Below are 57671 nucleotides of genomic sequence, written 5' to 3' on the forward strand. Positions count from 1 at the left end.
GTTAAGAAGAACTATCTCCGGCAACGCTGCCCCAACAGCCTTAGGAGCGGAGGGCGGTTCTACAAGGCTTTAGATGTTCTCGCTAGGGAGGGTGCCATCAGGCCTATGCAGGACACTAGGAACATCGTTTACATCGATATGGCGCCAGGCCTGGCTTTACCTTGGGATTTCCCTCTTTGGTATTGCTGAAAGGGTGACCGCCATTCCCGGTCGGCGAACTGGGAATGGCGGTATGGCGCTCATTTCGGGTGCAGGTCACGGTCAGAGAGCCGTTGGCGTCCCTGTTTCAGCTCCCTGTATCCTGGCCCTCGCACAATCCGTAACGATCGTGTTTTTGTATTCTTTTTCACTCTTAGGCTTTGCCGTTCCTTTCCGAAGTAGGAAATCAGGGTGTCCAAGTTGTGTTGCTGGAGCGAATCACCCGGCCGGAACGCCCCTATAGCCAAGTGGTCCTCATGTATCCCCAGTCTGCTAGCGAGCTGGTGCCTGGCACTGGCGCTGTTCACGTTGAAGCCGCTGCCGTCCCCCTTCGTGACCACCTTGATCCAGTAGTTAAGGATGTATTTCCCTTTGAGCATATCCTTGTGTACCAGGTCGCCGTCATAGATGAAATAGCCGTGCCAATGGTATCCCTTCTCTGGCCCATATTCGATCTTCAGGACCGCTAGCACCAGCCCGCCGAAATGACGCTTATTGTGCCGCATGTTTCTCACCATTCGGTCTAGATCCGATGAGATACGGTCGGGGGTGACCGTGGGCCTGACTGATTGAAGATAGTTGCCGTCGACACGTATCAGGCGTGCTCGTCTGCATAAAGAGAGAGCGTCCTTCACAGCCGCGTCAATGGCTTCAACGCGCCTCTGTCTCCTGACCCTGAGGTTGCGTCTGTATCTCCGCATCTGGGGCGTGATAAGCCACTGCCTGATCTGTCGCAGGTACTTAAGGTAGTGCTCATGTACTGTCTTCCCATCTATGTTGGTGTGCAAAGGGAGCCCTGCCAGTGCGCCAACACCCATCCTCTCGTTTACTCCAAGTAGAACGTCAATATCGCGATCAATCTCATAGCCTGAAAAGTAGTCCCTGGTGAGCAACGCGCAGGACTCCACCAGCCGCGTCTTCTCGTTGCGGATGCGCTTTATCAACCCCTGGCCGGTTTCCTGGCGTCGGCTGATAACCAGTCGCTTCTTGTGGAGTAGTTCGTCAAGCAGTTTGGTAACGTCCCGCAGCGCCTCCGCCGAATGCGGTGGATTCACGAGGTAGGTGGTGTCCGCGTTGTCGTTTGGGTTGTAGACGTCCAGACCCTTGTCTCGGGTTAGATGGAAGTGGCTTAGAGCATCAAGTTGGCGCTGCGCTTCAGGCGATATGTGGTGCTGTTCGCACATACCTGTCTCCAGATTCCGATGGTTTGGTGAGATCGCTGGGTAGTCAGAACAGGCCATTGAGGAGGGGGGCTTTTACAGATAAGCGGGGTAGAGCAGCCATCATTTATATTAATCAAAGTTAAAGAATAGATAGGTCCTGGGTTTCGATGGGCCTGTGTGGTTCTGAGATCCCCATGAATGCTGGTTTCCCCTCTCTATACTATAGGGATCCGGTGTACGTTCTTACGCAGCGGGCTGAGCACTGGTAAAAGGCCTGACCTGCCGTCGGGCATGGGCCGATATTGGTGCGGTCAGATAAAGGGATAGAGTAAAATGCCGCTATTTCCGCTACACGTAGCGGAAATAGCAGGTTTTCTTAAAGAGATACCGTGGTTTTCCGGTTTCTTCGCTGATTGTCTGGCTGGCCCTGTGCCCCGATTATGGAGAGGCATCGAATGCGATTCATGCGTCTATCGGAAGTGATTGCTATAACCGGGCTTTGCCGGTCCTCTATTTACAATCGAATGGCGCTCGGCCAATTCCCAAGATCCGTTTCTTTGGGTGGGCGCGCTGTTGCCTGGGTGTCGGACGAGGTCGACCACTGGATGGCGGCCAGGATAGAGGAGCGGGATAGTCACAAAAGCAGTGACTAACCTGCCTTATCTGCGCCGATTCGCGACCTGTTCGTCCGTTCAGTCTTCACCCTCCACCGCCAACCGCCTAAGCTCTGCCCCGGACAGGACGTCATCTTGGGGGAAGTCGTGTTCGACATTATTGGAGATATCCACGGTCACGCCGGGCCGTTGAAGCGGCTGCTGGATCGGCTGGGCTATGTGGAGTCCGCCGGCGTGTGGCGCCACTCTTCCCGCCGCGCACTTTTCCTGGGCGATTACATCGACCGGGGGCCGGAGCAGGTGGAGGTGGTGCGCATCGTGCGCGCCATGGTGGATGCCGGCGAGGCGCTGGCGATCATGGGTAACCACGAATTCAATGCCGTGGCTTGGGCTACGCCTGACCCGCACCAGGCCGGCGCCTACCTGCGCCCGCATTCCGCCAAGAACCGACACCAACACAGGGCATTTCTTGACCAGGTGGAAGAGGACTCCCGCCTCCACCACGAGATGCTGGACTGGTTCCGAACCCTGCCGCTCTATCTGGACCTCCCGGAACTTCGTGCCGTCCATGCCTGCTGGCACCCGGAGCAGCTAGGGCAGCTCAGGCCCTATCTGGACCGTGGCGGTCGGTTGCGCGACGACGCCTGGGTCGCCGCTGCCACCAAAGGCGAGCCTCTGTTCGAGGCGGTGGAAACCGTTCTCAAAGGCCTAGAGGTGACATTGCCGGACGGCGCGCGGCTTTCCACGACAAGGACGGCCACCCACGCCGTGAGATCCGCACGCGTTGGTGGCAAGACTCGCCTGCCAGCTATCGAGAGCTGGCTCTGGTTCCCGAGGCCACCCTGGCCAGCGTCCCGGATACGCCCGTCGCCGATGGGCTGCTGCCTGGTTATGACGGCGAGAAGCCGGTTTTCATTGGTCATTATTGGTTGCGTGGCGAGCCGCGCCCGCTCACGGCGGACGTGGCTTGCCTTGATTACAGCGTCGCGGCCCGGCAAGGGGGCCGGTTGGCGGCGTATCGGTGGGATGGCCGCCAGCCGTTGAGCCCGGAGAGGTTCACCTGGGTGGAGGCCTGATAAACGCCGCCGGAGAGGCGGTAATGGAAGTTGATAACCATAAAAAGGAGAACGCAATGAAGGTGTTTAATGCACTCGGCAAAACGCTCTGGGCCGTGCCTTTGGTTTTGGGGCTGGCGGCCTGTGGTGGCGACAGTAGCGATTCGAACGGCATGCTGCCCGACACGAGCGACCCGGCGCCAGAGGGCTTTTACGCGGGGACCAGTGACCTTGGCGCGCAACTGATCGGCGTGGTGCTGGATAATGGTGATTACTACGTCCTTTACGGCGAGGACAGTGGCGGCATGTATCAGCTTCAAGGGGTTGTTCAAGGCCGGGGCACCGCGCGCGGCGACCGCTTCACTTCCTCAAACGCCCGAGACTTCAACTTCGTGGACGGCCAGGTCTATGAAGGCAGCCTGGATGCGACCTTTACGCGCAAGCAGAACCTTACCGGTGAAGTCGTGGAGGACGGAAGCGGGGACGAGGTCGGGTTCAGCTTGGCCTATGAAGACAGTTACGAGCAGACTCCGGACCTGACCGAGGATGCTGGCACCTATGAGGGTACGGCCCTGAACCCGGGCGGCCAGGGCGATGCCGAGGTTGATATCGATACTCAGGGCAACTTCTCAGGCGTGGACGAGTTCGGATGCACGTTCAACGGCACAGTGGCCGCCCGCGAAAGTGGGGACGTCTATAAACTGAACGTAACGTTTGACGGTGGTACCTGTACCTATGATGGAGAGACACTGCAGGGCATCGCGATTGCGCAGGATGGGGATCTGATTGCCGTGGCGCCCACTGCGGATCGGACCGGCGGTATCTTCTTTATCGGTCAGATCCCGCCCGTGATTTGATAGTTGACCGGCCCCGTTCAGCCGGGGCCGGCTACTTACTTTGCGCGGCTAAGTCTCAGGCCGCTTTGCCACGGCAAGCCAGTTTGCCCGCACGTACGAGTGAAGTTAGTTCACCTGCAGCCGAGCGAGCACTTCTTTCAGGTTGGGCTTCCAAGCGTTGTGCCCATTGATGAGATCGGAAAAATCGATGCTTCGGACCGAATCATACGAACAGGATGCGGGGCCGAGACCAGCGGGCTTCGATATGCGTACGTTCGCCCATTGATAGAGACCTCGAAGTATCTGGTCCTTGTTGGAGTAGCAGTTATAAATCCCATCTGAGACGGCAGACGCAGCCGAATCCCAGGATTCGACATCAGTTCGCCCAACCGCACCGCCCATGAGAATGGCTTTATCAACAAAGCGCTTCTCGGGATCTTTGGTGGCCAGGGCCCGCAGCGCAAAGAAAACCACGCGGGCACCCAGAGAGTGACCCATGAGAGTGAATGTCTGCCCTTCCGTGCGGCTTATGGCTTCGGCCAGCAAAGTACCGGCCTTTTGGGCGTTTAGCATCGCTGAGTGCCAAGGATTGCTGGCAATTTCACTCGCCGTGAGAGCATGGCCAACCAAGGACACGCTCTTGGCCGTTTGTTTTGACCCAAAGCCGGCTGCTTTGGCGGCCATAGACCTTGACATCCAGTACCCTCCAGTGCCTGAGAAGGTCTTGCCTAGTTTAAGCATTGTTTTGGATTCCCAGGACAAATACCAGAGCCCACTGTCCTCGGAATAACCTTCCAGACCTTCGCACCAGTCATGGCCGTCTTTATCTTCCTCCGTCATAAAGCCGTTTACGACGACTATCCGGTGGCCGCTGTCCTTTACGGGAGCCCGTCGATAAAAGAAGCCGTAGTCCGGGATGTCCTTAAGGTAGGAATTGGCGATGCCGAAACCGGCACGTCCTCCCAGCCCTGCCCCGGTGGCTGTGATAATACTAAATCCCGCAGGTCCGATGGCGGACAACGAGGCGCTGGTGAGCGCTGCCCCACTCAGGCTTGAAATTGCCGTTCCCGTACTGGCGGCACCTAGAATGCCGGCGGATCCCAAAGCCGCTGCTATACCGGGAGCCACGAAGGCAGCGCCGGTGCCGACAGCCGCCATGCCACCGAAGATGATGCTGGCGTTCTTGGCGAGTCCGTAGAGGTTGCGCGATTTGGGCTCCATCAATCGCCTGAACTCACCGAGCTCTCTGATTTTATCGTGGGCGCGCTCGAAGTTCGGTATGCTGCCGTCATGTTCTGCGCAAAGCTCGTGGTTCCAGTTATCTTTAAGGAGCTTAGCGATCCTGCTTTTTTTGTTCTCGGATGGCTCTGAATCCTCTGTCTTTGAGACAGCTTTGGCCATGTTCTTACAGTACCGGCACCGTATTGTATTCAGCTCACAGTTTTGACAGACGTATATAGACCGGCCCACGGTGGGTTTAACGCTAAAAACATGATCGCCATGTGTGCCGCACCAAGAACACCATGAGGTGAGGGTCTTGGCCGGTTCCTCTGTGATCTTGTCACGAATACCATCATAGACTCCTTCTACGGTGTTCCTACCGATCTCATAGGCGCCTTCCGCGCGGTCCTTTGCTTCATCGTAGACTTGGCCAGCGGCCCGTTGGGCAGCAGTTAGGCCTTTTTTGGCTTTATCGAGCACGATTTATCCCCCTGTGGAGTACTCACTGATTATTATTGGCTTCTTTTGAAGGCCGAAAAATATAGCTCTGGTGTCCACCGTTATCAAATGCGAGGTCAGTACGTAGCGTTGAAGGCCTCATGCCAGCGGCATGAGGCCTGTCGTTGCTAGCGTAGGTTAAGGGTGTAGCGGCTACTGAAGGAGTCGCCGGTTTCATTCACCAGGAAGGCGAACTCGACCTGCACGGACGCATCAACGTGCTCCACCAGCAGACTGAACGACAACGTCTCATCGGCCTCGATGGTTTGCCCGCTGCTGATTCCAGAGAAGCGAGCGTTCAGGCCGGCCGGTAGAGGCCCGCCGTCGACTCTTGTCACCTGGACATTCCTGAGGCTATAGCTCTGGCCCTGGGCTTCCAGCCGGAACCGGGCCAGCTCGATGGTGCCGCAGGTGCCGGTACAGGTCCGGTTGATGGAGCTGTTACTGGTGTAAGGCAGGCCCACGTTTCTCCAGGAGGGAGGATTGAACACATCGCCTTCGTCGTATTGCTCCATGGCCAAAGCCGGTTCCAGAGCGGTGATGCGAACAGTGTCTTCCTCGCTGTTGGCCTCCCCGTCATTCACGGTCAGCTTGGCCACGTAATCCCCGGCCACATCGGGTGTGAAGGAGGGGCGCGCCGTGGCGGCATCGCGTAATGACACCCCGCTGCCGGCGGGCAGGCTGGTCAGCGACCAGGCGTAGGTCAGGGTGTCGCCATCGGCGTCGGAGCTGCCGCTGCCATCGAGCTCAACGCGGTTGCCGGTGTAGACCGTGGCATCCGCCCCCGCATCGGCAACCGGAACGCTATTGGCGGTTTCCGAGGTCACCTGGACCCGGTCAGTGCCTTCCAGCTCACCGTCGTCGACCACCAACTCCAGCACGTACGTACCGTCCAGATCCGGGGTGAACGCAGGTGTGGCAGATGCCCCATCGACCAGTGTCGTGGCGCTCCCGGAAGGCCGGGAGACAAAGCTCCACTGGTACACCAAGGTGTCGCCGTCCGCATCGCTGCTGTTTGACCCGTCCAGAGTGACAAGCGTGCCGGTCATGGCATTCTGGTCACGGCCGGCATCGGCCACTGGCGCGGCGTTGGCTTCCGCAGCGGTCACGGTGATGCGGTCCTCCGCACTGTCCTTCTCGCCATCGTTGACGACCAATGCTACGAGGTAGCTGCCAGCGACATCAGCGGTGAAGGTTGGGGCCACGGCGTCGGTGTCGGAGAGGGCGGCCGCGCTGCCACCCGGCGTGGATACGAAGCGCCAGGTATAGGTGAGGGTGTCGCCGTCCGCGTCGCTGCTGGCGCTGCCATCCAGGGTAACGGTTGTCCCCTCTACCACCGCCTGATCGGCGCCGGCATCAGCCACCGGCTTCACGTTAGCGCGGGTGGCCGTGATGGTCGCTGTCTGCGCTGTGCTATCGAGCTCCCCATCGCTGACGACCAGTTCCAGCACGAAAGTGCCGGGCTGATCCGCAACAAACTCCGGGGACGCGCTGCTGGGATCGCTTAAGGACGCGGAGCTGCCGTCGGGCCGGCTGACGAAGCGCCATTGATAAGACAGCTCGTCACCGTTCGCATCGGAGCTGGCGGACCCGTCCAGTCGCACGGTCTCACCTTCCACCACCTCCTGGTCGTCGCCGGGGTCGGCGATGGGGGCAGCGTTCCGCTCGGTGGCAGTGACGGTAACCCGGACTGCTTCGCTCTCATCCTCGCCATCGCTGACCACCAGGCTGATCACGTAGCTGCCGGACAGGTCCGCCTCGAAGGACGGCGCCATGGTATCCGCGTCATCCAGGGACGCCAGGCTGCCATCGGGAGTGGACACAAGCTGCCACTGATAGGTCAGCCGGTCACCATCCGCATCCCGGCTGTCCTGACCGTCCAGCGTAACCCGATCGCCTGCAACAACGGCTTGATCGGCACCGGCATCAGCGACGGGCACCGAGTTAGCTTCCGCAGCGGTAACGGTCACGTTATCGGGGGTGCCGTCGGCTTCTCCGTCGTTGACGATAAGTTCAATTACGTAGTCACCGGCGTCGTCGGCCTGGAAGCTGGGCCGAGCGGTCTCGGTATCACCCAGCGTGGCGGCGCTGCCACCAGGGCGTGACACGAAACGCCAGCGATAGCTGAGGGCGTCGCCGTCCGCGTCGCTACTATTGCTGCCATCCAGGGTGACGGTGTCGCCTTCGACGACGTTTTGATCCGATCCCGCGTCCGCGACCGGAGCGCTATTGGCAGTGGCGGCCATAATGGCGACTTCATCCGCGTCGCTATCGACCAGGCCGTCGTTGACCACCAGGACAACGCGATACTCGCCGTCCTGATCTGGCGTGAAGGAGGGCTGGACGGTGTCCGCTCCCTGCAGGTCTGCGGTGCTGTTCGCGGGACGTTGGGTGAAGGACCACTGGTAGGTCAGGGTATCGCCATCTGCGTCGCTGCTGTTGCGGCCGTCGAGCTGGACGGCATCACCGGTTGCGACGTTCTGATCCGTACCGGCATCCGCGACCGGCGCGCTGTTCTGGACCGCAGCCACCACCTCAACCGAGGCGGCTTCGCTGTCGGTCTGGCCATCGTTGACGACCAGGGTGACGACATAGCGGCCCGCCGCATCCGCTGGGAACCGGGGTTTGGGAGTACTTACTTCCATCAGCGTGGCGGCGCTGCTTTCCGGTAGGCTCGTCATCTCCCAGTGGTAGCTGAGAGTATCGCCGTCGGGGTCCCGGCTGGCACTGCCATCCAGCGTGACGGTGTCGCCGACTTTGACGTTCTGATCGGCCCCGACCTGAGCAACCGGGGCGTTGTTTGAGGTGCCGGAACCGCCGTCTGACGCCGGAGCGCTCGAATCCGAGCCCCCGCCACCGCAACCGCTCAAAATCAGGCCCGTAAGCAGGCCGTAACCGATCCGTCGAATCATTGTTTTTGCTCCCTGTTTTATTGCGTTTCGGGTTTCAGTTATGCGCCGGCCGGGCTCAGCCCGGGCGCACGAACCCATGCCGGGAGTCCCCGGTTGGGTTAGGAGTGCTCTCGGATGCTCTGATATGAGCGGCGGGTCACAATCCCCAAACTCTAAAAGTATGGATTTACCACACATTAAGAGTCAAGATAAGCTGTACGACAGAGGTTCGGGCGTGCCGTACGTTGTGAGGGCTGATCGATACCGAGGCCCCGCTCATGTCAGGTTTCCAGGAACGTCTCAAGTCCGCTCGACAGCGGTTGGGTTTGACCCAGGAAACGCTGGCCGAGGAACTTAATGTCACTAAAGCGTCCGTCTCCGCATGGGAGAACGGCCGCGAGAAGCCTGGCTTTCGGTTGCTGCCGAAGCTCAGGGTTGTTCTTGATGTCTCTTTGGACGATTTGATCTGCGGCCTGGACGCCGATCGAGATTTGCCGGCCGATCAGCCGTTGGTCGCCCGCAACGAAGGTGAAACCGATCTGCTAAAGGCCTATCGCAAACTTCCCGCTAAGCGACGCAAGGCTTGGCTCGAGCTGCTTGGGAAGGGCTGACATCACTTATCAGCTCCATCGCCAGGTTCAGCCCGCGCCTCGAAAAAGCGATCCACCAAATAGCGGATCACCGCATCGGCCTCTCTCTCGTCCGGCAGCTCACCGTTGTTAAGAATTAAGTGGTAACCCAGCAGTTCGCCAAACTGTGTCACCACTTCCTCTTCGAAAGGCCGGTCCGGCCAAGCCACGTCCCGCAAGCGATCGCGACTGAGCAACCAAAGCCGATCCAAATAACCGCAACTTTGGGTAACGAGCTCAGCTCGGCTCTCCTTCCAGCGTAGAAGCACATGCTCACGTCGCTCTGGATTGCGCGAGGAGACCATGAGCCCCTCGTAGAGGAAAGCACCCCAGACCGCCGCCAGTGGGCGCGGTACGTGCTCCTCCTGCAAATCCACGGTATCGCCGGCCTGTTCCGTGGTATGGGGTCGATTCAATTCCTTTGTCATTGCTTTCCTAACGCTGGTTATCCGTTTCGCAGGGGGCGCGGGCCAATTGGGTTCGCCGCAGTGGGGGTGTGATCTAGGCTTAGTTTCATAAAGCATCGCTCTTTGCCTTCTACTGTTCATTACGTTTTGGTGTAATTGCCGTCCGCTGATCGTTGTTGGCGGGGCGGCATCGTTCGACCGCGATACCCCGAGTATGGATAGCGGGGCGACAGTATCTGTCGCAGCGGTCGAGATACTAAAAACATGGGAATTCTGGGGATTTGTTGTATGTCGGCTAGCGCCTCTATCAGTAATAAAACCTTCCGGATGCTGGCTTTGCTGCATGCGCTGCCCCGAGCACCGAGGAAGGCCACCAGCGCGGAGCTTCAAGCAAAACTGGCGAACGATGGCCACGAAATCAGCAAGCGCTCGGTGGAGCGTTACCTCGAAGAACTGAGCGCGTCCCACGAGTTCGGGGCCATGCTGCGGTGTGATGACGCTTCGCAGCCCTATGGCTGGTCAATCCACAGCGAACGCAACCTCTCTATCCCCGGCATGGACGCACAGATGGCGGCCACCTGGGACCTGGTGCACCGCTATCTGAAGCCCCTAATGGCGAAGGACGCGCTGGATAAGCTCGATCCGGTCTTTCGCGAAGCCAGAAGCTGGTTCGAGAAGCACCGGCCCATTGGCAAACGGTACTGGTCGGACAAAGTGGCCTATGTGCCCCGTGGCTTTGCGTTGCAGCCGGCCAGGGTGGCGCCGGGTATCGCGGATCAGGTCTATGACGCCCTCCACCGGAACCGGCAGATGGACATTTGGTACAAGGACAACTCCGAGCCCCAACGCGTCCACCCATACGCGCTGGTCGATCGCGGCGCGGTACGCTATCTGGTGGTGAGATTCTGGCAGTACGAGGACTACCGGCACCTGGCGCTGCAACGGCTCCGGAAAGTCAGGGTGCTCGACGATGAGGTCGACAGAGCTGCGGATTTCGATCTGGATCGTTATCTCCGGGATAGCCAGATGAATCTGCCGTACGGGGAGACCATTGAAGTCGTACTGAACTTCAAGGGTCGGGCCGGCGATCACCTCTACGAGACACCGATTAATGCCAGCCAAAGCTTGCAGAAGCTCGACGACGGCACTCTTCTTAAGGCGCACCTTGAACACACGCAGGAGCTGGTGTGGTGGATCCTGGGCTTTGGCGCCAGCGTAGAAGTGGTCGAGCCGCAGGGCCTTCGGGAAGAAGTCGCTGACGAGGTTCTGCGCGCGCGGAAGCTGTATAAAAAGTAGCCGTCCGAGCGGAGCAGCCGACGCGAGGACTTCCCGGACGAAAAGATATGTTTGTAATGTATTAAATATAGATATATTGTAAATGTATCTTAACTGCTCGGGAAGCATTCCAATGTTTGACGAATTGTTGTTCAAGGTCGATGGCATCTTTACGGCGGAAGACCTGGTAAACGCGGTTGATGCGGGCTTTCAACACATGGAGGAGGCCGGCTACTTCACTAAAAGCGTGCCGTCGAGAGATCAACTTCTGGCTGCTCACTCGTACGCCTTCGGCGGCGAGCTCCCGCCTCAAGGTGATGACACACCTTCGCTTTTCCCTGGGTGGCACATGGATGACTGGCTGAGCGATGCGCTCAAGTTTGTCGGTGTCCTCGAGCCCCTGATCGAGCTCAGCGGCGGACCTGGTGAGCACCAGTCCCTCCTTCTGCAGACCATCTGCGGCCTTTACGCTCGGGCCAAGCTGGATTGCTGGCTCGCCGGCAATCCGCTGGAACTGCCAGACCATCAGCGAGGGGCCATCTTTCCACTGCCTGGATTCAACCTGGATTTGGATGAGATGAACTCGCTATCAGTGCTCGGCCTACCGGAAGAGGATCTTTCGATCCGGGAGGTGGCGCTGTTGGCGGGGCTTAGTGAAATCACCGTGAGAAACGCCGCTTCTCCTTCCCGTGGAGAAGAGTTGACGCTCCGTCGCACAAGTTATCGGGGGCGCGTTGGTAGCCGTTCAAGAAGCATGAATCGCTCGGTGGCATCACCAAGGGATGCGTTGACCTACCTGCTAAAGCAGAAACGTTTTACGTCTACCCACTCGTCCAAAAAACCATGATCAGGTCTTAAAGGGGTTAGTATTGAAGAAGTTGCTGCGATCCGTCGAGGGTGCAAACTGTTCAGGCAAGAAGTGCCACCCCGTTTCACTTCGAGACGGGCGCTATGTGATCTATGCCGGACCGACCACCCGCGACACGGTAAAGGTGACAGAAAACGAGCTGATAGAGATGCTGGAAGCCGGGCTTTTGCATGACAAAGGCACCATCCGCATGGCGCAGGCGGACGGTAGTCCAGCTTATGCACCCGGTGCGTTGAGGCCTTTGCGTGTTAACGGAGTGAGATTTCCAGCGATCTGAGTAGATTTTGCTTAGATGTTCACCTTTAAACAGGTGGGCGCGTTTTGTGTCCATCCTTTTTTCCTTCACCATGACTCCAGCGCCGCACTTCGCTGGACTACGGCTAAGCTTGCTATAGAAAGGTTATCAATAACTTCGGCAAAATTACCTACACCACTGCTTCCCGAAACTTGGCCAGGGCCCCACTAAGCTCCTAACCTGCTCCTAGAAACGGGGCTTTCCAAGGAGCCAGTCCAGCTATCGCCAAGATTAAGCCCACTAAGTCTGAAATCGGCGCGGTGAAATCCAGACGCAGCCCGTCGAGCTCCGTGGCCTCTTCGCCCCGGATACCGTTGCGAGAGTCACACCTTCCGGTTGCGAAATTCTGAAGGTCCAGTACCGGAAGAACTCCGAGTGGGCGGTATATGGTATGGAGTGAGTGAAAGATGATCCTTAGACGGGCACTATTTACCAATTATCCAGTTTGAAAGTAAGCGTCCGGCAAACCCATCTTGAGTCGATGATGGCGGTCTTCACGATAGTGTCCACTTAATTCCTAGTGGACACTTACCATGGACCCTTTAAGCGTACCTCAGCCCCAACCTCAGCCCCGACGTCGCCGCCACTTCTCCCGTGAGTTCAAGACCCATATCGTGGCCGCCTGTCAGGAGCCCGGCGTGTCCGTTTCCCGCATCGCCCTGGACAACCAACTCAATGCTAACCTGCTCCGCCGCTGGATCCGTGAAGCCGAGCAAGCCGACCAGGCAACAGCGTCACCTGGGTTTATGCCTTTGTCCCTGCCGGCCGCGTCGAGTCCGGGCGAGCGCTCCCGAACCAACGGTCAGGATAGCCGCATCCGTATCGAAGTGCCTCGCGCGGGTGGGCCTGTTGTGGTGGAGTGGCCCGCCGAACAGGCCCATCAGTGCCTGGCCCTGTTGCGCGAGTTGCTGCGATGATCCGCATCGACGAGATCTGGCTGGCCACCGAGCCGCTGGACATGCGCGCCGGGCCGGACAAGGCCCTCGCCCGGGTGATCCAGGTGTTCGGTGCGGCGAAGCCGCACCAGGCTTACCTGTTCGCCAACCGCCGGGGCAACCGCATGAAGGTGCTGATCCACGATGGCTTCGGCATCTGGCTGTGCGCCCGCCGGCTCCATCGGGGCAAGTTCCACTGGGGGGACGCTTGGCGCGGTGACCAGTTACGCCTGACCGACGAGCAGCTCGACGCCCTGGTGCAGGGCCTGCCCTGGCAGCGCCTGGGCAACGACGCCGTGATCTCGGTGCTGTAACCACACCCCGTTCCTGTTGGCTATACGCCCAACATCCAATCGCCGATCGGGCGCGGGCTTGGCATACTGTTCGCCATGACTTCGCGCCCCGACCTCAATGCCTTCTCCGCCGATCAACTCCGTGCTCTGGCCACGGAACTGTTCGATCACTTGGAGAGTAAGGACCGGGCCCTCACCCAGCAAGATACCGCCATCCGCCACCGCGACGCGGTGATCGAGAAACAAAACCACGAGTTGGCGCTGCTCAAGCGCCACAAGTTCGCCCGCCGCAGCGAGCAGTTCAAAGGCGTGCAAGGGCAACTGCTGGAAGAACTGATCGACGCCGACCTGGCTGCCATGGAAACGGAGCTGAGCGAGCGCCTGCCCGCCGAGGCGCCCACCGCTGCACCCAAGCAACAGCCCAAGCGCGCGCCACTGCCGCCACAACTGCCCCGCACCCTGATCCACCACGAACCCGAGAACACGCAATGCCGTTGTGGCTGTGCGCTCAAACGCATCGGCGAGGACGTCAGCGAGAAGCTGGACTATGTGCCCGGCGAGTTCACGGTGGAGCGCCACATCCGTGGCAAGTGGGCCTGCGAGCAGTGCGAGACGCTGATCCAGGCGCCGGTGCCGGCACAAGTGATCGACAAAGGCATCCCCACTGCCGGGCTGTTGGCCCAGGTGCTGGTGGCCAAGTACGCCGACCATCTGCCCCTGTACCGCCAGGAACGCATCTTCGGCCGGGCGGGGCTGACGATCCCACGCTCCACCCTGGCCGAGTGGGTGGGCACCTGCGGTGTACGGTTGCAGCCTCTGGTGGATGCCCTGCGCGCCACACTGCTGGCCCAGCCGGTGCTGCACGCCGACGAGACCCCGGTGGCCATGCTGGCCCCCGGCAAGAAGAAAACCCACCGGGCCTATGTGTGGGCTTACTGCAGTACGCCGTTCGCCGACCTGAAGGCCACGGTCTACGACTTCGCCCCGGGTCGGGCGGGCGAACACGCCCGCGCCTTCCTGGGCGACTGGCGGGGCAAGCTGGTCTGTGACGACTACGCCGGCTACAAGGCGGGCTTCGGCGAGGGCATTACCGAGATCGGCTGCCTGGCGCATGCCCGTCGCAAGTTCCACGACCTGCACGTGGCCAATAAGAGTGAACTGGCCGCCCAGGCGTTGGAGTCCATCGGCGCGCTGTACGGCATCGAGCGGGACCTCAAGGACCTGTCCGATCAAGACCGACAGCGGTTAAGACACGAACAAGCCCGGCCCATCGCTGACGCACTGCACCGATGGATGATCGCGCAGCGGCAGAAAGTCCCGGACGGGTCGGGCACGGCGAAAGCGTTGGGCTACAGCCTGAAACGCTGGGCGGCGCTGACGCGCTACCTGGACGACGGCGCGGTGCCGATCGACAACAACCGGGTGGAAAATCAGATCCGGCCCTGGGCGCTGGGACGCAACAACTGGCTGTTCGCGGGCTCACTGCGCAGCGGCCAGCGTGCCGCCGCCGTGATGAGTCTGATCCAATCGGCGAAGCTGAACGGTCACGATCCCTACGTCTATCTGAAGGATGTGCTGGCTCGCCTGCCGACGCAGAAGAACAGCGCCATCGGCGAACTCCTGCCGCACAACTGGAAACCGACCATCACTGACAAGGTGTGATGGCCGGACGCTTACGTTTGAAAAACTCACATCTCTATCCAAAGATGGTCAATTCTAATTTCCTTCAACCCTAGTCCACGCATATGAGTAGACCGAAATAAAGCTGTTTTAGATACAGAGTCTTGACTAGTCATAATGAGCTTATCTTCGAGTGACCAGTCACCTTCCAAGGACATTTCTAATTCGTCAATCCATCGATCAAGTTGCTTAGCCCAAGTCCGGATATCTTTTTCCTGTATATATGCAACCATCACGGCTCTAACATGCGCTGGGGCATGGTGGCCAACTTTAAATCGATGGATGCCTCCAGTGCTGCTAAAGCTACTGTAAATATATTCTCTTCGATCACGTTTGCTTCCAGGAGGAGTTGGCAATCGTTTGCATTCGATCGGTAAGAGTGTTTGATATTTCGTGTACTGTCGCCCTTCGATCCAAATCACAGCCCCGCTTGGTGCCACGGCAAGGTCTATTTCGCGACCGGCGCCGACTTCATCGGGTTCTTCTCGTTTGAACTGAAGAAAATCCCAGCCGGGAGTGTGTCGACTCACACTTGCAAGGTGCGAGCAAAGCTGCGAGGTCAGACCATTCTCGTTGCTATGACTTGGTCTCATGGGATCATCACGCCAAGCAGGCAACTCAGCTCCAATAAACTCGATCAAAGAGTCGAACCATTCACCTTTAAGATGGACTTCGGGATCGAGAACCCCTGAATATGGTTGAATTTCAGCTTCATCCGCAAGCAAGTCAAAACCCCTGTTCACGAAGGTCTGCGAGAACGTCATCGGCGTCACGAAGCGCAATTGAACGCATCCAGAAGCGATGACGATCTGGCTTTAGAAGAAACAGAAAGTTCTTGTCGTATAATCGAGTAATGCGCGTAACGGTGAGGCTGGATCCTCGTCGCTGATAAAGAAGAGCATCCAGGCGATCACGCAGCTCGCCGGCGCCTGACCAATCCACCGTTCCATCACCAAATGCGTATGCTTTGCAAATGGCGCCTGGCCATTGCTCTGAAGGAAGTGCCTGAAGTTGGCCTTCTCCATAGACTCCATTGATTTGCGAAACAAGAACGCGATCAAACGCTTCAAGGGCGTCTGTCGAAACTTTCTGCATCGCAGGAGAGCTGGTGCCGAGTCTGATGAAATCACGCTGGAACGATACGATATCTTCCGCAATAATTTTCTCATTGGCACTTAAGTCTAGATCCCTTTCTTCTGGATAGGGGATGGAAAAAATATCAGCATTAAATATAGAGGTGGCTCGTTGCGTAAAGAGGCGAGAACTTATTCCGGCAACATAGGCGCGTAATGCAACTGACTCCTTTTTAAGCCAGTCGGCGATCTGCGAAAGCTCCTCGGGGTCGTCAGGGGCGGAAAAGCCAACGATTTCGTTCTTGTAAGTCAAATAACCGTCTTTCCATACATCAAAATAAAGATCTTCGTGCTCCTTAATGAGAAGAAGAGGAGCGACAAAGCGATTGGCTGACTTAGGGTCTTTGACTGGATCGTCTGGAACGTCGATTATAAGGGAGCGATCAATGCCTTTAGCCCCCAGCGCTGGAGTGGGCAGCAACGGCTTACCAATCAAATGCTGAGTATTGTCGGAACTGTTTTTTTGCCCACCAAAATATCCTTCGCCAAAATCCCAGCCTCTCTCGGTGGCAAACTCTTTTAGCGTTTTATAGCCGCGCAAACGGGTAATCATTTCATGGACGCGATTACCTCCTAGTAGGTTCGCTCGCCAAATATCCTGCGAGCAGGTTGCATCTGCGTTGCGTAGCCAGTGCAGATCGTAATAGTCTATATCGAAGCCCTGCTCAGCGGTGGCACGTCCATTTCGTCGAAAGACCGCATGTAGAACGCGGCCGTCTGGCTTAGAACTTGTTGCCTCGGCAATGACAATAATGATCTTGGGGTCTGCACCCCCTTTTTTGAAAAGTCCCCGAACTGATACAAAGTCTAAAATCTCACGGGTCTTCCAGCGACTTAAAAAAGATCGGCGGAACGAGAGCGAATGCTGGTTGTAGAGAAAGCCTGCTGGTTCGACCATTGCCAGCACGCCATTTTCTTCCAACATCTCCATTGCTTCATGGAGAAAGAGGTATGCCAATTGCTTGTCCGCGAGAGAATCATGTTTTTTCTTATAAGAATCGTAGCAACGTCGAGCACCCTCTGTTGTGAGAGACGACGCAAACGGTGGGTTTCCAACAATGACTGAAATTGGTGATTTTACCAACTCCATTTGCTTCGCATCGAAAAAACAACTGTGGTGAAGAGTGACGTCGGCGAGCGGCGGGAATAGTTTAACGCTGGAGCGAATTTCTTCCGGCTGTAGCGCGTCACAAAGGCTGAGGCAGAGGCTAAACGCAGCAAGCTCAATGGCGCCGTCTTCAACATCAATGCCATGAACTCGCTCCAACAGTGAGCGCAAGTCATTTATGCTTGGACGAACCCAGTCGTTGCGCCAACGCCAGTGCAGAACTAGTCGCTTGTAGGCCTCGACAAGAAAGACGCCAGACCCGCACGCTGGATCGAGGATCACACCTTCTCCAGCTGTTAGCTCGTCAAGCTTATCCCAACTCAACGTTTCTTCCAGCATAAGCCGAACTAAGGCCGGTGGTGTATAGATAGAACTTGATGCGTCTTTTACGAACAGTTGGTAGATATTGCTGATCAGCTCTATGGGCAGATCACGAAATGAATACAGACGCCAAAGACTCATCTGGCCATTTCCGTCTTCATATCCCTCGACCAGCCGGGCGTAGTTTACAAGCTCAGTATTGTTTACCAGTGACAAGTGTTCTTCTTTTGTGAGGCGAAATACATGGCCATTAAACCGTTCTTCCAGCGCTATAAGAAGTCTGGACAGCGCTTGGCCATCACCTAGGACCTCAAAAAAGCGTTTAGTTCCTCGACGTACCTTTTCAAAGTCAGAAGGCAGAAGAACTGAGCGCTCTTCAAGGTAGGCAATGAGCAACGAGAGAATAAGAAGCTTTCGGCTTAGCTGAGGTGCAAGTAGCTTCCTTTCCGATAGACTTGCTGCTAATGCTCTGACAGCCTCAACCAGGGTACGATGCGCGGCCTTCTGTGCGGAAAGCATGAGCTTACAGACTTCTGGGTCATCCCAGATTGTTCCGTTTCGTATTCTGTTGGCGTCCCACCATGCGTCCTCAGCGGCTATCTGTGCACCTATGGCAAGGGTGCGCACCGGCTCGCAAATCTGAGTACCATCTTTGCCAACGAAATCCGGTGCGTGGGCGCAACGAAAGAGTTGAACAGAGCCAGGTAGTACTCGGTAAACGAGAGGGATGGCACCCCAGCTCCATAGGCGTTTATGCAGTTCGGCAAAGCGGGGATCATCTGGGTCATCACCAGAGTCGAATATAAAAGCTTGGGCAACAGGCGCCCTACCATGGCGGGAAGCCTCAAAAAAAACTGCACGCGCGCCATAGGAGCGCGCCTTTTCCATAATAGAAACTTCTTCCGGAGGCCTTCCTCTGTAATCGTAATTGCTGACGGTGACCAGTCCGTCAATATGGGATACGCGCCGGCCATCACGAGCCGGGAGCAACCAATCGACTGACGCTTGTGAGGCGCAGGGTTCGTCAAGTGTCATTTTGGGCACCGTTGAACTGAGATCGCCTGATTTTTGCAGACAGGGCCTTATTCATTAGCCTGGCCATTGTTCTGTTTTTTTTGTGACAGAAAAAAACCTTCTTTAAGAAGATCTGTCATGCTAATCCCTTGAGCGACCGCAAATCCTTTGAACTGTTTCTTGAATTCTGGGCTGACTTTGAAATTGAGCGATGCTCCTTTCTCAGCTTCTGCTACAGATTCACCGCTCTGTGCGGATGTCTTGCTGCTAGTCATTGGGCGATCTCCACTCAGTGCCTGGCCCTCATGCAAAAGAAAGGCAGGGCGATTCTGCCATATTTCTGGCTTTCAAGAAAGACAGAAAACCAGAAAGGCAGAAGGTATGGTGGCCCGTCCACCTTTGCCGCGAAGTGTTACACCCTTACCTTTAAAAGGCATGCCGCCATTGCAATCGACCGAACCAACAATGGCTCCGCTCGTTATTGGTGGAGTGTGCATCCCGGATCACAGCCCGCGCCCGACTGCGTCTCGCCTCTCTTGGGCTGCCATCCGTGACGCATTTGCCGAGCCTGCGAACTCTGCTTGCGTGTGACTGGCACATTGAGCCGGTTGCTGGCCGTCAAGCTAGAGGAAGAAGTGGTTACGGTGGTGGCCGGGGAGGGCGAGCACGGGGCGCGGGCGGCACCTCTCCTACGATGCCGGTTGTTATACGTTTAGTGGCAGTAAGTCGCCCCGGGGAACCGCTGAGCGCCTTCTATGGCGCCGCTATCAGCCATTTTTTCTATCAGCAAGTGATCCCGAAACGCCTTTTAACGAGGTGGGTGTTGGTTTCTAATCTGCTTCTAAGCCATACAAATCTAGTAGGCGTTGGTTGTCTTCAAGCCAACGATTGAAGCGAATTTTCAGGTCGTCAAGATTCGGGTAGTCGACGCCTATCCAGTCGCATCTCTGATGGATAGCGCGCTCGTACGCCCCCCATATTCCGTACCGTCGCATGGAGAAACTTTTCTTCCGGCCCTGCTGCGCGGTCACCGTGATGTTCCAGTCTTGGGATTTGCCTCTTTGTACCGGCCGGATTCCGACCAGACCGAATGGATTGGCCTCCGTTTTCTCGGTGAACAGCTTCAGAGGGCGCTGGTCGCCCATGGCGGCTTTGACTTCTGGAAGCGTAAGTTGCTCGTCCCGCCAGGCTTTCGCGGCTGCAAAAGCTGGATCTTTCCCGCCATGCTTCCGGTCTCTAAAATCTTTCCTTCTGAGCTTTCGCTTGCCTTCCGAGTCCAGGTGCGGGATGACACAGAACCAGAGTGCGGGGCTGTGCAATCTATAAAGGTATAAGAACGGGTGAATGTGGGGAGGGCGTTTAACTAGCCTGTCCATAGCTCTAACTTCCGTTGGATCGGTATGTTGTTCTTTTTCATGGGGGATTTGCCGCGCATCGCCTCTATCGAGATAGAGGTGGCCTCTCGGGCCGGCCATGGTGGCGAAAAGCTATCAGACGATTAGAAAATGATCTAATGGGGATTGAGAAATAAACAGACCGAAAGGTCATGTTTATGCAGTACTTAGAAGGGCGAATTAATCCGCCATGGTGACCCAGCGTTGAATGTCCTGCAGGTTCTGAACGACGATCTGCTGCGCCTGCGGCGAACGCTGTTCCGCCGGCAGATCCACGCGGAGTTGTTGCAACAGATAACTGACCAGGGCGCCCCGAGTCTCAATCTTCAGTTGCTGGCGGGCCATGCCGTAGTCCCTGGCGATCAACGCGCGCTGAGCGTCGTTGAGGCGCGGATCCGGCGTCAGGCGCACGTCTACCCGGGCACACCAGGCTGCATCGTCCTCGACGCCGTGGTCTGCCGGCAGAACCAGCTCCGGACGGTCACTGATGCGGCTGAGCACGAAGTCCCTGAAGTCCCCGTTCTTCTCGCACCAGGCCCGCACATGCCAGCGGAAGCCGGTGTGCACCACGGTGTGCGGCTGGATCACCCGGAACTCGGGCTCAGGGTTCGCCAGCGAGGCGTACTCAATCTCCACTCGCTTCTTTTCCCGACAGGCCTGCAGTACCGGGCGCAACACCTCGGGACGCAGATCCCGCGCCGGAGGCAACAACACCTCGGTATTGAACTCCCGTACCGTCAACGATTCGAGTGAGCAGGCCAGGTCCTCCCGGGTATGCATCATCTGCAGATACTCGTCCGCCACGCCCCGGGTGAACACCGGACGGAAGCCCTTGGCGGGCCGGTAGCCCTTGAGGAAGCGGTCGTACACCAGGTTGCCCGGCCCATAGTCGGCCAGATAGGTATTGATGTCCTTGCTGGCCTGCTGCCGGCCGATACCAAAGGCCCGCATCAGGTGATTGGTGGTCAGCCGTCCTTCCCAGAGGGCGATCACCTCAATCAGCCTGTAGCGCAATAACAGGTCCCAGCGCAGCGGCCAGTCCGCTGCGTTTTTGCCCGCAGTCCGTGCCATGGATATGCTCCAAAACGCGATATGCGTCAAAAGGCGACGTGTTCATGTATTCAGTATCGACATGACAATAATAAGTAAATAGCCTTTGCGTGTCATCATGGATGAGGCAAAAGCGGCAGGATGCCGCATCTGACTTAGGGAAAGGGGCGAAGGAGAAAACAATGAAAGTATATGCACTATTGATGCTGGTCCTGGCGGCCATGGCCGTTACAGGCTGTTCTGATCCGACCATTGATGCCTCCAGTGAGGCCAAGATGAAAGAATCTGTGGCCAAGGTTCGGGAGTCATTGCCTGAGGTGAAGCGGTCAGACTTTGATCAGGCGGTTCAGTTGATCGCCTTTAGTCAGATCGACATGAAAAGCCTGTTTGCCAATGGGGGCGCCGATGCGGGAGATATGGAAGGCAAAATGCGAGAAGCCCTGAACGGCAAGACGGCAGAGCAGGTGCTGGCCCAGGCAGATAAAATCCAGGCCGAACGCAAGGCTCGGGAGAAAGAGCAGGCGCTGGCTGAGATCCGCGAACTCGTTGCCAAGCGGGAAAGGGCTGAGCAGGCAAAACAGCAGCTGAACAAATTCCAGGTGGTTCGCTCCCGCTTCTCTATGCAGGAAAGGCAATACCTTGGCGAGCAGCCGATCATTGAGCTAACGGTCAAAAACGGCACGGATCAGGCCATCTCCCGTGCCTATTTCTCTGGCACGATTGCCAGCCCTGATAGGAGCGTACCCTGGCATAAAGACCAGTTCAATTACAGCATTTCCGGCGGCCTGGAACCTGGTGAGGAAGCCACCTGGACGCTGGCACCGAACCGATTTTCTGATTGGGGCAAGGTGGATGCCCCTGCAGATGCCATCTTTACCGTGATAGTGGAACAGCTGGACGGGCCCGATGGGGAGGCGCTTTATTCCACCAGAGACTTTAACGAGAGAGACCGGAAAAGACTGGCTGAGCTGAAAAAGCAATATGGTGTTGATTGAGTCGGCCTCCGGCTGAATCACAGACAGCCCGGTTCGGGCGGGGTAGGGACTTGGAAAGTTTTGATCGGTAACATAGGGAGAAATCATTAGGTGGGCTGAAGATCAGGAAGGCCGCAACGATACGTTATTGTAGCGGGTGATGCGGCGGTTCTGGCCCGGTCCTCAGGGGGTGAGGGGATAGATGTTGCAACGATGGTGGAATAAAGATCGCGGTAGCGCCCCCTGCGTATGTCCCTCTGTGCGGGTTACAATCCGGGACCCCAACGCTAAAATAGCAGTAAAATCGTGCGTTTGGGGAACGTGTCGCCAGCTCCGCCTTAAACCTCAGCAGTCGTCGCTGCATCAACCCAGACAAGGAGCCCCATTGCTAGCCAATTTCACCAAGGCATCGCTGATTGTTCCTGAGACCCAGGCTGTTGCGCGCCTGTTGCTGGAGCGACCGGATGCTAAGCGGTGGCGCCAGGCGGTCGAGGCAGAGAATATCCTTCATGCGAAAACGGTTAATACCGCCAAAAGCTACGCCGACATAGCCCGCATGCGCTTGGAAACCATGGATGAGGATCTCTGGGAGATTGTCGCCAATGCAGAGCGTCCAGCGGCAACCCAGGCCGTCCTGGCCTGTGCGCTGAAATTTTCGCCGTTGCTGGCGGAGTTCATGCGTACCGCGTTAAGTGACGAGTACCGTCGAATGAGCTCCGGTCTGGAAGACCGTATCTGGCGAAGCTTCTTCGCAGACATGAGTCTCATCCACGCCAATCTGGCTGAAGTCTCTGAAGGCACCCAAACCAAGCTCAGGCAGAATGCCTACCGCATGCTGACCGAAGCCGGGTATCTGGCGAAGAACAAAGCGAAATCCTTGCAGCATGTGCGTGTGCTGCCAGAAGTCCGCAATTACCTGGCCGCACATGGCCATAACGACATCCTGTCTGCCATGGATTGCGCGCATTGAAAGGGAGGCCGGCGTGAATCGCCTAGACGAACGACTCAACAAAATACTACCCACCCTGACCTCAGAGAAATTCAGGGAAAACCGGGGCCTGGGCAACGAAGTGCCGTTTTATGCATTCGACTACCCGGCAGAAAGTGAGGAGCAGGTGCGCGAGCATGTCGACTTCCTGGTCGCCCAACTTGCTAAATCCAAGCCGGCGCTGAAGGTTGCCCGCGTTCACTTGTTCCAGGTGTTGGTCGACATGCTCGAAGAGCGCAATTTCTACGACAAGGCCGTGAAGCTGCAAGCCGCGAAAGGTGGCGAGGCGTTGCTGAAACAGTTGAAGGGGCCGCTCAAGGCCGAAAAGGTAGCAGGCTTCATTACCGCAAAATGGCCGGCCGATGAGTACGACGCCTACCTGATCGATGGGGTCGGCAGCGCTTACCCCATCATCCGTACCCACAAATTACTCAACGTCTTGCAGCCTTACACCGGGTTAACGCCACTGGTGCTGTTCTTTCCGGGCGAATACGACGGTCAGTCGCTACGCCTGTTCGGTCAGCTGAGCGACACGCCGTATTACCGCGCTTTTCGGCTGGTCGACTGACAACAGAATATAAAATAGGGAGATAAAGCATGTCGATAGGGGATATGTTCGAGCGCAGCATCCAGCGCAGCATTAACGGCGTTATCAAGGCGGATCAGAAGGACGACGTCAACGTCTGGCAGGAGCTCGACGAATACGTAATCACCAAAGAGCTGGATGGCCACCTGCGCGGTTTTTTTGAACGCTATCTCTCTGCCCTGGACAACCCCGCTGAGGCCAGTGGCGATGTGGGGGTCTGGGTCTCCGGCTTCTTTGGCAGCGGTAAATCCCATTTCATCAAAATCCTCTCCTACCTGCTCGCCAATCGGCAGGTCAGCCAGGAGGGGCAAACCCGCAAAGCCCAAGACTTCTTTGAAGACAAAATTACCGATCCCATGCTGGCGGGTGACATTGCCCGCGCCATTACCGGCGACACCGATGTGCTGCTGTTCAATATCGACAGCAAAGCCGATGCGGATAATTCTCGTGATGCAATCCTCAAGGTCTTCCTGAAAGTCTTCAACGAAATGCGCGGTTTCAGCCCGGATCACCCTCATGTTGCTCGCCTGGAGCAGGAGCTGGAGGAAAAAGGGGCGTTCGACACCTTCAAAGCCGAATTCGAAAAAGCGGCTGGCTCTCCCTGGCTGGATGAGCGTGACGGTTACACCTTCTATTCTGATGCTATCGCCACCGCCTATGGCGCCGCGATGGGGCAAGCGGTATCAGATCCCGATGCCTGGCTGGAGCGCCTGGAGCGCGACTTCGATAGCTGGCTGTCCGTGGAAAATTTTGCTAAAGGCGTGAAAGACTACTTGGACAAATGTGGAAAACAACACCGTATTGTGTTTCTGGTGGACGAGATTGGCCAGTTCATCGGCGGCAATAGTCAACTGATGTTGAACCTGCAAACCATTACGGAAAACCTTGGCACCATCTGCGATGGCCAAGCCTGGGTCATTGTCACTTCTCAGGAAGATATAGACGCAGTCGTTGGCCAACTCAAAGCCAGCAGTGCCAACGACTTTTCAAGAGTCCAAGGGCGTTTCCGCACCCGTCTGTCGCTGTCATCTGCTAATGTGGATGAAGTCATCCAAAAGCGCTTGCTTAAAAAGCGCCCGGAAGCCGCAGATATCCTGCGCGAGCTATTCCGAAAAGAAGCCGACATCCTCAAAAATCAGCTCAGCTTTACCAATGCCGGGCGCACCTTCAAGGCCTACGCCGATGAAGACGAATTTGCGGAGGTGTACCCCTTTGCGCCATACCAATTCACCTTGGTGCAAAGCATCTTTGAATCCGTCCGCAAGGCCGGCGCCACCGGCTTGCACCTGGCCCGGGGTGAGCGTTCCCTGCTGGATGCCTTCCAGTCCGCTGCCAAAGCGGTGGTAGAGCAGGAGCCGGGCATACTGGTGCCGCTGTACCGCTTTTATCCCTCCATCGAGAGCTTCCTCGAAGGGGTGGTGAAATCTACCATCGAAAACGCGGCAAAGAACCCCTCGCTGCAAGACTTCGATGTCAGCGTGCTGCAAACCCTGTTCCTGATCCGCTATGTGGACGAGATTCCGGGCAATGTCGATAACCTCATTACCCTGTTTATCGACCAGATCGACGCCGACCGTCGGGGCTTGCGCACCCAAATCGAGGAAAGCTTGCAGCGGCTGGAAGGCCAAACTCTGGTCAGCCGCAACGGGGATAACTTCTTCTTCCTCACCAATGAAGAACGCGATATCAGCCGTGAGATCAAAGCGGTAGATCTCACCGCCGCAGAAGAAGCCAAGAAACTCGGCGAGCTGATTTTTGAAGACCTGCTCGGTGGTATGCGCAAATTCCGCTTTACCGACAACGGCAACGACTTTGCCCTTAACCTCAGCTGTGACCAACACCCCTATGGCAATCGCAATGAGGGTGCCCTGAACCTCCAGGTCATCACCCCGCTGATTGACGACCGGGACGAATGGCGCGACGACAAAACCCTCATGCGCAGCACCGACGGCGACGGCCAGGTCATCCTGCGCCTGCCAGACGATAGCCAGCTGGCCACCGAGCTGCGCCAGTACATCCAGACCGACAAATACGTGATGAAGCGCACCGATGGCAGTTTGCCGTCTACCGCCAGGCGCATTCTGCAAGACCGCGCCGATGAAAACCGTCAGCGTCGTGATCGCCTCAAAATCACCCTGGAAAAGCTCCTGCAGAACGCCGTGGCGTTCGCCGCCGGCCACCAGCCAGATCTCAAAGCCTCCACCGCCCAGGCTATCGTGAATGAAGCCCTGCATGACCTGGTGCGCAACAGCTTTGGCAAACTGGCCTACATCGAGCACCTCACCGGCGATCCCCAGGCCGAAATCAAGGCTCTGCTGGATGACCCGTCAACGCTGGCCCTGGATCTGGGCGAAGGCGAGACCGTCAACCCCCGCGCCCTGAAAGAAGTCCAGCAGTACATCGAGCTGGCCAGTGCCAGTCACCGTCAAGTCATCCTGTACGACCTGGCCAACACTCACTTTGCGCGCCGCCCCTATGGCTGGTCAGAATGGGAAACCGTTTTGCTGGTTATCCGACTGGTCAGGGCTGGGGAACTCAGCCTCAAGCTCAAACAAACCGTGTTGCCTATCGAGAAGATCTACGAGCAGCTCAACCCGCCGTCGCGCTGGCGTTCCATTGAGGTCGAACGCCGCAAAGCCGTTGGTAGTGGTGAGCTTCAGCAAGCCAGAAACCTCACCAGAGACATCTTCGGTAAACTGCCGCCTGAAGATGAAGACCGCCTCTATGCAGCCATTAAAAGCCACCTGCAAAACTGGCAGCAAGACTTCAAGCAGTGGAGCACCCTCAGCAACACCGGCTACCCCGGCAAGTCCTTGGCGGATGAAGGCCAGGCCCTGTGCGACAAACTACTGTCTGCACCAGACAGCTTTACGGCCATACAGCAGTTCACCGGCCAAAAAGATGACCTGTTGGATACCGCCGATAACCATCAAGAGCTTAGCCACTTCTTCACCAACCAGAAGCCGGTCTGGGACAAGCTGATCAAGGCGCTGCGCGAGTTTGACCCCAACCGCCCCGCGCTGGAAAAAGACAACGGCGCCAAAACCGCGCTGCAACGCCTGGAAGCCATCCGCACGGCGCCATCGCCCTTTGGTCTGCTGCAAGAGGTTGAAGCCCTGGTCACCAAAATCGACCAGGTGAACAGCGCGGAGATCGCCAGAGTGCGCACCCATGCGCTGGGCCATATTGATAAACAGATCGAGCGGGTTGCCGCCGATCTGGATGCTGCCAAGGCCGATCCGGATACCCGTAACCAATGCTTGCTCCCGCTTCAAACTCTGCGCCAACGGACAGAAACGCAAACCAGTCTGGCGCACCTGCATCAGCTATCAACGCAGTCCACCGATGCAGCGGACGATGCGGTAGACGAATTGGCTAAAATCTCAGCCAAAGCAAAAGAACTGGCAGAAGAAAAAGGCGAGTACTCGAGCGAATCAGTGCAAGCGGTAAAACCGGTCAAACCAGTCCATGCCGGCAGGCTCGCCAGCACCTATATCGAAGATGCTGAAACCGCCGAGCAGTATCTCGAAAAGTTGCGTAAAGAAATTATGGATGCACTGGCCAAAAACTGCCGCGTGCAAATTCGGTAAGGAAAATAATAATGTATAAACCCGGTGGAACAATTTTTGCTCTTCTTAAAGGTGTAGAAGAACACCAGTACATACTCCCTGCTATTCAGCGGGAGTTTGTCTGGGGGGCAGATCAAATTTGCCAGCTCTTCGATAGCCTGCTTCAGGGCTATCCCTTTGGCACCTTCCTTTTCTGGAAGATCGAACCCGAGCAGCAATCCCAGTACCAGTTTTATGATTTCGTTCAGAACTATCATGAGCGCGATAGTTATCACTGCGAGCTCATAGAAGAACTGCCGAATAAGGCGCTAACAGCGGTGTTGGATGGCCAGCAACGCATGACCGCACTCAATATCGGCCTGCGTGGTTCGTATGCGTGGCGTATTTCTGGGAAATGGTGGACAAATGACTCAGCTTTTCCCGAGCGCCACCTGTATCTGAACCTCCTTGGCGAGCCAGATTCGGAAACAGGCTCTCAATACCAATTCGAATTCCTGACTCAGGAACAGCTTGCCAGAGCGTCTGTGGGGGAATGCTGGTTTAAGGTGCCGCGTGCATTTGACGAAGATCGCGATGCCCTAACTGACGAGCTGGATGAGATCGCCGACAAAGAGCAACGAGCGAAGGCAAGATCCACGCTGAGAGATCTGCTGCGGGTCATTCACGATAAGGACATTATCAGCTATTACGAAGAGACCAATCAGGATCTTGAGCGGGTTCTGAATATCTTTATCCGTATGAACAGTGGAGGAACAGCACTGTCATATTCCGACCTCCTTTTATCCATAGCCGTAGCCCAATGGAAGAACCTGGATGCCAGGCAGGAAATTCATTCCATCGTGGATGAAATGAATGCCGAGGGGGATGGCTTCGCCTTTAGTAAAGATCTTGTCCTGAAAGCTGGATTGATGTTGGCCGATATAGGCAGTGTTGGCTTCAAGGTTGAGAATTTCAACAAAGCCAATATGGCAAAGCTTGAAGCCCAGTGGCAGGCCATCCGAAGCTCACTTATGTTGGCGGTTCGCTTGTTGGCCAGTTTCGGTTTCAATGGTCAGAACCTTCGTGCAGACAGTGCCATTCTGCCGATTGCCTACTATTTGCACGCCCGTACGCTGGGTGACGGTTATCTGTCACGGTCTGAATTCGCGGTTGACCGGGAGGCTGTCAGAAAATGGTTTGTCCGTAGCTTGCTCAAGGCCTCCGGCATCTGGGGTAGTGGGCTGGATACCTTGTTGACTGATTTGAGAGAGGTGCTCAGGAACAATGCGGTCAACGGATTTTCGGTTGCCGAACTTGAAGCTGCCATGACACGACGCGGGAAAACCCTGGTCTTTTCCGACGAAGAAATCGACGAGCTGTGTGAGTTGCCCTACGGCGGTAAAACCACATTTGCACTGTTGTCAGTGCTGTTTCCCGGCTTCGATTTTTCCCAGCATTTCCATGTGGACCACATCTTCCCCAAAGGCAGATTCACCAGAGCCAAGCTGATAAAAGCAGGCTTTGCCGACGAGCAAGTTGAAATCTTGCTAGATCAATGCAATCGGCTACCGAACCTCCAATTACTGGTAGGTTCAATCAATAACGAGAAACGCCAGAAAATGCCATTAGAGTGGTATCAGGCGCAATGGCCAGGCGAGCTGGCCAGAAAGCAGTATCTCGAAAATCAGGCAATTCAGAATTTGCCTGATGACCTGTTGGGCTTCCCCGATTTCTACCAACAACGCAAAGCCACGCTTAAAGCCCGCATTAAAGCAGTCCTGGATCAAATCGATGAATAAATCCGCACTCAAAAAGTACGCCCCTCAGGCCCGCCTGGACTTTATCGCTGCCGTCACACGCCGTGCCGAACTGCTGGGGCTGAATCCTAAAAGCCCCGCCAAAGTCGAAAAGCAGGGCGAAGCGTTGCTGATCAATGGCCGCGCCTTTCCGGCAGCCTACGGTCAAATGCGCACTACCCTAGAAGCCCGTATTCGTGAACAGGGCTTTACGCAGGTGATGGAGGCCATGGCCTATACTTGGTTTAACCGTCTGGTGGCCATCCGCTACATGGAGCTGCACGGCTTTCTGGATCATGGTTATCGGGTGCTCAGCCACCCTGTTAATAACGACAACGGCCACACCCAGCCCGAGATCCTGGATCATATTCCTGAGCTGGATCTGCCCGGCTTCGATAAAGCGCAGGCACTGGAGCTGAAGCTCGCCGGCAATCGCGATGAAGAGCTGTACCGCGAGGTGCTGCTCGCTCAGTGCCACGCTCTGCACACGGCCATGCCTTTCCTGTTCGAATCGCTGGACGACGCCACCGAGCTACTGGTGCCCGACGGCCTGCTGCGCACCGATTCCATCCTGGGCAGGCTCGTCACCGCCATCGATGAGGCCGACTGGCAGGACGTCGAAATCATCGGCTGGCTCTATCAGTTCTACATCAGCGAGAAGAAGGATCAAGTCATCGGCAGGGTGGTGAAAAGCGAGGACATCCCCGCCGCCACCCAGCTCTTCACCCCCAATTGGATCGTCAAATACCTGGTGCAGAACAGCCTCGGCCGCCTGTGGCTGATGGCCAACCCCGGAAGCCAACTGGCAAGCAAGTGGGAGTACTACATCCAACCCGCCGAGCAAACGGATGAGGTCAAAGCCCAGCTCGATGCGCTCATCCAGGCCCGCATCGACGAAGACGGCGCCACCCTTAACCCCGAATCTCTCACGCTGCTTGACCCGGCTGTCGGCTCCGGCCACATTCTGGTGGAAGCCTATGACCTGCTGCGCGATATCTACCTCGAACGCGGTTACCGCCGGCAGGACATTCCCCGACTGATTCTGGAAAAGAACCTCTACGGCCTGGATATCGACGACCGCGCCGCCCAGCTCGCCGGCTTTGCCCTGCTGATGAAGGCGCGGGCCGATGATCGGCAATTGTTCGGGCAGCCGGCGGGCTTGAATGTGCTGGCCTTGCAGGAAGCGAAGGCCGCCAGTGCGGCGGAGCTTCACAGTGCGCTGAATGCGTCGCAGATTGACTCTACGATCGTGAGCCAACTTGTGGAAGCCTTCGAGCAGGCCAAGACCTTTGGATCTCTGATTCAGATTCCCGATGAGCTGGCGACGGCTTTGCCAGACTTGCGGCAGGAGCTCGAGGCCGTGCGCGATGCCGGCGACATGCTGGGGCGGGATGCGGCTGAAAGCTTGCTGCGGCTGGTGGCGCAGGCCGAGGTGCTGGCGAAGCAATTTGATGCTGTGGTGGCGAATCCGCCGTATATGGGTGGCAAGGGCATGAACGCCGATCTGAAGGCGTGGGCCAAAAAAACCTTCCAGGCCAGCAAGGCGGACCTGTTCGCCATGTTCATCGAGCGTGGCTTCGGTTGGTGCAAGCCTGCTGGTTTCAACAGCATGGTGACGATGCAGAGCTGGATGTTCTTGTCCAGTTTTGAGGATATGCGGACGAGGCTGCTGGAAGATCGCAGCATCAGCACGATGGCGCATCTAGGCGCGCGGGCATTCAGCGAAATTTCCGGCGAGGTGGTGCAGACAACAGCCTTTGTTCTGCAACCGACCCACGTCACCGGCTTCCGGCCTGTGTTCTTCCGTCTGGTAGATAGCAACGAAACTACCAAGGCCGAAGTCCTGCGCACCAATCAGAAACGGTTCGATGCGACGGCGCAGGATGATTTTAAAAAGATTCCCGGAGGCCCAATTGCCTATTGGGCTCCCGATTCTATATTTCGAGCCTTTCAGTCGGGTGTGCGTCTTGGCGATATCGCGCCAGTCAGAAAAGGGATGGATACGGCCAATAACAACAAATTTCTGCGGATGTGGTTTGAGGTAAACATAACCAAGACCAACTTTGATGCTCCGGATTCTAAAAAAGCCCAGACAAGCGGCGCCAAATGGTTTCCGTATAAGAAGGGCGGCACGTTCAGAAAATGGTTCGGCAATAACGAGTACTTGCTGGACTGGGAAAATGATGGCGCAGCGGTTAGGTCGTCGGGCCGCGCATCAATTCGAAGCAAAGAATACTTTTTTAGGCCATCCCTTACTTGGTCTGCAACTAGCTCAACCTATTTTGGTATACGACATTGCGATGCAGGCCACATCTCCGATTGTAAAGGTTCGGCGGTATACCCAAACCCTCCTGACCATTTTTGGATTCTGGCGTTACTCACTACATCCCCCATCAACGAAATCTTAACGATACTGAACCCGACTTTGGAGACACAGGCAGGCAACGTCGCGAACCTTCCGGTTCCAACAGCCATCTTGCAGAGCGAAGAAACTAAGGAAGAGTTATCGACGCTCGCAAAGCGGGCAGTTGAAATCACACGTTTAGACTGGGATCACTTCGAAACTTCTTGGGGCTTCGAAAGCTTTCCATTGGTCGACTTTGGAAGTGGCACCGACGTTGGAAACCTTGAAGCTGCATGGAGTAGGTACGTCACTGAAACAAATGCCCTTACGGCGGATCTTTTCAGGATTGAATCCACAGTAAACGACATCTTAATCAACGCGTTGGGTCTCGAGAACCAGTGCCCGTTCACCCCTCCGCCTGACTCAATTTCTTTGTCGTGGAATCCAGTGTGGCTTTTGGGTGCGGAAGGTACAAGAGCGGCAGAAAACTATCGTACGCTCCTGGCGGCGCGACTTATCTCGTACTGCATCGGCTGCATGATGGGCCGCTACAGCCTCGACGCCCCCGGCCTGATCTACGCCCATGCCGGAAACGAAGACTTTGACCCCAGCCGCTATGAAACCTTCCCGGCGGACGACGACGGTATCGTCCCCATCACCGATGAAGCCTGGTTCGACGACGATGGCGCCAACCGTATCCACGAATTTGTCCGCGTCGTTTGGGGCGAAGAAACCGAAGCCGAGAACATGGCCTGGCTCGCCGAATCCCTGGGTAGCAAAGCGAGCGAATCCGCCGACGACACCGTCCGCCGTTACCTCAGCAAGGATTTTTACAAAGACCACTTGCAAACCTACAAGAAGCGGCCCATCTACTGGCTGTTCAGCTCCGGCAAACACAAAGCCTTCGAAGCTCTCGTGTACCTGCACCGCTACAACGCCGGCACACTCTCACGCATGCGCATGGAATATGTCGTCCCCCTCCAATCCCGCATGCAGGCCCGCATCGATAACCTGGAGCAGGACATCCAGTCCTCCACCTCCAGCGCCGAGCAAAAACGCTTCCAAAAGCAAAAGGACAAGCTCATCAAACAATTCGACGAACTCCGCCGCTTCGACGAAAACCTCCGACACTACGCCGACCAGCGCATTACCCTGGATCTCGACTATGGTGTGAAGTTCAACTACGGAAAGTTTGGTGATTTGTTGGCTGAGGTGAAGGCTGTGGCGGGCAAGAAGGCCGGTGATTGAAAGCCCAGGTCAATTACAGCTTGACTGGTGGTTATCAGAAGAACGAAGAGCGATTTTGGTATGAATGAGATTATCTGCCCCCACTGCAACAAGGCGTTCAAAATCGATGAGGCCGGTTACGCCGATATCCTTAAGCAGGTGCGTGATCACGCCTTTGAAGAGCAGCTACAGGAGCGCCTCGCGCTGGCCGAAAAGGACAAGGAGGCTGCGCTCGCTCTGGCCAGGGAGCGGGCAGCCAGCGAAATCCAGAAATCAGAGGCAGCCAAAGATAAGGAGCTCCAGGAGCTGCAGGCCAAGTTGCAAGCCGGTGAGGCCTCTCAGCAACTGGCCATTGCCGATGCCCTGAAGGTGGTCGAGAGAGAGCGCGATTCACTGTTGAGTGACCTCAAGCAGGCAAGGAGCGATAACGAATCGGCCACCCAGCTGATTGAAGCCCGCCTGAATCAGGAAATTCAGGAGCTGAAATCCAAACTCGATGCGACGGATACTAGCAAGCAGCTCGCGATTACCCAGGCCGTGTCTGCGGTGGAAAAGGAGCGAGACCAGCTTCAGCATAAGCTTAGCCAGGCTGATTTGGAAAAGCAGGCGTCAGAGCGCTCGCTCAAGGACAAATACGAGACCCAGATTAAAGACCGAGATGATGCCATTGAGCGCCTGCGGGATATGAAGGCGCGGCTGTCCACGAAGATGGTGGGCGAGACTCTGGAGCAACACTGCGAGACCGAGTTTAACCGGATTCGCTCGACGGCTTTCCCTCGGGCCTACTTTGAGAAGGACAATGACGCCGGCAAAGGCAGCAAGGGCGACTACATCTTCCGCGACGTTGACGAGAGAGATACGCCCATCGTCTCAATCATGTTCGAGATGAAGAACGAGAGCGGCACCACTGCGACAAAAAAGAAGAACGAAGACTTCCTCAAGGAGTTGGACAAGGATCGCAACGAGAAGGGCTGCGAATACGCCATCCTGGTATCGCTGCTGGAACCTGATAGCGATCTCTACAATTCCGGCATTGTCGACGTCTTCCACCGTTACCCCAAGATGTATGTCATCCGCCCTCAGTTTTTTATTCCCATGATCACGCTGCTGCGCAATGCCGCCATGAATTCATTGGAGTACAAGCAGGAGCTGGCGCTTGTTAAAGCCCAGAACATCGATATCACCAACTTTGAGAGTGATCTGGATAAATTCAAAACGGCGTTTGCAAAGAACTACGACCTGGCTTCAAGAAAATTCCAGACAGCCATTGATGAGATCGATAAATCAATCAACCACCTGCAAAAGACCAAGGACGCGCTGATGAGCACGGATCGGAATCTTCGATTGGCAAACGACAAGGCGCAGGACGTGACGGTGAAGAAGCTGACCCGTAAGAATCCTACGATGGAGGCGGCGTTTGAGCAGCTTGAGAATAAAGACGAGTAAGGCTGAGGATGAGGGGCTGATGACCTGTGAAAGAGAGTCGAATGCGCACACGATGATCCGGTTCTCTTTTGACGCGGTGCTGAATGCTGGCTCAATATGACCTGTTTGGGCCGGGAGGCTATCAGTGGCACGCTGGGGTATGATGCGAATTTTGACGGAGACGCTTGAGTGAGCGGAACAAGCGCCATAGAGCGGATAGAGAAGGGATTGGCTAAGCTGCTGCAGGCAGGCAACCGGATTGTCTGGTGGTCTGATCCTGACGGCGAATTTGCCGATGCCGTGGCTGACGTTTCCCTTGGTGAGGCAGACGTGATCTCCCTGGGCGACACCCCGGCACTGGCGGTGAAGCGGCAGGTGGAGCTGGAGTCGCCCGCGAGTTGCTTTGTGCTGTACGAAGGCCAGCACGCACCTGACCCAGAGCAGGACTGGTTGTTGGATATTCGCCTTTATGCCGAGCCGTTTGCCGCCGATGCCACCTCCATGCTGCGGCAGGACCTCGGTCTGGAACATGCCAGCCTGCGTCATTACCTCAAAGATCGTGGCCGTTTTTTTGCCAGTAGAGACCGCACCGCGCGTTTGGCCAGTTTGCTGCATGCCGACGACATGGAGCGGGACATCGATGCCAAGATCTGGGCGGTATTGTCGCGGAGTGGCTCGGCGGATCCCTTTACGCTGCTGCTGGATTTGCTCTGCGACGTGGCTCAGCTCGACGAGGGCGTGGCCTTTGATGAGTCCCCTTTGTGGCAGAGCCTGGTCAAGTATGGCCTGGAACCGTTCGCCTGGGCCCTGGTCGAGCGGCATTTCGGCTACAGGGATGACGCGCCCAGCCTGGCACGGTTCATTCCCCGGCTGTTGGTGACTGACCTTGGCCGGGGCCTGAAAAAGCCCTTGCCGACCGGCTTGATCAAGCTTGCATTGCCGCAAGCGAAAGCCGGTAACGTGGCGGTGCTGTTGTCCCAATGGCGGGATTCGACGGCACGGCAGAAGGATTACGACGTCCTGTCCGCCCGGTTGGCCAGTGACCTGCAGTTTACCCATCATCTCGCTGGCCTGACGCCCGCCGATGTGGCGAACTGCGCGACGTTTGTGGATCTGGAGCGAATCGTCGCCAATGCACTGCGCGATCAGCTGCTGGGCAATATGGCCAGCAGTGTGATGGCCGATGTACGCCGCACGGTGAATGGTCGCCTGGCCAGCTATTGGGTGAGTGATCGCTATCCCGATACGGAGGTGGGGAAGCGCAGTATTTGGCGGGGCTATTATCAGGCGCTGTTATCGGCGACGGGTCTGTTCGAGGCCATCGAAACCCGCGCCCAACACTTTGCCTTCACCAGCCCGGAGCAGGCGTATACCGCTTATACCGAGTCGCTGTTCGAAATTGATCAGTTCTATCGTCTGTTCCACGAGGCAGCGGATGTGGTGTCTGCCCGTGTCCCGGATGCGATTGCCCCCCTGGCTGATCAGGTGGAAGCGGCCTACCTCAATCGCTACCTGAACAAGCTGGCCATCCATTGGGATGGACATCTGCAAAATGGCCTGCTGGAGAATTGGAGTCTGGAGGGTGTCGTCAACCAGCAGAACTTCTACCAGAAAGTGGTGGCGCCTTATCTGGCGAAAGGTGACGAGCGCCGCATGTTTGTCATTATCAGCGATGCGCTGCGCTATGAAGTGGCCGATGAGCTGAAGACCCAGATCAATGGTCGCGAGCGTATTAATGCCACCCTACGTAGCCAGCTGGGTGTACTTCCCAGTTATACAAAATTGGGCATGGCCAGCCTGCTGCCGCACAAGATCCTGACCTACAACGCGAAAGGCTCGGTGGATGTGGATGGTCTCTCCTCGGAGGGCCTGGGTAACCGCAACAAGATAGTGGGGGCTGTCGGCGGCACCGCAGTGAAGGCAGAAACCCTGGCTAATATGGGCAAACAGGCCCTGCGAGATTTCGTCAGGCCGCACCGTGTGATTTACATTTACCACAACACCATCGATGCGGTGGGGGATTCCGCCAGTACAGAATCGAGCACCTGGATCGCCTGCCGCCAGACGATCAATGAACTGGCGGATCTGGTGTCACGGCTGGTGAATAATGCCAGTGCGACAGCGATTACGGTGACGGCGGATCATGGTTTCCTGTTCCGAGAAACACCACCAGATGCGCTGGAAAAGAGTGCCATGGACAGCAAGCCTGCCGGGGCCATAACCGCCAAGAAGCGCTATCTGGTTGGCAAGGACTTGGGCGAGGCCGAGTACGCCCACCAGGGCAAAACGGCCGTCACCGCTGGAACTGGGTGTAATACCGAGTTCTGGCTTCCCCGTGGTGTGGGGCGGTTCCACTTTGTGGGAGGGGCGCGCTTTGTTCATGGCGGTGCCACCTTGCAGGAGGTGGCCGTACCGATCATCGAGATCCGGCAGAAATACGGCAAGTCTGCAGAAGGTACCCGTGTTTCCAAAGTGGGCGTGAATGTATTGGGCCAGCAACATCGCATCACGACCAATTACCATGTCTTTACCTTGCTGCAGACCGAGCCGGTCAGTGAAAAGGTGCTGGCGACAACGATCACCATCGAATTGGTGAATCAGCACGGAGACAGTGTTTCATCCCGGGAGCTGTTGAACCTGGACAGCGATGCCGCCGAGCTGGGTGAGCGGCAAAGCAAAGTGTCCCTGAGTCTGGCGGCTCAGGCAGTGAAGCCTGGCAATGACCACTTTCTGGTACTCAGCGATGCTGAGAGCGAAATCGAACTTCAGCGCATTCCGGTGCGCATCGACTTGGCAATAGAGAATGACTTCGACTTCTGACATGCAAAACGAGGCGGATAACGCGCTAGATCTGGACGCAAAGCTGGTCGAGAACTTTCCCGGCAAAATTGTTCGCAAGGATCTGACCAAGCGCCTGAAAGAAGGCGCCAACGTGCCGGTGTATGTGCTGGAGTACCTGCTAGGTATGTACTGTTCCTCAGCTGATGAGGAGCAGATTGCCGAGGGCATGGATCGGGTCAAGCAGGTGCTGTCACAGAACTATGTGCGGCCCGACGAGGCAGAGAAGATCAAGGCCCGCATCCGTGAGAGCGGCAATTTCAAGATCATCGACAAGGTGACGGTTCGTCTTAACGAGAAGAAAGACCAGTACGAAGCCATTCTCTCCAATCTTGGCATCAATAACGCCAATATCGAAAGCCGCCAGGTTCACGACTATGAGAAGCTGCTGGTCGGCGGGATCTGGTCGATTATCTCCATCAAGTATGATTATGAAGATGGCCAAAGTAGTTCGCCCTTCGCCATCAAGGAATTGAAGCCCATCCAGATGCCGAATATGGATATGAATGCCTTGATGGAGGCGCGGCAACAGTTTACCGAGGACGAGTGGCTGGATGTGCTGCTGCGCTCGACCGGCATGGAACCTGCACATTTTGATACCCGCGTGAAGTGGCACTTGCTTGCGCGCTTGATTCCGTTTGTCGAGAACAACTACAACGTTTGCGAACTGGGCCCGCGTGGCACGGGTAAAAGCCACGTTTACAAGGAATGCAGCCCGAACAGCATTCTCGTGTCTGGCGGGCAGACCACCGTTGCCAACCTGTTCTACAACATGTCACGCCGGCAGGTTGGGCTGGTGGGAATGTGGGACGTGGTAGCTTTTGACGAAGTGGCCGGGATCTCGTTCAAAGACAAGGATGGCGTGCAGATCATGAAGGACTACATGGCCTCAGGCTCCTTTGCCCGTGGCCGTGATTCCATCTCAGCTAGTGCTAGTATGGTATTTGTCGGCAATATCAATCATTCCGTGGAAACGCTGGTGAAAACCAGCCACCTGTTGTCGCCATTCCCTGAGGCCATGATTGATTCCGCTTTCTTCGACCGTTTCCATGCCTATGTGCCGGGTTGGGAAATACCCAAGATGCGGCCTGAGTTTTTCACCAATCAGTATGGGCTGATCGTGGACTATCTGGCGGAGTACATGCGCGAGATGCGTAAGCGCACGTTCTCTGATGCCATCGACAAGTACTACAAGCTCGGTAATAACCTGAATCAGCGCGACAGCATCGCGGTGCGGCGTACAGTGTCAGGCCTACTGAAACTGCTATACCCGCATGGTGAATACGACAAAGCTGCCATCGAGCGTTGCCTGCAATATGCGCTTGAAGTGCGCCGCCGGGTGAAGGAACAGCTCAAGAAAATCGGTGGCATGGAATTCTTCGATGTGCATTTCTCCTACATCGATGCCGAGACCATGGAAGAGCACTATGTCAGTGTGAAAGAGCAGGGTGGCGGTGGACTGATTCCAGAGGGGCAGCCCAAGCCAGGCACTGTCTATACCGTTTCGACAGGCGCGACCAACGGCCACTTGGGCCTTTACCGGCTGGAAACTCAGGCTACAGCAGGGAATGGCAAGCTCAACACCTCGGGTTTAGGTTCCAGTTCTGGGGCTAAAGAAGGTCTGAAAGTCGCCCATGATTACTTCAAGGCGAATGTGAATCGCGTAAGCACCATGACCAAGGCGAGTGACTTCGACCTCCATTTGCACATGGTTGAGTTACACAACACCGGCCCATCAAAGCAGATGACGCTGGCGTCATTTATTGCCTACTGCTCTGCAACCATGAAACGGCCAACCCAGAACCAGATGATCGTACTGGGGGACATGAGCCTGGGTGGCAACATTATCCCCGCTGAAAATATGGCAGAGGCGCTACAGGTGGGTATGGATGCAGGCGCGAAGAAGGTATTGCTCCCGATGGCAAATGCCCAGGATATTCCGACGGTGCCTGCGGAGTTGTTTTCCAAGTATCAGGTGAGTTTTTACTCTGATCCGGTTGATGCGGTGTTTAAGGCATTGGGAGTGGAGTGATTTCCAGTAGTTCAGATTTGACCTGAAAAATGCCTTTTGAAGAGCCGATAAGCCTATTGTTTTCGAACAGTTCTGACAGGCCAGGTTTGAACCTATTCACTTAATTACGGATATGCTCCTTTAGATCCGGCCGCTTCTTAAGAATGGCTATTATTTTCTTAAAATCCTCATCTTCCTCTTCATTTTCCTCAGATTCCAATGATATCCAGCCGGATTCTTCACTGGGTATCTGTATGTCCAATTCCATCCTTAGCTTGGCTGACTTCATGCGGAGCGCACGTCTTAATGCATCCCTGTTCTTATCATCTCCATGCTGAAGAAAGATGGTGCCGCCGGCAGGTAAGTGCCCTTCTTTTGCATTGCACAGAGCCCAGTTTAAGAGGTCCTCCTGATCACCATGGGCAGAATAGCCTTTGATGTCGTCAATGCTTGCCATAATGTCAGCCACAGCGATGCTTTGCTCGCTATTCGGCCAATGGATAATGTTGCTGTTCATTCTTCTGTCGGGGACCGGAAGGTCTCTGATGGATAACAGCTTTCCGCAAACGGTGGTTGCTCCGCAGAACCCGGTCGTCGCAACAATGGTGTTTTCTTTAGGCAAAAGCATAGGAAGCCAAGATGCCGCCTTGCCAGCGTCGCCGTTTCCGGACCCTGTGACAATAACCGTAGGACGGTTAGAAGTGGTCAGTTCCTGCCTGGATGGGACGTTCTTGGAGAGAATGGGTTTCCAGTTTTTTGCGATTATGTTGCCTTCCTGCAATCCCTCCCAGTTGCAATCGTCTTTATAAAGGCTTGTGGCGTTCATGGCCTTTATCGCCTGTGGAAGATGGTCTGGATCGTTTTTGGTTAGTCCCAGAAGATCGAATATCTGTTTACCGAGCCACAGCGGCCTTGTCTTCTTTCTGTTGCTTTCCGTTGTGGACCAGAATTTGCACGTTTTATCTATGATTTCCCTGCCAAGAGGGAAATCATAGTAAAAATCGGCTTGCTGATAGTGCTCAGGGTCTTCAGCAACGATAGTGTGCAGGTCAAACAGGACATCCAGGCTTCGGCCTAGAGCAAAAGCTGGAATGAGTAGCGTCCCCTGAGCGCTTATGGCTCTGTTAATGAGAGACTTTAGGTGGCCTCTACGAATACTTGGGTCTTTATCCGCAGGACTGCGGTTTATAGATCCATAAGTGGATTCCATGACGGCGTAATTATGTTTGCCTGGATTCATGATGTGGCGAATGATAGGTAGAACTTCATTATTCTCAGGCTGGGGCCCGATATCCCCTGAAAAAACAATGCTTCTTTGCTCTGGAGACTTCGGCGGCCCCCAGTAAATACTGACAGATACTGCACCTAGTATATGACCGCTTCTCTGAAACTGGACAAAAAGGTCCTGGTCAACGGGGTGATGCCTACCCAAAACCGGTTCTTTTCTGAAATGACTCCATTTGATATTATCTATGTTTTTCTGTGTGAATAATTCAGGGTTCAAATGCATCGCATTTTTATACTGAACCTCGGAGATCGCCGCTGTTTCTTTAGTGCAGTATACCTTTCCATTAAAGCCTGAATCGTATAGGGAGGGGATGAGCCCGCTATGGTCCATATGAGCATGGGTGAGCACGATGAACTCAATCTCGGCTGGATCGAATGGCCATTCCTGATGATTCCACTGATCGGCAGTCATTTCGCCCTGCTGCATTCCGCAATCAATCAAAAAATTCCATCCCTTTTCCTGGTCCCGGATCCAGGTGCATGATCCGGTTACTTTGCCCAAAGGGCCGATAAAGTTCACTTCCATGATCTTTACTCTTCTGTATTATTTGGATGTTGATGCCGAACCGGGTTATGTTGTATTAAGTGAGAGAATGCTTCGAGCGTTGGCACTGCTGAATTGTTCGGCGTGCCTGACGTGTTTATCGACTCACTCCACGTCAATGCTGTTAAAACGGCTTCTTGCCACACCGCTGGAAATGGGGCTTCTCTTTTTGTTTCGGAGTCAACGCGAATGATATCAAGCCTTTTGGAAGGTGAGGCCCTATCTTGCGAAACCAGTTCGAAAGAGAGCTTATTGTCTTCCGATATCTTGTACGCAGTTACCGGTGGTAAACTGTGACTAAACCAGTTTGAAAATTCACGTACGGGCCAAAGGTCCTCTAGTAGTAACGTTTCAAATTGTGTTTGTTGAATGTCCTCACTGAGGACGACAAGAAATTGAGCGTTGTTTCCTTTGTGCTCATCCAGGAAGATAAATTCCGGGTAACAGCGATTGAGAGTGCGGCATAGCCCTTGGTTGATGTAAATGGAGGCCCACTTGGTCAGTGGCTTCCACGTGAGTCCAATCTTTGCCTGGTGCTGAAGCTCGCGGAAAGTAAAGGTTAGCGTTCTGTCGGCATTTACTTCTGGTTCAGGTTTCTCCTCCCTCAAGGGGATTGTGAGCGTGCAGTCCGCACCTCGAATGGCATATGTGGGTAATGACGTAGTGGGGAAATCCGAATATAGCTCGGGGCTTTTTCCTCTGATACGAATTGGTCGCTCTTCATAAATCCGCTGATCCAGGAATGTAAGGAGCTCAACTTCGGTGTTGAATAGCTGCCTCCAGGTTTTCTGCGAAGATGCCCCGGATTCAGTTAGCTCGCAATAAAATGGCGACGGGAGCAAGCCGCCCTTGTCTGCACCGGTTAGATAATCGATGAACACGCCCAAAGCGTTGGCGAGCTTCTCCGCTGTACGCTTGCTGGTACTGCCTGATGTCTCCACACGTGAATAGGCTTCACGTGAGAGTTCAATTTTCAGAGCGAGAGATTCCTGAGTATGGCCCTGCGCTTCTCTGGTCTCCCTGAGTATGGTTTTGTCCAAATCGAAGTTTTTCGCCACGGAGCTTTCCTCTGAGCTAATGGTGCAGAGCAGCCTACACGGCCATAACATCACATAAAAGCAATATGGTGTGATGTTATGACTTCTAAAACATCACATCGCTTTCAATGTGGGGTCAGGCGGGCGCCACTGATGGCGGGGCAGCACGACAGCCCTGCTGGCAGGGTGCGGATGCTGCCGTAGCTGGTAATTCGGAGGATGAAGGCGCCGAGTCCCTCATTGTCCCCGATGCGCGCGTGCGACCGGCCGTATGGCTTGCATGACCCGCTCGCAAGTGTCTGGCCCGGGGGATGGCAGGTGCTCGAGGCCCGTTCTCAACCTCGCGTCGCCAGGTTTCGCCGTCGCCCGTGCAGATAGGGCGAGCAGTGCTGCGATTAAACAAGCTATATTCCGTCCTAAAGTTGAGGTCTGGGTCGTAAACAGCGTGCGAACCGGATCGCGCGTAGTTCACCCGTTTCCCGTCGTCTTACGAAGCTCGTAGTCCAGCGCGCACTTGATCCAGCCGTCCTTTTTGACGATGCGACCGATACTGATGCGACCGATCACCGGGGCCATGATGGCGAGGCCTTTAAGCATAGTGCTCCGTTCTTGTGAATCAATGAGGCCGGCCCCGTCGGGGGCCGGTATGTGCCGCTTTCTCAGGGCGCGTCTTCCCGGGTAAAGAATGCGTCGACCAGATTCTGGATAACCAAACCGGCCTGCTCGTCGGACGGAAACTCACCGTGGTTTAGGATCAGCTCGAAGCCGAGCAAGTCTCCGAAAGCAGAAATCACCTCGTACTCAAACCTGCCGTGTTTTGGACTAAGGTGCCGCCAGTGACGTCGACTATACGCCCAGATCCAGTCCAGATAGCAGCAGCTCTGGGTGATCAGCGCCATGCGGCTTCCGCTCCAGAAATTCAGTAGACGCTGGCTGCGGCAAGGGTCTCTCCGGGACGTCATCAGGCCTTCGAACAGAAAGGCTCCCCAGACCGGTGCCACGGCCTGGGGCAGCATTTCACTTTTCAGATCCGATGGGAGGTCGACCTCGCGATAAGTACAGGGATCGTTCGGGCACATGCGGTTCTCCTTATAAACGGCATAGAAGCGCCCTCGCCGGTCGGACGGCGCCATTATTGAGTAGATAGAGGAAGGTGGGCGATTTAGACCCAGCCGCGCCGGGACAGGCTTTCCCAGCCGGACTGAGACACGACCAGATGGTCCAGGACATGAACGTCGATCAGGCTCAGAGCTTTGACCAGCTGCTGCGTGACATCCCGGTCTGCTTGGGACGGCTCACAGTGTCCGGAGGGATGGTTGTGCGCGAGAATTACTGAGGCCGCATTCCATTCCAGAGCTTTCTGCACGACGATCCGGGGGTGAACAGTGGCCCCATCGACGGTGCCAAAGAACAGCCGTTCGAAGCTTAGCACTTGATGCTTGTTGTTCATGAACAGCACCGCGAAGTGTTCGTTCTTCTCGTTCGCCAGCGCCATTTGTAGGAACTTGGCGGCGTCCTGGGGGGTGGAAAGGGCCTCGCCTCGAGTCAGGCTCTCCTGCAGGATGGCGGCGGCGGTGCGGATAATATCGTCCGAGGTGATCGGACCGAAGGCGTGATACAGGCCCTTCTCACTCTTTACGAAAGTCTTGTCGCAATCGCACATAGATGATCTCCAGAAGCAAAAAAGCCCGCGTGAGCGGGCTTGGAAGAGGGAAACGAGGAATCAGTCAGCGTCGGGAGGCCCGGAGGGCGCCGCGAACCGATGTCCGCACCGCAGGCACTCCAGCGAATCCAATTGGGTTTGATCGATCAGGTCACCTAGAGCGGCCCCGCCGGCACCTCCCACAAGGCCGCCAGCCAGCCCACCGAGCAACAGCCCCATCGCCATGCCGGGCGGGCCAGCAGCCACGCCCAGAGCGACACCGAGTTGCATGCGACCGGCGCCGGTTGCTACTCCGCCTACTAAGCCCGCAATCGTGCCGACGGCGCCGCAGGCTTTCCTGGCGTCATGACGGGTGCCGACATGGATCGAGCTGCAATTTGGGCATTGCAGAATCATTGATACCTCCAGTTGGTGATCACCGAGGGTTCAACTCCCTGGGCTCATGGAAGTAATGTGTATCTGAAAAAATCTGGAATGGAGCGCCGATACCCCAAGCGGACAGCGTGTCCAGGCGTGCTGTACGTTGATGGAGTTTTAGAGCGGGGTATTGCGACAAAAGCTGTCGCGATAAGGTGGGATGATCGAAAGGAGATGGCGTTAGCGCGAAGGGGGAGGTGTGGATAACTATCAGAACGTGCAAACAGCGGTGATCCGTTGGGCCCAGGGCCACTACCGTACCATTCAGGACTCGGGCACGGAGCTGAGCGATGCTGGTGTCGATCTGGCTAGAAGTGTGGGCGTGCTCGAGCCTACTCATATCAGAGTAATGCTGGTCGATCAGGTGCCGATCATGGATGACCCGGTGATTAGCAGCCTGGCCAAGAGCGTTGGTATGCTGAATGGCACGATAATGGGGATGACCTTTGGGCACTCGATCTACATAGCCAGGGGCTTTGAGTCAACGCGCCTCTATTCCCATGAGTTTCGTCACGTCTACCAGTACGAAACGTTCGGATCGTTAGAAGCCTTCATGGAGGAGTATCTCCACCAAGTTCTGACGTTTGGGTACAGCAAGGCGCCTTTGGAGCTGGATGCGAAGGAGTTTGAGATTGAGTGAGGGAAGGAACGATCTGTCTTGGTTTTGGGAATCCGACCTGTGTCAGAACCTCCGGGCGATGTCGTATGCAGAGAAGCCTAACCTTCTAACGCTGCTCTTCGCAGTCCACGATGAGGTTCGCTTGCACACGCCGTTACTGGGGTGGTTGCTGGACCCGAAAGGGGATCACGGCTTAGGAAAGGAGCCTCTGAGCCGCTTCTTATCCATGCTCGAAATTGATGACGCTGGCGCCGAACACGCCCAAGTCTGGCGTGAACGGTCTTTCCCTAAGCATGGTCGGGTCGATCTGATGATCCAACTGCCCGGTTGCTGCTTGGTGATCGAGAACAAACTATACGCGGCCGATCAAGAAGCTCAGTTATGGCGCTATCAGCAGGTGCTAGTAGCCGAGGTGGTACCACCCGTAACCTCACATCTGTTTTATCTAACGCTAGACGGCTGTGAACCGTCCCCCATCTCTGTTTCAGCCCCGTCCGGCTTCGGCGATATGCCGGGGCTGGAAGAAGGCAGCTATCAGTGCATCAGCTACGAGACTGAGATTCACTCTTGGCTAACCGGCCTGTTGGAATGGGCATGCGCTAAGCAGGAAAAAGGCCGGATTCACCATATCCTGACGCAGTACAACGAAGTTCTAATGGAGGCTATCGGCATGCACTCGCGAGAAGAGGCATTGAGCGAACTGAATAGCAGCGGGTTGATGGATCACGTAGTCGCTAATCAGGGCGATGTAACCACATTGGCGAGGCTAACCCGCTCCGTCTTCTTCTTGCACGCCAGGCTGCTTGAGGAATTGATCGAGGGCGTACATCGGGCGCTAGAGAAAGAGCCTCGCCTGGAAAGAGTAAAATCGCCGGAGCGCTGGAGCGAGCTTGACTGGGGGATCTATGAGGGTTGGGCGAGGGGAAGGACGCCTAGTGGTTACCGATTCTACCGTATACATGGTGTGCGCGACCGCAAATTAGAGAACCTGCATTTGGTAGTAGGCCTGGACGCATCAGACAGGTTTTGGGTAGGTCTGGGGCGTTTCGAGGAAGGAAAGCACGCTGAGGTGCCCGCTGACCGTAATCGCTTTGCAGACATCGAGGGCGCGACGCACAATAACTGGTGGCTGAGCTGGGTTACGATTCAAGAAGTGGACCCGGCGCAGTTTGACGGGGATAGAGGGGTTGGGAAATTAGCAACATCCGAAGGAAAAGGCGCCATCGTTGATAAAGCAATAGACCTTTGCCGGCGCTATCTAAGAGAGATCAAATAGCGCACCTCACCGTAAAATCCGGCGGAAGTCGATGGTCTGGGTCGTGAGAGAAGTTTTCGTGCTTAATATTGATGCTCAGCTTGTGTGGGCCACGCGCAGTGGCCTTGTCTCGGCCGTCTCGTAATGTCAGCGATCACCTTAATCCGAATTGAGCAATTATTCCGGGCCTGCTAGCAAGAAGCCGCTCCAAATGGCTCTCTGCCCACATCTCAATTCGGAGAGCACTGTCAGACTCATTGTGCTTCTCCACGATAGCGACGGCGTCTGATGTAAATCTGCCGGAAGTAGCGATAACGTGTACGTCCACCCTTGGCGGTTCCCAAAGTTTCATCTGGTCTTTAAGGGTGGAAATATCCGCTGGCTTTACACTTTTAGACTGCCAATGCTTACATTGGATAATGACCTTTTGCCTCAAGGTGCCCCCGAGCGAGTCTGAATGGACGCGATACACTGAAAGGTCACGGCCACGGTCTGGCGCATTGGTTTTGGTAAGCCATTTAGGGTCTTCATAATCTTTTTCTGAGGAGATTAGAACGAATATTAACCGCTCGAATTCCTCATCGGTAAGACTCTCCCACTTCAGCTTTGTAGCAACCGGGCCTCTCGGCTTTGAACTTACCAAATCACCTAAATCTCCGACTCCCACTGGTACCGGTTCTGATTCACCGTACATCGATTTGCGTAAGTCAGATCTCACGTTTGGCCAATCGTGCTCAATGATGTCACAAAGGTCTTTACGCGTCGCGAAATGCAAGTGCCTATGGAGGTCCTTCCACCGCATCGGCTTAGCCACGGTGCTGCCCAGAAGCATTGCAATCTGGGCCACGTTCTCTTTCAGTTCATCAAATTCAGGATCAGTAACATTGTCGTTCGACGGACCACTTTCGGTAAGCAGTAGGCCTAGATTTCCTAGATTTGAGTCAATAGCATCAATAAGCTCAATTAAGGCGTCCCTGATTAGCTCACGCCGCTTTTGGTTAAATCGGTAGCGATACTCTCGCAGATATCGTGGAGGTTCTCCGATTTGCCGCTCGACTGAGACCATGCACTCAAAATCACCAACCTCCCGGGCATCTAGCCGATTTTGCGCTATTTCATCCAAATCCATCAAGATGATATCTGGCTTCCAGCCATCAATTTTCGGTAACGACGCGATCAAAATATCGAAGTCGCGGCAGCTAGTTTCATAGTCCGGGTTCTCACCAAACACTATTCCACTCGGTATTGTAGCTTCAATCTCTGCCAATAATTTTTCGGCTTTAATAAGATTTGCCTCGGCTGCTTCAAATTGCCGAAGTGCGGCATTTAAAGGGCTATCAGACATTGATCCTCCTGACATCGCGAAAAGTAGCATAGCTGTATAGCCAGGGTAAGAGGGTTGGGCTATGGCTGAAACAGATTGCGGGCACTCAAACAAGCCTTATCCAAGGCTCTTTTCATTCGCTAACTTTTTTTGTCCAACGTCAAACAAAGACGAATCTAAGGCAAAGGTCTCTCGCATACCGTCCGCTGTCATTGACGACCAAACCATTTCTCGTTGTACAAGGGACTCTACACCAGCAGCGGGTAATCCCAGCCGATTTACTTGGTCCCAAGTAAGAACTGATCCACCTGCTCCAACAAATGCCTGTACTACCGTTCTTTCTTCCTCGCTCAAGCGGCTATAGATGCGCTCTGCTTCCGCTAATTCCATTAGGCTTTGTTCTCGACTTACCGCGCGTGCATGGATTCCCGTGGCGATCAGTCGAACTAGCGGAAATGCAATAATCGATAGAAACGCCGCAATGACCCAGTCCGTCGACAAGAGGTAAGCTGACAGGCCAATAACGCCTGCGACAGATGTGGCGATACTACGACCAACATCGGTTTCCGCGTATATACGCTCTACCCATTTATCAAGAGTCTGCAATATTGACCTCCAGTGCTTTAAGGGTTATTTCCAGCGCTTTACCGCAAAAAAACTGAAATCTATGTCTAAGCGTTCAAGGGCGTTATCGATGCTTAATGCTGACGCTCAAATCGTGGCGGCACGCACAGTGGTCTTCGTGTCGACCGCCTAGTAATGTCAGCGATTAGCCATCACCCACGGATCGGTACATATTAGAGAATCAATACCTTCCTCTCGGATCGTCGCTTTGGCCTCATTCAGTGCCGCTGCGTCAGTGTCGAACTCATGGTCCCATATCGTAGATGTGCCGAATTCATCTATGATTTCGAGAGTCCAACCTCCTGCGTCACCACGGAGAATATCGACCATGACAGCTTTATCGTCGGCAGCCAGTCGCTGACTTAAGGGGCTCGTTTCGATCTCAAGACCGTTTACCATTGATGTCCTCCCGGGGGCTTTAGTCTTCTTGAGTGTAGTGTTTTCCGTGGGGTCACGCCGTAGCCGTGCCTTTCGGAGACCCGATAGGCCGGTGATTAAATCGATTTTTAGCAGCATTTAATGCTCTATCGGCCGATATCATGGAGCGAGCCATCATTGCTGAGCCATATGCCATCGCCGAGATAGAAGTCGTTGCCGAGATCATCTGCCGCAATGTTGTTGTATAGGTCAATCATCTCGTCCTTGGAGCGACACCGTAAGTCTGTGCGGGAGTCATAGATTTCAAAGAACCTGCTAAACGCTGCAGAAAGATCTTTATTGAACTCTGTGTCGTTCCTATCTTCATGTTGCGTTATGATGCATATCTTTACGTATTCCCTTCCAGCTCGGTCTTTCTCCACTGAAGGGGAAGTCTCAAGTTCAATACCAAGCCGTAACGCGGACTCAACTAAGCGAAGTTGATCAGAGCATACATTGATGTGCCCATGATCTTCACAGGCGGTAGCGGTCATAAGCTCCCAGTGAGGATGAGATCCAAGAATTCTTAGAAAGCTAGTTCTTCCCCTGGTAACAACGTAGCTTTCCTTGCTGTTTAAACCCGCCTTGTTGGATTGAAAAATAATGAAGTCGCTTGCCACGGTCCCTCGGATTACTTCAAATAAGTATTGAGCTGCGCGCTCAGTTAGAGGCTAACGGAGTGCGGCCTGTCGCGGCCGCAGGGCTTTATTAGTTGGATCAACTCAGGGCCTCTCGTAAGCAGATGAAAGCGTGATGCATATCACAAGTCAACACCCGGGCTCCTATTGCGCAGGCAAAAAAAGGGGCCGGATAAGTCGACTTTTATAAATGCCGACTAGCTACTGCTGAAAAAAACACGTCGTCGCGCACTGCCGTGAACCTCGGTTCCTACCCCTTTTAATATTTCGAAGCTGCCGGGTGTGGCAGTAAGCGTTGGAAGAGCCCCGTCGACTTGGGACCTCTGGTGCGAGACGCGGCCGTCAGAGAGTTGCGGGCGGAGGTTTACAAGAAGCGGTTCAATTGCTTTCAGGGGGCAATATGATACCATATTAATGTATCAGGTGATCGAACGGAGCGAAGTCATGTCAGTTGATCTGGGCGAGTATCGAGCCCCTAGGGAAGCAGGCTCAGGTTTCTGGAAGACAGTCGGGATCCCTGCGCGCGGCGCCCAGCTGCACGCGGCGCTGCGGGAAGGCGTTTCCTACGTTGTGTATAAGCAACTTGTGTCGGTGGCGGGTCTGGAGCACCAGGAGTTGGCCCGGTATCTGGTGATCCCGCCCGCCACGTTGCGGCGACGGGCCAAGGCCGGGAAGTTTAAGGTGGAAGAGAGCGACCGTCTGTATCGCTTTGCAGAGGTGCTTAAGGCGGCCATCGATCTGTTTGAAGGTGACCGTGAGCGGGCTGTGCATTGGTTGTCGAACCCCGTGCGGGGGCTGGGAGATCGGCGCCCTGTGGACATGTTGGCCACGTCCGCCGAAGTGGAGGCCGTTCTGGACCTGATCGGCCGGCTTGAGCACGGCGTCTTCGCATGAGTGGGATTGCTGCGTTTCGTCTGGTTAAGCGTAAGTGGCTGGATACCGTCTTCGACGGCGAAGGCGCGCGGCGCTTTGGCGGGCGGTGGAACAGTCGTGGCAAGTCCTGCGTGTACCTGGCGGGCTCTGAATCCCTGGCGTTGCTGGAGGTAATGGTCCATTTGGATGATTACGGTTTGCTGCAGCACTACGCGCTGCTTGAAGTGCGCTTACCGGAGGATCAGGTACTGCGGTTGCCGGAATCCGACCTGCCTGGCGACTGGCGTGACGAACCGGCGCCACCGTCCACGGCGGAGTTGGGTGATGGTTGGTTGGACGGCCAGAGCAGCCTGGTGCTCGCGGTGCCGAGCGTGGTGGTGCCCCGTGAGTGGAATTACCTGCTTAACCCGGGCCATCCGGGGTATGAGCGCCTGGTTGCGGGCGCGAAGGAGGTGAATTTCGAGCCGGATGTTCGCCTGTAGCTAGCTGCGGACGTTCCGCAACCCTTCCAGATAGTCGGCCCACGTTTGCATCATCTTGCGGCGCTCATCCAGCCACTGGGTCCGGTTGTAGGCCCGGCCGTGAACGTCGCGCACCCGGTGGGCCATCTGCATCTCGATGATGGCCACCGGAAGGCGCAGCTCTTCTTCCAGTAGTGTTCTGGCCGTGGCGCGGAATCCGTGCCCCGTCATGGTGTCCTTGTAGCCGAGGTTGATCAGCGCCGCTGTGACGGCGTTTTCGCTCATGGGGCGAGCTCTTGAGCGGGCACTGGGGAAGACGTACGGGCTGCGGCCATTGATAGGCTCCAGCTCCCGGAGGATCTGAATCGCCTGATCGGCCAGGGGCACGATTAGAGGGTCACTGTTCTTCGTTCTCTGCGCGCTCCACTGGGCTTTCTGCCAGTCGATCTGGTCCCATTGCATCTGGCGCAGGTCGCCAGGACGCAGGAAGAACAGCGGTGCCAACTTCAGGGCGGCGGAAACCGTGGGAGTACCCTCGTAGCCCCACAGGACGCGCAACAGATCGCCGAGTTGATCGGGGTCGGTGATGGCGGCGTAGTGCTTGACGCTCGGGGAGCGCAGCAGACCACGCAAGTCCACGGTGATATCGCGCTCGGCTTTGCCGATGCCCACGGCGTACCGGAAGACCTGGCCGATGATGGTCTTGAGTCGGTGCGCGTTGTCCACATGGCCTTTCTGCTCAATACGCCGAAGGGTGCTGAGTGCATCCGGTGGGGTGATATCTCGGATCGGCATGCGGCCGATATAAGGGAATAGGTGCATCTCCATCCGGCGTAGGTTCTTGGGGTGCGTGGTGGCGCCTACCTCATGTTTGTGGATGGTTTCGTACCACTCCAGGGCGATGCTCTGAAAGGTATCTGCGGTTTCCGTCTGCCGCCGTCGCTGTTCCATACGGCGGTAATCCACGGGGTCGATACCTTGATCGAGCAACTTGAGAGCTTCGTCGCGCGCGGTTCTGGCTTCCTTGAGGCTGGTGCGGGGGTAGCTGCCGAGGGTGAGGGTGCGCTCTTTGCCGTGGAATCGGTACCGCAGCCACCAGGCTTTAGAGGTCGGGCGAACCACCAGGGTGAGTCCGCCGCCATCCGCTAACTTTCTTTGCCGGGCGCCTTCCGTGGTGGCGTTCCTGGCCTCTTTGTCCGTGAGTTTATGGATGCCCTTGTTCATAGTTTTCCTTGTTGTGGGTATGGCTCCGATCATCCGGTGAAATCACTGTGGGTATGGACCTTAGCAAGGGCGCCATACCCACAGCAATACCCGCACTCAAGTCGGATGCCACAGGATGCTATCGGAAAGGGTAGGAATAAAAATCGTTATTTATCAGGGAGTTGCGAGAGGTTTTGGACTTTGCGGGAATTCTTCGGAAGGGGAGATGGTGGGCCCACCAGGACTTGAACCTGGAACCAACGGATTATGAGTCCGCTGCTCTAACCAGTTGAGCTATAGGCCCGAAATAGTTTTGATTGTTGTTGCCGCAGGCTGCGCCTGCTTTCGCGGGCCGGGCCCGCTCCCACAAGGGTGCCCGGACAGCGGGACTGTCCGGGCAGGTAGTTATATACCGAATTACATGTCCGCGTCGAGGAAGCTGCGGAGATGTTCGCTGCGCGAGGGGTGGCGGAGCTTGCGCAGCGCCTTGGCCTCTATTTGACGGATCCGCTCCCGGGTGACGTCGAACTGCTTGCCCACTTCCTCGAGGGTGTGGTCCGTGTTCATGTCGATACCGAAGCGCATGCGCAGCACCTTGGCTTCGCGGGCGGTGAGGTTGGCCAGCACTTCCCGGGTGGCTTCTTCCAGGCCCAGGGAGGTGGCGGAATCCACCGGCGAGTCCACGTTGCCGTCTTCGATGAAGTCGCCCAGGCTGGAGTCCTCGTCGTCGCCGATCGGGGTCTCCATGGAAATCGGTTCCTTGGCGATCTTGAGCACCTTGCGGACCTTGTCTTCCGGCATTTCCAGGCGCACGCCCAGTTCTTCCGGGGTCGGTTCGCGGCCCATTTCCTGCAGCATCTGGCGTTGCACCCGGTTGATCTTGTTGATCGTCTCTATCATGTGCACCGGAATCCGGATGGTGCGGGCCTGGTCGGCGATGGAGCGGGTGATCGCCTGGCGAATCCACCAGGTGGCGTAGGTGGAGAACTTGTAGCCCCGGCGGTATTCGAACTTGTCCACGGCTTTCATCAGGCCGATGTTGCCTTCCTGGATCAGGTCCAGGAACTGCAGGCCGCGGTTGGTGTACTTCTTGGCGATGGAGATCACCAGGCGCAGGTTGGCCTCGACCATTTCTTTCTTGGCGCGGCGCGCCTTGGCTTCGCCGATGGAGATGCGGCGGTTGATCTCCTTGATGTCGGCCACGGGCAGGCCGATGACCTCTTCCAGGGTCATGATCTTGCGCTGGTTACGCTGGATGTCTTCTTTCACCAGGCGCAGCTTGTCGGCGTAGTCCTTGGACTTCTTGCTCTTGAGCGTCTGATCCACCCAGTCCATGTTGGTTTCGTTGCCGGGGAAGATCTTGATGAAGTCACGGCGCGGCACGCCGGCGCGGCGGATCGCCAGCGCCATGATGTGGCGCTCGAAGCGGCGCACGGTGTCCAGGTGGGTGCGGGCGCCGACCAGCAGCTGGTCGTAGATGCGCGGCACCAGTTTGAACAGGGTGAAGTGCGCGGCCAGGGCTTCCTGGGCCTTGGCGGTGCTGGCGTGGTCGCGGCCGTTGCGCTTGAACGAACGCTGGGCTTTTTCGTAGAGCTTCTTGAGCTCGGCGAAACGCTCCGCCGCCAGGACCGGGTCCAGGCCGCCTTCGTCCTCTTCTTCCTCGTCAGCGTCGGCGCCGGCGGTGTTCTTGTCGGCGTCGTCCTCTTCGTCGTCGTCCTTCTGCTTGGCTTTCTCTTTTTCCTTCTCGCGCTCTTTTTCCTTCGCCGCCTTTTCCGCTTCCTCGCGCTTCTTCTGGCTGAAGCGCGGCTCTTTGTTGGCGTTGGTGGCGGCGGCGCCGTCGTCGTTGGGGTCCAGGTAGCCGGCGATCACGTCGGTGAGCTTGCGCTCTTCGTCGGTGATGCGCTGGTACTCGTCGAGGACCATTTCCACGGCGCCGGGCCAGAAGGCGAGGGCGTGCATGACTTCACGGGTGCCTTCCTCGATGCGCTTGGCGATCTCGATTTCGCCTTCCCGGGTGAGCAGCTCCACGGTGCCCATTTCGCGCATGTACATGCGCACCGGGTCGGTGGTGCGGCCCGGTTCGTTCTCCACGGAGGCGAGCACGGCGGCGGCTTCTTCAGCGGCCATCTCGTCGGTGCTTTCCGCGCTCTCATCCATCATGATCTGATCGGCGTCGGTGGCTTTCTCCACCACGCTGATGCCCATGTCGTTGATCATCTGGATGATGTCTTCCACCTGATCCGTGTCGGTGATGGACTCGGGCAGGTGGTCGTTCACCTCGGCATAGGTCAGGTAGCCCTGTTCCTTGCCCAGCGCGATCAACTGCTTCAGCTGTGATTGCTGCTGTTTCTGAGTCGTCATGCGAAAAAGCCCGTGCAGATTGGAAGAGTGTCGAGGAAAACGAGATGTCGTTGGGAAACGGCGTATTATACTGGGATATGGGGTCCGGGGCCAGTTTGTACAAGGGGTGGCGCCAGAGCCCGGCACGGGCGGCGTCAGTCGCTGATGGGCGCCTGGCGGGCCCGGTTGCGGGCCTCGGCGAGCGCCTTGATCAGCTCTGAAAGCCGCGCCCCGTCTGGTGTCGGGCGGCGCTGCTCCAGTTCCAGGGCCTGCTCCAGCGCCAGGGCGTTGAGGTGCTCCAGAGCGTCGTGCCAGTAGCGCCGCGCCGTGGCCGCGTCCATGGGCGGTTTGAGCGCCTCGCGCAGCAGCACCGACAGGGATTCGCCCTGTTCCAGCGCCATCACCGCGCCCAGCAGGGCGGGCGGCGAGCTGGCTTGGTCGCGGGCGGTGCCGGCCACCTGGATCAGCAGGTCCAGCTGGGGGATATCCAGCTCTTCCAGGCCCTCCGGCAGGGGGCGCTCCTCCAGCACTTCCGGGTGCGACAGCAGCACCAGCACCAGCCGTTCCACCAGCCCCAGGCCGCCGGCGCTGCCTCGTTGCCGTTGCGGGCGCCTGGGCCGTGCCCGGGCGGCGCGGGCCACGGCGGCGGCGTCCCAGTCCGGGGGTGGTTCGCCGCCGGGGTCGCCTGCCGGATCGCCTGCCGGCTCGTAACCGTCGCCATAGCCGTAATCGTCCGCTGGCGGCGGGGCGCTCGGCTCCGCGGGCGCCGCCGGGCGGCCCCGTTGGGCGGGCAGGCTCTGGCGCAGCTTTTCCAGGGAGCTTTGCTCCAGGCGGGTAAGGCGCGCCAGCTCTTCTTCCAGCAGGGCGCGGTAGACCGGCCCGGCCGGCTTGTCCAGGTAGGGCAGCGCCAGCCGCGCCAGCCGCGCCCGGCCGTCCACGGTGGCCAGGTCCAGCCCCTCGGAGAGGTGCCGGAACAGGTAGGTGGACAGGGCGTCGGCCTTGTCAGTGAGCGCTAACAACGCCTCCGGGCCCTGGGTGCGCACCAGGGTGTCCGGGTCTTCCCCTTCGTCCAGGAACAGGAAGCGGGCCTGCTTGCCGTCGTCCAGCACCGGCAGGATCGATTCCAGCGCCCGCCAGGCGGCGCGTCGGCCGGCTTCGTCGCCATCGAAACAGAACACCACCTCGTTGACCTGGCGGAACAGCAGCTGGCCGTGGTCCTCGCTGGTGGCGGTGCCCAGGGTGGCCACCGCGTTGGGGACCCCGTGCTGGGCCAGGGCGATCACGTCCATGTAGCCCTCCACCACGTAGAGGCGGTCGCTGCGGTCGCGGCTTTGCCGCCATTCCCACAGGCCGTAGAGCTCGCGGCCCTTGTGGAAGACCGGGGTTTCCGGGCTGTTCAGATACTTGGGCTTGCCGTCGCCCAGCACCCGGCCGCCGAAGCCGATGGTGCGGCCCCGGTGGTCGCGGATCGGGAACTGGATACGGTCGCGGAACTTGTCGTAGGTGCGGCCGTTGTCTTCGCGGCGCACCAGCAGGCCGGCGGTGACCGCCTGTTCCAGGCCTTCCTTGTCCAGGGACAGGCCGTTGATCAGGTTGTCGAAGCCTGGCGGCGCGAAGCCCAGGCCGTAGCGGGCGGCGATTTCCCCGGTCAGGCCACGGCCTTTCAGGTAATTCACCGCTTTCTGCTTTTCCGGGGCGCTTTTCAGTTGCTGCCGGTAGAAGCGCTCGGCGCGGGCGAGCAGGTCGTAGAGGGTCTGCAGGCGGTCCCGCTTGGCTTTGTCCTTGCGCGCGTCGTGACCTTCCTCGCGGGGCACCTCCATGCCGGCGCGGGTGGCCAGTTGTTCCACCGCCTCGGGGAAGTTGAGGTGGTCGTACTCCATCAGGAAGCCCACGGCGTTGCCGGAGGCGCCGCAGCCGAAGCAGTAATAGAACTGCTTGTCCGGGGCAACCGTGAAGGACGGGGTCTTTTCCTGGTGGAACGGGCAGCAGGCGGCGTAGTTGCGGCCGGTCTTCTTCAGCGGCACGCGGCTGTCTATCAGCGCCACGATATCGCTGCGCGCGAGGAGATCCTGAATGAAGTGTTCGGGAATGCGACCGGCCATGGGGGGATATTCCTCGCGGCGGGGCCGCGAATCAAGATCGGGCGGACGGCCCGATCAGGCCGTCAGGCGTTTCTTCACCTTGCCACTGGCGACGCCGATGTCGGCGCGACCCTGCAGCTGCGGCTTCAACACGCCCATGACCTTGCCCATGTCCTGCATGCCGGCGGCGCCGGTGCTGGCTATGGCGTCATCGATCAGGGCGTCGACCTCCGCCTCGCTGAGCGGTGCGGGCAGGAAGGTCTGCAGCACCTGGATTTCCGCCTCCTCGATGTCGGCGAGATCGTCCCGGCCGGCGTCGCGGTATTGAGTGGCGGAATCCTTGCGCTGTTTGATCAGCTTGTCGAGCACCGCCAGGCTGCGCTCATCGTCCAGTTCGATGCGTTCATCCACTTCGATCTGCTTGATGGCGGACAGGGCCATACGCACAACGCCCAGGCGCGCCTTGTCCTTGGCGCGCATGGCGTCTTTCATGGCCGTGGTGAGCTGTTCTTTAAGAGCGCTCATGGCGATTCCTGACTGTGCGGCCCGTGTTAGCGGGCGGTCTCTACGGCCGGAACGGCTTAGTAGAGACGCTTACGGGCGAGTTGCTCGCGCTGGAGCTTCTTCAGGTGACGCTTTACAGCGGCGGCACGCTTGCGCTTACGCTCCTGGGTGGGCTTCTCGTAGTTCTCGCGACGACGGACTTCGGAGAGCACACCGGCTTTCTCGCAGGAACGCTTGAAACGACGCAGGGCCACGTCGAAGGGTTCGCCTTCTTTCACTTTCACCTGAGGCATGAAGTATCACCTACCTTGAAATTGGATTAATGAGTGCGCTGAGGGGCTCAGGTGGAGGGCCCGGACAGCAGGGCGCGAATTCTACCTGAGCTCGGAGGAAATGCAAAGAGGCGGGCTTGGCGGTATCATGCGCCTCCTTATTCAGGGAGTCTCCATGCGCGTATTGGGCATCGAATCCAGCTGTGACGAGACCGGCGTGGCCATCTTCGACACCGAACAGGGCCTGCTCGGCCAGGCGCTGTACAGCCAGATCGACATGCATGCCGCCTACGGCGGCGTGGTGCCGGAGCTGGCCAGCCGCGACCACGTGCGCCGGCTGCTGCCGCTGGTGCGCCAGGTAATGAGCGAGGCCGGCACCACACCGGAACAGCTCGACGGCGTGGCGTTCACCGCCGGCCCGGGGCTGGCCGGGGCGCTGCTGGTGGGCGCCGGCGTCGGCCGCAGCCTGGCCTACGGTTGGGGCCTGCCGGCGGTGCCGGTGCACCATATGGAGGGGCATTTGCTGGCGCCGATGCTGGAAGCGGATGGCCCGGACTTCCCGTTCGTGGCGCTGCTGGTGAGCGGCGGCCATTCGCTGCTGCTGGAGGCGCGCGCCCTGGGCGACTACGCACCGCTGGGCGAGTCCGTGGACGACGCCGCCGGCGAAGCCTTCGACAAGGTGGCGAAAATGATGGGCCTGGGGTACCCCGGCGGCCCGCGCCTGGCGAAGCTGGCCGAGAGCGGCACGGCCGGGCGGTTCCGCTTCCCCCGGCCGATGACCGACCGGCCCGGCCTGGACATGAGCTTTTCCGGGCTCAAGACCTTCACCCTCAACACCATTAACGATCTGGGCGGCGTCGCCGCGCTGAGCGAACAGGACCGTTGCGACATCGCCCTGGCGTTCCAGGAGGCGGCGGTGGACACCCTGGTGATCAAGTGCCGCCGCGCCATGGAGCAGACCGGCGCCAAACGGCTGGTGGTGGCCGGCGGCGTCAGCGCCAACGTGATGCTGCGCGAGCGGCTGGACGCGGCCATGGCCAAGAAGGGCGTGCGGGTGTTCTATCCGGGGCTGGCCTACTGCACCGACAACGGCGCCATGATCGCCTACGCCGGTGCGTTGCGGCTGGCCGGCGGCGAACGCAGCGGCCTGCCGATCGCGGTGCGGCCGCGCTGGCCGCTGGCGGAGCTGGCCCCGCTATCGCAAGACGCCTCCTGAACGGATCTCAGCGCTTGCCGCGGAACCCCAGCTCTTCGCCGCTGAGCAGCTTGGTGAGGTTGGCCCGGTGGCGGATCACCATGATCACGGTGAGCGCCGCCATCGGCCAGAAGGCGGTGGGCAGCCAGAACCACAGACTGATCGGCGCGGCGACAAAGGCCAGCAGCGACGCCACCGAGGAGATCCGCGTCACCCCGAACACCAGCAGCCAGACCGCCCCCGCCACCAGGCCGCTGGGCCAGTGCAGCGGAAACAGCAAACCGAAGGCGGTGGCCACGCCC

Annotated in this window: 49 protein-coding genes, 1 tRNA gene and 1 pseudogene (2 of these 51 cut by a window edge); 25 read left to right on the forward strand and 26 right to left on the reverse strand. The window is 57.0% G+C overall.

Annotation, left to right across the window (positions count from 1 at the left end):
- Nucleotides 1-189 carry the 3' portion of a YfjI family protein gene (locus ACMG4O_RS05635; protein ID WP_414434590.1) on the forward strand. 1260 nt of this gene lie to the left of the window's left edge, so the window shows 189 of its 1449 coding nt (coding positions 1261-1449); its start codon lies off the left edge, out of view; the stop codon is at nucleotides 187-189.
- A 50-nt stretch (nucleotides 190-239) separates the two neighbouring features.
- Here ACMG4O_RS05635 and ACMG4O_RS05640 read toward each other — a convergent pair whose 3' ends face one another.
- Complete coding sequence (locus ACMG4O_RS05640) at nucleotides 240-1382, reverse strand: hypothetical protein (RefSeq protein WP_414434591.1); 1143 nt, start codon at nucleotides 1380-1382, stop codon at nucleotides 240-242.
- 443 nt (nucleotides 1383-1825) lie between these two features.
- Here ACMG4O_RS05640 and ACMG4O_RS05645 point away from each other — a divergent pair, with 443 nt between their 5' ends.
- From ACMG4O_RS05645 to ACMG4O_RS05655, 3 genes are all read left to right on the forward strand, one after another.
- Nucleotides 1826-2014 carry a helix-turn-helix transcriptional regulator gene (locus ACMG4O_RS05645; RefSeq protein ID WP_228547964.1) on the forward strand — a complete coding sequence of 63 codons (189 nt, stop codon included), beginning with the start codon at nucleotides 1826-1828 and terminating at the stop codon, nucleotides 2012-2014.
- Between the two features lie 108 nt (nucleotides 2015-2122).
- Nucleotides 2123-3019 (forward strand): metallophosphoesterase, encoded by an 897-nt coding sequence (locus tag ACMG4O_RS05650; RefSeq protein ID WP_414434592.1) that lies wholly within the window; start codon nucleotides 2123-2125, stop codon nucleotides 3017-3019.
- Nucleotides 3020-3074: 55 nt separating this feature from the next.
- The gene (locus ACMG4O_RS05655; protein WP_414434593.1) at nucleotides 3075-3887 is read left to right on the forward strand and encodes a hypothetical protein; all 813 of its coding nucleotides are present in this window, start codon (nucleotides 3075-3077) and stop codon (nucleotides 3885-3887) included.
- 105 nt (nucleotides 3888-3992) lie between these two features.
- Here the strand turns inward: ACMG4O_RS05655 and ACMG4O_RS05660 are convergent, their stop codons facing one another.
- Nucleotides 3993-5567: a DUF726 domain-containing protein gene (locus ACMG4O_RS05660; protein WP_414434594.1), complete on the reverse strand. Its 1575-nt coding sequence runs from the start codon at nucleotides 5565-5567 to the stop codon at nucleotides 3993-3995.
- Nucleotides 5568-5713: 146 nt separating this feature from the next.
- Entirely contained in the window at nucleotides 5714-8497 is a 2784-nt protein-coding gene (locus ACMG4O_RS05665; protein ID WP_414434595.1) for a PKD domain-containing protein, read from the reverse strand.
- Between the two features lie 257 nt (nucleotides 8498-8754).
- Here ACMG4O_RS05665 and ACMG4O_RS05670 point away from each other — a divergent pair, with 257 nt between their 5' ends.
- A complete protein-coding gene (locus ACMG4O_RS05670; protein WP_414434596.1) occupies nucleotides 8755-9087 on the forward strand; it encodes a helix-turn-helix domain-containing protein in 333 nt (110 codons plus the stop codon).
- Between the two features lie 2 nt (nucleotides 9088-9089).
- On the opposite strand, the gene ACMG4O_RS05675 is transcribed toward ACMG4O_RS05670, so the two are convergent.
- Entirely contained in the window at nucleotides 9090-9533 is a 444-nt protein-coding gene (locus ACMG4O_RS05675; RefSeq protein ID WP_414434597.1) for a hypothetical protein, read from the reverse strand.
- A 267-nt stretch (nucleotides 9534-9800) separates the two neighbouring features.
- On the opposite strand from ACMG4O_RS05675, the gene ACMG4O_RS05680 reads away from it, so the two are divergent.
- From ACMG4O_RS05680 to tnpC, 6 genes are all read left to right on the forward strand, one after another.
- Nucleotides 9801-10808 carry a helix-turn-helix transcriptional regulator gene (locus tag ACMG4O_RS05680; RefSeq protein ID WP_414434598.1) on the forward strand — a complete coding sequence of 336 codons (1008 nt, stop codon included), beginning with the start codon at nucleotides 9801-9803 and terminating at the stop codon, nucleotides 10806-10808.
- A gap of 112 nt (nucleotides 10809-10920) precedes the next feature.
- Nucleotides 10921-11634, forward strand: coding sequence for a hypothetical protein (locus ACMG4O_RS05685; RefSeq protein ID WP_414434599.1), 714 nt, complete (start codon nucleotides 10921-10923; stop codon nucleotides 11632-11634).
- 22 nt (nucleotides 11635-11656) lie between these two features.
- Nucleotides 11657-11932 (forward strand): hypothetical protein, encoded by a 276-nt coding sequence (locus ACMG4O_RS05690; RefSeq protein WP_414434600.1) that lies wholly within the window; start codon nucleotides 11657-11659, stop codon nucleotides 11930-11932.
- Nucleotides 11933-12483: 551 nt separating this feature from the next.
- Nucleotides 12484-12867, forward strand: a complete 384-nt coding sequence (gene tnpA, locus ACMG4O_RS05695) for an IS66-like element accessory protein TnpA (RefSeq protein ID WP_414433629.1) — start codon at nucleotides 12484-12486, stop codon at nucleotides 12865-12867.
- Nucleotides 12864-13199, forward strand: coding sequence for an IS66 family insertion sequence element accessory protein TnpB (gene tnpB, locus ACMG4O_RS05700; protein ID WP_414433628.1), 336 nt, complete (start codon nucleotides 12864-12866; stop codon nucleotides 13197-13199). Before tnpA ends, tnpB begins: the two co-directional genes overlap by 4 nt.
- 75 nt (nucleotides 13200-13274) lie before the next feature.
- On the forward strand, nucleotides 13275-14840 hold the full coding sequence (tnpC, locus tag ACMG4O_RS05705) for an IS66 family transposase (RefSeq protein ID WP_414434123.1): 1566 nt from the start codon (nucleotides 13275-13277) through the stop codon (nucleotides 14838-14840).
- Between the two features lie 26 nt (nucleotides 14841-14866).
- Here tnpC and ACMG4O_RS05710 read toward each other — a convergent pair whose 3' ends face one another.
- The 5 genes from ACMG4O_RS05710 to ACMG4O_RS05730 form a co-directional block, all read right to left on the reverse strand.
- Nucleotides 14867-15583, reverse strand: a complete 717-nt coding sequence (locus tag ACMG4O_RS05710) for a hypothetical protein (RefSeq protein WP_414434601.1) — start codon at nucleotides 15581-15583, stop codon at nucleotides 14867-14869.
- Between the two features lies 1 nt (nucleotide 15584).
- Entirely contained in the window at nucleotides 15585-18455 is a 2871-nt protein-coding gene (locus ACMG4O_RS05715; RefSeq protein ID WP_414434602.1) for an HsdM family class I SAM-dependent methyltransferase, read from the reverse strand.
- Between the two features lie 47 nt (nucleotides 18456-18502).
- Nucleotides 18503-18709 (reverse strand): hypothetical protein, encoded by a 207-nt coding sequence (locus ACMG4O_RS05720; RefSeq protein ID WP_138770596.1) that lies wholly within the window; start codon nucleotides 18707-18709, stop codon nucleotides 18503-18505.
- Between the two features lie 555 nt (nucleotides 18710-19264).
- Nucleotides 19265-19810 (reverse strand): hypothetical protein, encoded by a 546-nt coding sequence (locus ACMG4O_RS05725; protein WP_414434603.1) that lies wholly within the window; start codon nucleotides 19808-19810, stop codon nucleotides 19265-19267.
- A 198-nt stretch (nucleotides 19811-20008) separates the two neighbouring features.
- On the reverse strand, nucleotides 20009-20899 hold the full coding sequence (locus ACMG4O_RS05730; RefSeq protein ID WP_414434604.1) for a helix-turn-helix transcriptional regulator: 891 nt from the start codon (nucleotides 20897-20899) through the stop codon (nucleotides 20009-20011).
- A gap of 161 nt (nucleotides 20900-21060) precedes the next feature.
- On the opposite strand from ACMG4O_RS05730, the gene ACMG4O_RS05735 reads away from it, so the two are divergent.
- The 9 genes from ACMG4O_RS05735 (at nucleotide 21061) to brxL (ending at nucleotide 38636) form a co-directional block, all read left to right on the forward strand.
- Nucleotides 21061-21873 carry a DUF6694 family lipoprotein gene (locus ACMG4O_RS05735; RefSeq protein WP_414434605.1) on the forward strand — a complete coding sequence of 271 codons (813 nt, stop codon included), beginning with the start codon at nucleotides 21061-21063 and terminating at the stop codon, nucleotides 21871-21873.
- A 364-nt stretch (nucleotides 21874-22237) separates the two neighbouring features.
- A complete protein-coding gene (locus tag ACMG4O_RS05740) occupies nucleotides 22238-22822 on the forward strand; it encodes a DUF1819 family protein (RefSeq protein ID WP_414434606.1) in 585 nt (194 codons plus the stop codon).
- 13 nt (nucleotides 22823-22835) lie between these two features.
- Nucleotides 22836-23408 (forward strand): DUF1788 domain-containing protein, encoded by a 573-nt coding sequence (locus tag ACMG4O_RS05745; protein ID WP_414434607.1) that lies wholly within the window; start codon nucleotides 22836-22838, stop codon nucleotides 23406-23408.
- A 29-nt stretch (nucleotides 23409-23437) separates the two neighbouring features.
- On the forward strand, nucleotides 23438-27016 hold the full coding sequence (gene brxC, locus ACMG4O_RS05750) for a BREX system P-loop protein BrxC (RefSeq protein ID WP_414434608.1): 3579 nt from the start codon (nucleotides 23438-23440) through the stop codon (nucleotides 27014-27016).
- 11 nt (nucleotides 27017-27027) lie between these two features.
- Nucleotides 27028-28773, forward strand: a complete 1746-nt coding sequence (locus ACMG4O_RS05755) for a DUF262 domain-containing protein (RefSeq protein WP_414434609.1) — start codon at nucleotides 27028-27030, stop codon at nucleotides 28771-28773.
- A complete protein-coding gene (pglX, locus tag ACMG4O_RS05760) occupies nucleotides 28766-32362 on the forward strand; it encodes a BREX-1 system adenine-specific DNA-methyltransferase PglX (protein WP_414434610.1) in 3597 nt (1198 codons plus the stop codon). Before ACMG4O_RS05755 ends, pglX begins: the two co-directional genes overlap by 8 nt.
- A gap of 60 nt (nucleotides 32363-32422) precedes the next feature.
- Nucleotides 32423-33787, forward strand: coding sequence for a DUF2130 domain-containing protein (locus ACMG4O_RS05765; RefSeq protein WP_414434611.1), 1365 nt, complete (start codon nucleotides 32423-32425; stop codon nucleotides 33785-33787).
- Nucleotides 33788-33955: 168 nt separating this feature from the next.
- Nucleotides 33956-36586, forward strand: coding sequence for a BREX-1 system phosphatase PglZ type A (pglZ, locus tag ACMG4O_RS05770; protein WP_414434612.1), 2631 nt, complete (start codon nucleotides 33956-33958; stop codon nucleotides 36584-36586).
- On the forward strand, nucleotides 36570-38636 hold the full coding sequence (gene brxL, locus ACMG4O_RS05775; protein ID WP_414434613.1) for a protease Lon-related BREX system protein BrxL: 2067 nt from the start codon (nucleotides 36570-36572) through the stop codon (nucleotides 38634-38636). The genes pglZ and brxL overlap by 17 nt, the downstream gene beginning before the upstream one ends.
- Before the next feature lie 100 nt (nucleotides 38637-38736).
- Here the strand turns inward: brxL and ACMG4O_RS05780 are convergent, their stop codons facing one another.
- From ACMG4O_RS05780 to ACMG4O_RS05805, 6 genes and pseudogenes are all read right to left on the reverse strand, one after another.
- Nucleotides 38737-40428 (reverse strand): MBL fold metallo-hydrolase, encoded by a 1692-nt coding sequence (locus tag ACMG4O_RS05780; RefSeq protein ID WP_414434614.1) that lies wholly within the window; start codon nucleotides 40426-40428, stop codon nucleotides 38737-38739.
- A 5-nt stretch (nucleotides 40429-40433) separates the two neighbouring features.
- Nucleotides 40434-41504, reverse strand: a complete 1071-nt coding sequence (locus tag ACMG4O_RS05785; protein ID WP_414434615.1) for a helix-turn-helix transcriptional regulator — start codon at nucleotides 41502-41504, stop codon at nucleotides 40434-40436.
- A 104-nt stretch (nucleotides 41505-41608) separates the two neighbouring features.
- Nucleotides 41609-41788, reverse strand: a pseudogene (locus tag ACMG4O_RS05790) (hypothetical protein); the annotation flags it as partial.
- A gap of 163 nt (nucleotides 41789-41951) precedes the next feature.
- A complete protein-coding gene (locus ACMG4O_RS05795) occupies nucleotides 41952-42080 on the reverse strand; it encodes a hypothetical protein (protein WP_414434616.1) in 129 nt (42 codons plus the stop codon).
- Nucleotides 42081-42142: 62 nt separating this feature from the next.
- Nucleotides 42143-42562: a hypothetical protein gene (locus ACMG4O_RS05800; protein WP_414434617.1), complete on the reverse strand. Its 420-nt coding sequence runs from the start codon at nucleotides 42560-42562 to the stop codon at nucleotides 42143-42145.
- Between the two features lie 83 nt (nucleotides 42563-42645).
- The gene (locus ACMG4O_RS05805; RefSeq protein ID WP_414434618.1) at nucleotides 42646-43146 is read right to left on the reverse strand and encodes a JAB domain-containing protein; all 501 of its coding nucleotides are present in this window, start codon (nucleotides 43144-43146) and stop codon (nucleotides 42646-42648) included.
- A 616-nt stretch (nucleotides 43147-43762) separates the two neighbouring features.
- Here ACMG4O_RS05805 and ACMG4O_RS05810 point away from each other — a divergent pair.
- Nucleotides 43763-44203, forward strand: a complete 441-nt coding sequence (locus ACMG4O_RS05810) for a hypothetical protein (protein WP_414434619.1) — start codon at nucleotides 43763-43765, stop codon at nucleotides 44201-44203.
- A gap of 58 nt (nucleotides 44204-44261) precedes the next feature.
- Nucleotides 44262-45458, forward strand: coding sequence for a PD-(D/E)XK nuclease family protein (locus ACMG4O_RS05815; protein WP_414434857.1), 1197 nt, complete (start codon nucleotides 44262-44264; stop codon nucleotides 45456-45458).
- Nucleotides 45459-45591: 133 nt separating this feature from the next.
- Here the strand turns inward: ACMG4O_RS05815 and ACMG4O_RS05820 are convergent, their stop codons facing one another.
- The 4 genes from ACMG4O_RS05820 to ACMG4O_RS05835 all read right to left on the reverse strand — a co-directional run bounded on the left by ACMG4O_RS05820 (nucleotide 45592) and on the right by ACMG4O_RS05835 (nucleotide 48422).
- Entirely contained in the window at nucleotides 45592-46782 is a 1191-nt protein-coding gene (locus ACMG4O_RS05820) for a restriction endonuclease (RefSeq protein WP_414434620.1), read from the reverse strand.
- 96 nt (nucleotides 46783-46878) lie between these two features.
- Nucleotides 46879-47367 carry a hypothetical protein gene (locus tag ACMG4O_RS05825; protein WP_414434621.1) on the reverse strand — a complete coding sequence of 163 codons (489 nt, stop codon included), beginning with the start codon at nucleotides 47365-47367 and terminating at the stop codon, nucleotides 46879-46881.
- 156 nt (nucleotides 47368-47523) lie between these two features.
- Nucleotides 47524-47784 carry a hypothetical protein gene (locus ACMG4O_RS05830; RefSeq protein ID WP_414434622.1) on the reverse strand — a complete coding sequence of 87 codons (261 nt, stop codon included), beginning with the start codon at nucleotides 47782-47784 and terminating at the stop codon, nucleotides 47524-47526.
- Between the two features lie 125 nt (nucleotides 47785-47909).
- A complete protein-coding gene (locus ACMG4O_RS05835; RefSeq protein ID WP_414434623.1) occupies nucleotides 47910-48422 on the reverse strand; it encodes a hypothetical protein in 513 nt (170 codons plus the stop codon).
- 462 nt (nucleotides 48423-48884) lie between these two features.
- Between ACMG4O_RS05835 and ACMG4O_RS05840 the strand changes: the two genes are divergently transcribed.
- Nucleotides 48885-49334, forward strand: coding sequence for an antitoxin Xre/MbcA/ParS toxin-binding domain-containing protein (locus tag ACMG4O_RS05840; protein WP_414434624.1), 450 nt, complete (start codon nucleotides 48885-48887; stop codon nucleotides 49332-49334).
- Entirely contained in the window at nucleotides 49331-49795 is a 465-nt protein-coding gene (locus ACMG4O_RS05845; RefSeq protein ID WP_414434625.1) for an RES family NAD+ phosphorylase, read from the forward strand. Before ACMG4O_RS05840 ends, ACMG4O_RS05845 begins: the two co-directional genes overlap by 4 nt.
- Here ACMG4O_RS05845 and ACMG4O_RS05850 read toward each other — a convergent pair whose 3' ends face one another.
- From ACMG4O_RS05850 to rpsU, 6 genes are all read right to left on the reverse strand, one after another.
- Nucleotides 49796-50998, reverse strand: coding sequence for a tyrosine-type recombinase/integrase (locus ACMG4O_RS05850; protein WP_414434626.1), 1203 nt, complete (start codon nucleotides 50996-50998; stop codon nucleotides 49796-49798).
- A gap of 206 nt (nucleotides 50999-51204) precedes the next feature.
- Nucleotides 51205-51281, reverse strand: a tRNA-Ile gene (locus ACMG4O_RS05855).
- Nucleotides 51282-51394: 113 nt separating this feature from the next.
- Nucleotides 51395-53338 (reverse strand): RNA polymerase sigma factor RpoD, encoded by a 1944-nt coding sequence (gene rpoD, locus ACMG4O_RS05860; protein WP_142947322.1) that lies wholly within the window; start codon nucleotides 53336-53338, stop codon nucleotides 51395-51397.
- Between the two features lie 134 nt (nucleotides 53339-53472).
- Complete coding sequence (gene dnaG / locus ACMG4O_RS05865; RefSeq protein ID WP_414434627.1) at nucleotides 53473-55419, reverse strand: DNA primase; 1947 nt, start codon at nucleotides 55417-55419, stop codon at nucleotides 53473-53475.
- A gap of 54 nt (nucleotides 55420-55473) precedes the next feature.
- Nucleotides 55474-55923, reverse strand: coding sequence for a GatB/YqeY domain-containing protein (locus ACMG4O_RS05870; RefSeq protein ID WP_414434628.1), 450 nt, complete (start codon nucleotides 55921-55923; stop codon nucleotides 55474-55476).
- A 56-nt stretch (nucleotides 55924-55979) separates the two neighbouring features.
- Nucleotides 55980-56195 carry a 30S ribosomal protein S21 gene (gene rpsU, locus ACMG4O_RS05875; RefSeq protein ID WP_014993329.1) on the reverse strand — a complete coding sequence of 72 codons (216 nt, stop codon included), beginning with the start codon at nucleotides 56193-56195 and terminating at the stop codon, nucleotides 55980-55982.
- A gap of 154 nt (nucleotides 56196-56349) precedes the next feature.
- Between rpsU and tsaD the strand changes: the two genes are divergently transcribed.
- A complete protein-coding gene (gene tsaD, locus ACMG4O_RS05880; RefSeq protein WP_414434629.1) occupies nucleotides 56350-57390 on the forward strand; it encodes a tRNA (adenosine(37)-N6)-threonylcarbamoyltransferase complex transferase subunit TsaD in 1041 nt (346 codons plus the stop codon).
- A gap of 7 nt (nucleotides 57391-57397) precedes the next feature.
- On the opposite strand, the gene plsY is transcribed toward tsaD, so the two are convergent.
- On the reverse strand, nucleotides 57398-57671 hold the 3' end of the coding sequence (gene plsY, locus ACMG4O_RS05885; protein ID WP_414434630.1) for a glycerol-3-phosphate 1-O-acyltransferase PlsY. 341 nt of this gene lie beyond the right edge of the window; only the last 274 of its 615 coding nucleotides appear in the window; the start codon falls outside the window, past its right edge; the stop codon is at nucleotides 57398-57400.

It is taken from the genome of Alloalcanivorax venustensis (assembly GCF_047495515.1).
Classification (GTDB): Bacteria; Pseudomonadota; Gammaproteobacteria; order Pseudomonadales; family Alcanivoracaceae; genus Alloalcanivorax; species Alloalcanivorax venustensis.

Excerpts from the sequence above, each read along its gene's own strand:
- ACMG4O_RS05640 (WP_414434591.1), bottom strand. The coding sequence starts at position 1,382 with ATGTGCGAACAGCACCACATATCGCCTGAAGCGCAGCGCCAACTTGAT.
- ACMG4O_RS05645 (WP_228547964.1), top strand. The coding sequence starts at position 1,826 with ATGCGTCTATCGGAAGTGATTGCTATAACCGGGCTTTGCCGGTCCTCT.
- ACMG4O_RS05655 (WP_414434593.1), top strand. The coding sequence starts at position 3,075 with ATGGAAGTTGATAACCATAAAAAGGAGAACGCAATGAAGGTGTTTAAT.
- ACMG4O_RS05665 (WP_414434595.1), bottom strand. The coding sequence starts at position 8,497 with ATGATTCGACGGATCGGTTACGGCCTGCTTACGGGCCTGATTTTGAGC.
- ACMG4O_RS05670 (WP_414434596.1), top strand. The coding sequence starts at position 8,755 with ATGTCAGGTTTCCAGGAACGTCTCAAGTCCGCTCGACAGCGGTTGGGT.
- ACMG4O_RS05675 (WP_414434597.1), bottom strand. The coding sequence starts at position 9,533 with ATGACAAAGGAATTGAATCGACCCCATACCACGGAACAGGCCGGCGAT.
- ACMG4O_RS05680 (WP_414434598.1), top strand. The coding sequence starts at position 9,801 with ATGTCGGCTAGCGCCTCTATCAGTAATAAAACCTTCCGGATGCTGGCT.
- ACMG4O_RS05685 (WP_414434599.1), top strand. The coding sequence starts at position 10,921 with ATGTTTGACGAATTGTTGTTCAAGGTCGATGGCATCTTTACGGCGGAA.
- tnpA (WP_414433629.1), top strand. The coding sequence starts at position 12,484 with ATGGACCCTTTAAGCGTACCTCAGCCCCAACCTCAGCCCCGACGTCGC.
- tnpB (WP_414433628.1), top strand. The coding sequence starts at position 12,864 with ATGATCCGCATCGACGAGATCTGGCTGGCCACCGAGCCGCTGGACATG.
- tnpC (WP_414434123.1), top strand. The coding sequence starts at position 13,275 with ATGACTTCGCGCCCCGACCTCAATGCCTTCTCCGCCGATCAACTCCGT.
- ACMG4O_RS05715 (WP_414434602.1), bottom strand. The coding sequence starts at position 18,455 with ATGACACTTGACGAACCCTGCGCCTCACAAGCGTCAGTCGATTGGTTG.
- ACMG4O_RS05720 (WP_138770596.1), bottom strand. The coding sequence starts at position 18,709 with ATGACTAGCAGCAAGACATCCGCACAGAGCGGTGAATCTGTAGCAGAA.
- ACMG4O_RS05725 (WP_414434603.1), bottom strand. The coding sequence starts at position 19,810 with ATGGACAGGCTAGTTAAACGCCCTCCCCACATTCACCCGTTCTTATAC.
- ACMG4O_RS05730 (WP_414434604.1), bottom strand. The coding sequence starts at position 20,899 with ATGGCACGGACTGCGGGCAAAAACGCAGCGGACTGGCCGCTGCGCTGG.
- ACMG4O_RS05735 (WP_414434605.1), top strand. The coding sequence starts at position 21,061 with ATGAAAGTATATGCACTATTGATGCTGGTCCTGGCGGCCATGGCCGTT.
- brxC (WP_414434608.1), top strand. The coding sequence starts at position 23,438 with ATGTCGATAGGGGATATGTTCGAGCGCAGCATCCAGCGCAGCATTAAC.
- ACMG4O_RS05755 (WP_414434609.1), top strand. The coding sequence starts at position 27,028 with ATGTATAAACCCGGTGGAACAATTTTTGCTCTTCTTAAAGGTGTAGAA.
- pglX (WP_414434610.1), top strand. The coding sequence starts at position 28,766 with ATGAATAAATCCGCACTCAAAAAGTACGCCCCTCAGGCCCGCCTGGAC.
- ACMG4O_RS05765 (WP_414434611.1), top strand. The coding sequence starts at position 32,423 with ATGAATGAGATTATCTGCCCCCACTGCAACAAGGCGTTCAAAATCGAT.
- brxL (WP_414434613.1), top strand. The coding sequence starts at position 36,570 with ATGACTTCGACTTCTGACATGCAAAACGAGGCGGATAACGCGCTAGAT.
- ACMG4O_RS05780 (WP_414434614.1), bottom strand. The coding sequence starts at position 40,428 with ATGGAAGTGAACTTTATCGGCCCTTTGGGCAAAGTAACCGGATCATGC.
- ACMG4O_RS05795 (WP_414434616.1), bottom strand. The coding sequence starts at position 42,080 with ATGCTTAAAGGCCTCGCCATCATGGCCCCGGTGATCGGTCGCATCAGT.
- ACMG4O_RS05800 (WP_414434617.1), bottom strand. The coding sequence starts at position 42,562 with ATGTGCCCGAACGATCCCTGTACTTATCGCGAGGTCGACCTCCCATCG.
- ACMG4O_RS05805 (WP_414434618.1), bottom strand. The coding sequence starts at position 43,146 with ATGTGCGATTGCGACAAGACTTTCGTAAAGAGTGAGAAGGGCCTGTAT.
- ACMG4O_RS05815 (WP_414434857.1), top strand. The coding sequence starts at position 44,262 with ATGTCGTATGCAGAGAAGCCTAACCTTCTAACGCTGCTCTTCGCAGTC.
- ACMG4O_RS05820 (WP_414434620.1), bottom strand. The coding sequence starts at position 46,782 with ATGTCTGATAGCCCTTTAAATGCCGCACTTCGGCAATTTGAAGCAGCC.
- ACMG4O_RS05830 (WP_414434622.1), bottom strand. The coding sequence starts at position 47,784 with ATGGTAAACGGTCTTGAGATCGAAACGAGCCCCTTAAGTCAGCGACTG.
- ACMG4O_RS05840 (WP_414434624.1), top strand. The coding sequence starts at position 48,885 with ATGTCAGTTGATCTGGGCGAGTATCGAGCCCCTAGGGAAGCAGGCTCA.
- ACMG4O_RS05845 (WP_414434625.1), top strand. The coding sequence starts at position 49,331 with ATGAGTGGGATTGCTGCGTTTCGTCTGGTTAAGCGTAAGTGGCTGGAT.
- ACMG4O_RS05850 (WP_414434626.1), bottom strand. The coding sequence starts at position 50,998 with ATGAACAAGGGCATCCATAAACTCACGGACAAAGAGGCCAGGAACGCC.
- rpoD (WP_142947322.1), bottom strand. The coding sequence starts at position 53,338 with ATGACGACTCAGAAACAGCAGCAATCACAGCTGAAGCAGTTGATCGCG.
- dnaG (WP_414434627.1), bottom strand. The coding sequence starts at position 55,419 with ATGGCCGGTCGCATTCCCGAACACTTCATTCAGGATCTCCTCGCGCGC.
- ACMG4O_RS05870 (WP_414434628.1), bottom strand. The coding sequence starts at position 55,923 with ATGAGCGCTCTTAAAGAACAGCTCACCACGGCCATGAAAGACGCCATG.
- rpsU (WP_014993329.1), bottom strand. The coding sequence starts at position 56,195 with ATGCCTCAGGTGAAAGTGAAAGAAGGCGAACCCTTCGACGTGGCCCTG.
- tsaD (WP_414434629.1), top strand. The coding sequence starts at position 56,350 with ATGCGCGTATTGGGCATCGAATCCAGCTGTGACGAGACCGGCGTGGCC.